The 57671-nt window shown below is 41.9% G+C and carries 49 protein-coding genes, 1 tRNA gene and 3 pseudogenes (1 of these 53 running past the window's edge); 10 read left to right on the forward strand and 43 right to left on the reverse strand.

Annotated elements, in window-relative coordinates; translation table 11 throughout:
- Nucleotides 1–69 precede the first annotated feature (69 nt).
- The 11 genes from DOT_RS22805 to polA form a co-directional block, all read right to left on the reverse strand.
- Complete coding sequence (locus tag DOT_RS22805) at nucleotides 70–432, reverse strand: MarR family transcriptional regulator (protein WP_040413317.1); 363 nt, start codon at nucleotides 430–432, stop codon at nucleotides 70–72.
- A 271-nt stretch (nucleotides 433–703) separates the two neighbouring features.
- Nucleotides 704–982, reverse strand: a complete 279-nt coding sequence (locus tag DOT_RS22810) for a metal-sensitive transcriptional regulator (protein WP_009623892.1) — start codon at nucleotides 980–982, stop codon at nucleotides 704–706.
- A 106-nt stretch (nucleotides 983–1088) separates the two neighbouring features.
- Nucleotides 1089–1670 carry a lytic transglycosylase domain-containing protein gene (locus DOT_RS22815; protein ID WP_009623893.1) on the reverse strand — a complete coding sequence of 194 codons (582 nt, stop codon included), beginning with the start codon at nucleotides 1668–1670 and terminating at the stop codon, nucleotides 1089–1091.
- A 62-nt stretch (nucleotides 1671–1732) separates the two neighbouring features.
- Nucleotides 1733–2347 carry a dephospho-CoA kinase gene (gene coaE / locus DOT_RS22820; RefSeq protein ID WP_009623894.1) on the reverse strand — a complete coding sequence of 205 codons (615 nt, stop codon included), beginning with the start codon at nucleotides 2345–2347 and terminating at the stop codon, nucleotides 1733–1735.
- Between the two features lie 10 nt (nucleotides 2348–2357).
- Entirely contained in the window at nucleotides 2358–3017 is a 660-nt protein-coding gene (gene ytaF / locus DOT_RS22825; RefSeq protein WP_009623895.1) for a sporulation membrane protein YtaF, read from the reverse strand.
- 63 nt (nucleotides 3018–3080) lie between these two features.
- Nucleotides 3081–4922: an ABC-F family ATP-binding cassette domain-containing protein gene (locus tag DOT_RS22830; protein ID WP_009623896.1), complete on the reverse strand. Its 1842-nt coding sequence runs from the start codon at nucleotides 4920–4922 to the stop codon at nucleotides 3081–3083.
- Nucleotides 4923–5592: 670 nt separating this feature from the next.
- Nucleotides 5593–6753 (reverse strand): Ger(x)C family spore germination protein, encoded by a 1161-nt coding sequence (locus DOT_RS22835; RefSeq protein WP_009623897.1) that lies wholly within the window; start codon nucleotides 6751–6753, stop codon nucleotides 5593–5595.
- A gap of 10 nt (nucleotides 6754–6763) precedes the next feature.
- Nucleotides 6764–8374 carry a spore germination protein gene (locus tag DOT_RS22840; protein ID WP_009623898.1) on the reverse strand — a complete coding sequence of 537 codons (1611 nt, stop codon included), beginning with the start codon at nucleotides 8372–8374 and terminating at the stop codon, nucleotides 6764–6766.
- A 26-nt stretch (nucleotides 8375–8400) separates the two neighbouring features.
- Nucleotides 8401–9492: an endospore germination permease gene (locus DOT_RS22845; RefSeq protein ID WP_040413322.1), complete on the reverse strand. Its 1092-nt coding sequence runs from the start codon at nucleotides 9490–9492 to the stop codon at nucleotides 8401–8403.
- Nucleotides 9493–10004: 512 nt separating this feature from the next.
- Complete coding sequence (gene mutM / locus DOT_RS22850; protein ID WP_009623902.1) at nucleotides 10005–10826, reverse strand: bifunctional DNA-formamidopyrimidine glycosylase/DNA-(apurinic or apyrimidinic site) lyase; 822 nt, start codon at nucleotides 10824–10826, stop codon at nucleotides 10005–10007.
- A 9-nt stretch (nucleotides 10827–10835) separates the two neighbouring features.
- Nucleotides 10836–13460 (reverse strand): DNA polymerase I, encoded by a 2625-nt coding sequence (polA, locus tag DOT_RS22855; RefSeq protein WP_009623903.1) that lies wholly within the window; start codon nucleotides 13458–13460, stop codon nucleotides 10836–10838.
- A gap of 272 nt (nucleotides 13461–13732) precedes the next feature.
- Between polA and DOT_RS22860 the strand changes: the two genes are divergently transcribed.
- The 3 genes from DOT_RS22860 (at nucleotide 13733) to DOT_RS22870 (ending at nucleotide 16332) form a co-directional block, all read left to right on the forward strand.
- Nucleotides 13733–14239, forward strand: coding sequence for a hypothetical protein (locus DOT_RS22860; RefSeq protein WP_009623904.1), 507 nt, complete (start codon nucleotides 13733–13735; stop codon nucleotides 14237–14239).
- A gap of 287 nt (nucleotides 14240–14526) precedes the next feature.
- The gene (locus DOT_RS22865) at nucleotides 14527–15339 is read left to right on the forward strand and encodes a helix-turn-helix domain-containing protein (protein WP_009623906.1); all 813 of its coding nucleotides are present in this window, start codon (nucleotides 14527–14529) and stop codon (nucleotides 15337–15339) included.
- Between the two features lie 63 nt (nucleotides 15340–15402).
- Nucleotides 15403–16332 (forward strand): DMT family transporter, encoded by a 930-nt coding sequence (locus DOT_RS22870; RefSeq protein WP_040413324.1) that lies wholly within the window; start codon nucleotides 15403–15405, stop codon nucleotides 16330–16332.
- Between the two features lie 269 nt (nucleotides 16333–16601).
- Here DOT_RS22870 and DOT_RS22875 read toward each other — a convergent pair whose 3' ends face one another.
- Nucleotides 16602–17510 (reverse strand): peptidase MA family metallohydrolase, encoded by a 909-nt coding sequence (locus DOT_RS22875; RefSeq protein WP_009623908.1) that lies wholly within the window; start codon nucleotides 17508–17510, stop codon nucleotides 16602–16604.
- A gap of 312 nt (nucleotides 17511–17822) precedes the next feature.
- Here DOT_RS22875 and DOT_RS22880 point away from each other — a divergent pair, with 312 nt between their 5' ends.
- A complete protein-coding gene (locus DOT_RS22880) occupies nucleotides 17823–18497 on the forward strand; it encodes a response regulator transcription factor (RefSeq protein ID WP_009623909.1) in 675 nt (224 codons plus the stop codon).
- A gap of 104 nt (nucleotides 18498–18601) precedes the next feature.
- Here the strand turns inward: DOT_RS22880 and DOT_RS28005 are convergent, their stop codons facing one another.
- From DOT_RS28005 to DOT_RS22940, 11 genes and pseudogenes are all read right to left on the reverse strand, one after another.
- Nucleotides 18602–19588: a hypothetical protein gene (locus DOT_RS28005; protein WP_009623910.1), complete on the reverse strand. Its 987-nt coding sequence runs from the start codon at nucleotides 19586–19588 to the stop codon at nucleotides 18602–18604.
- Nucleotides 19589–19867: 279 nt separating this feature from the next.
- Entirely contained in the window at nucleotides 19868–20494 is a 627-nt protein-coding gene (locus tag DOT_RS22890) for a hypothetical protein (protein ID WP_009623912.1), read from the reverse strand.
- A gap of 175 nt (nucleotides 20495–20669) precedes the next feature.
- The gene (locus DOT_RS22895) at nucleotides 20670–22322 is read right to left on the reverse strand and encodes a glycosyltransferase family 39 protein (protein ID WP_009623913.1); all 1653 of its coding nucleotides are present in this window, start codon (nucleotides 22320–22322) and stop codon (nucleotides 20670–20672) included.
- Between the two features lie 16 nt (nucleotides 22323–22338).
- Nucleotides 22339–23240: pseudogene (galU, locus tag DOT_RS29130) on the reverse strand (UTP--glucose-1-phosphate uridylyltransferase GalU).
- Between the two features lie 98 nt (nucleotides 23241–23338).
- Entirely contained in the window at nucleotides 23339–23713 is a 375-nt protein-coding gene (locus DOT_RS22910) for a GtrA family protein (protein ID WP_040413333.1), read from the reverse strand.
- Between the two features lies 1 nt (nucleotide 23714).
- Entirely contained in the window at nucleotides 23715–24683 is a 969-nt protein-coding gene (locus DOT_RS22915) for a glycosyltransferase family 2 protein (RefSeq protein WP_009623917.1), read from the reverse strand.
- Between the two features lie 18 nt (nucleotides 24684–24701).
- Nucleotides 24702–26870: a glycosyltransferase family 39 protein gene (locus DOT_RS22920; protein WP_009623918.1), complete on the reverse strand. Its 2169-nt coding sequence runs from the start codon at nucleotides 26868–26870 to the stop codon at nucleotides 24702–24704.
- Nucleotides 26871–27052: 182 nt separating this feature from the next.
- Nucleotides 27053–27430 (reverse strand): hypothetical protein, encoded by a 378-nt coding sequence (locus DOT_RS22925; RefSeq protein WP_040413334.1) that lies wholly within the window; start codon nucleotides 27428–27430, stop codon nucleotides 27053–27055.
- Nucleotides 27431–27791: 361 nt separating this feature from the next.
- A complete protein-coding gene (locus tag DOT_RS22930) occupies nucleotides 27792–29252 on the reverse strand; it encodes a DUF4179 domain-containing protein (protein ID WP_009623920.1) in 1461 nt (486 codons plus the stop codon).
- A complete protein-coding gene (locus DOT_RS22935) occupies nucleotides 29245–29790 on the reverse strand; it encodes a sigma-70 family RNA polymerase sigma factor (protein ID WP_009623921.1) in 546 nt (181 codons plus the stop codon). The genes DOT_RS22930 and DOT_RS22935 overlap by 8 nt, the downstream gene beginning before the upstream one ends.
- A 181-nt stretch (nucleotides 29791–29971) precedes the next feature.
- A complete protein-coding gene (locus DOT_RS22940) occupies nucleotides 29972–31486 on the reverse strand; it encodes a DUF4173 domain-containing protein (RefSeq protein WP_009623922.1) in 1515 nt (504 codons plus the stop codon).
- 609 nt (nucleotides 31487–32095) lie between these two features.
- Between DOT_RS22940 and DOT_RS22945 the strand changes: the two genes are divergently transcribed.
- On the forward strand, nucleotides 32096–33289 hold the full coding sequence (locus DOT_RS22945; RefSeq protein WP_009623923.1) for a Na+/H+ antiporter NhaC family protein: 1194 nt from the start codon (nucleotides 32096–32098) through the stop codon (nucleotides 33287–33289).
- 343 nt (nucleotides 33290–33632) lie between these two features.
- On the opposite strand, the gene DOT_RS22950 is transcribed toward DOT_RS22945, so the two are convergent.
- On the reverse strand, nucleotides 33633–35171 hold the full coding sequence (locus DOT_RS22950; protein ID WP_040413335.1) for a HAMP domain-containing sensor histidine kinase: 1539 nt from the start codon (nucleotides 35169–35171) through the stop codon (nucleotides 33633–33635).
- Nucleotides 35168–35851 (reverse strand): response regulator transcription factor, encoded by a 684-nt coding sequence (locus tag DOT_RS22955; protein WP_009623925.1) that lies wholly within the window; start codon nucleotides 35849–35851, stop codon nucleotides 35168–35170. The genes DOT_RS22950 and DOT_RS22955 overlap by 4 nt, the downstream gene beginning before the upstream one ends.
- Before the next feature lie 428 nt (nucleotides 35852–36279).
- Between DOT_RS22955 and DOT_RS22960 the strand changes: the two genes are divergently transcribed.
- Nucleotides 36280–36765 (forward strand): MarR family transcriptional regulator, encoded by a 486-nt coding sequence (locus tag DOT_RS22960; RefSeq protein WP_009623926.1) that lies wholly within the window; start codon nucleotides 36280–36282, stop codon nucleotides 36763–36765.
- Nucleotides 36766–36929: 164 nt separating this feature from the next.
- On the forward strand, nucleotides 36930–38120 hold the full coding sequence (locus DOT_RS22965; RefSeq protein ID WP_009623927.1) for a tetracycline resistance MFS efflux pump: 1191 nt from the start codon (nucleotides 36930–36932) through the stop codon (nucleotides 38118–38120).
- A gap of 301 nt (nucleotides 38121–38421) precedes the next feature.
- Here DOT_RS22965 and DOT_RS22970 read toward each other — a convergent pair whose 3' ends face one another.
- From DOT_RS22970 to DOT_RS29135, 17 genes and pseudogenes are all read right to left on the reverse strand, one after another.
- Nucleotides 38422–39504 (reverse strand): DUF3231 family protein, encoded by a 1083-nt coding sequence (locus DOT_RS22970; protein WP_009623928.1) that lies wholly within the window; start codon nucleotides 39502–39504, stop codon nucleotides 38422–38424.
- A gap of 23 nt (nucleotides 39505–39527) precedes the next feature.
- Complete coding sequence (locus tag DOT_RS28010; protein ID WP_157998512.1) at nucleotides 39528–39848, reverse strand: hypothetical protein; 321 nt, start codon at nucleotides 39846–39848, stop codon at nucleotides 39528–39530.
- Between the two features lie 761 nt (nucleotides 39849–40609).
- Entirely contained in the window at nucleotides 40610–40753 is a 144-nt protein-coding gene (locus DOT_RS30790) for a hypothetical protein (RefSeq protein WP_009623931.1), read from the reverse strand.
- A 159-nt stretch (nucleotides 40754–40912) separates the two neighbouring features.
- Nucleotides 40913–40998, reverse strand: a tRNA-Leu gene (locus DOT_RS22980).
- Between the two features lie 55 nt (nucleotides 40999–41053).
- On the reverse strand, nucleotides 41054–42067 hold the full coding sequence (locus DOT_RS22985; RefSeq protein WP_009623932.1) for an acetyl-CoA carboxylase carboxyltransferase subunit alpha: 1014 nt from the start codon (nucleotides 42065–42067) through the stop codon (nucleotides 41054–41056).
- Nucleotides 42051–42964 (reverse strand): annotated as a pseudogene (gene accD, locus DOT_RS22990) (acetyl-CoA carboxylase, carboxyltransferase subunit beta). Before accD ends, DOT_RS22985 begins: the two are co-directional and overlap by 17 nt.
- Nucleotides 42965–42967: 3 nt before the next feature.
- On the reverse strand, nucleotides 42968–43168 hold the full coding sequence (locus tag DOT_RS22995) for a hypothetical protein (RefSeq protein ID WP_009623934.1): 201 nt from the start codon (nucleotides 43166–43168) through the stop codon (nucleotides 42968–42970).
- A 77-nt stretch (nucleotides 43169–43245) separates the two neighbouring features.
- Nucleotides 43246–43746 carry a pantetheine-phosphate adenylyltransferase gene (gene coaD, locus DOT_RS23000; protein WP_009623935.1) on the reverse strand — a complete coding sequence of 167 codons (501 nt, stop codon included), beginning with the start codon at nucleotides 43744–43746 and terminating at the stop codon, nucleotides 43246–43248.
- Nucleotides 43747–43821: 75 nt separating this feature from the next.
- Nucleotides 43822–47357, reverse strand: a pseudogene (locus DOT_RS23005) (DNA polymerase III subunit alpha).
- A 369-nt stretch (nucleotides 47358–47726) separates the two neighbouring features.
- The gene (locus DOT_RS23010; RefSeq protein WP_009623938.1) at nucleotides 47727–49049 is read right to left on the reverse strand and encodes a DRTGG domain-containing protein; all 1323 of its coding nucleotides are present in this window, start codon (nucleotides 49047–49049) and stop codon (nucleotides 47727–47729) included.
- A gap of 68 nt (nucleotides 49050–49117) precedes the next feature.
- Entirely contained in the window at nucleotides 49118–49297 is a 180-nt protein-coding gene (locus DOT_RS23015; protein WP_009623939.1) for a small, acid-soluble spore protein, alpha/beta type, read from the reverse strand.
- A 1-nt stretch (nucleotide 49298) separates the two neighbouring features.
- Nucleotides 49299–49439 (reverse strand): hypothetical protein, encoded by a 141-nt coding sequence (locus DOT_RS23020; protein ID WP_009623940.1) that lies wholly within the window; start codon nucleotides 49437–49439, stop codon nucleotides 49299–49301.
- A gap of 115 nt (nucleotides 49440–49554) precedes the next feature.
- Nucleotides 49555–50253, reverse strand: coding sequence for a metal-dependent hydrolase (locus tag DOT_RS23025; RefSeq protein ID WP_009623941.1), 699 nt, complete (start codon nucleotides 50251–50253; stop codon nucleotides 49555–49557).
- 11 nt (nucleotides 50254–50264) lie between these two features.
- The gene (locus DOT_RS23030; RefSeq protein ID WP_009623942.1) at nucleotides 50265–51233 is read right to left on the reverse strand and encodes a glycosyl hydrolase family 18 protein; all 969 of its coding nucleotides are present in this window, start codon (nucleotides 51231–51233) and stop codon (nucleotides 50265–50267) included.
- An 87-nt stretch (nucleotides 51234–51320) separates the two neighbouring features.
- Nucleotides 51321–52394, reverse strand: a complete 1074-nt coding sequence (locus DOT_RS23035) for an MraY family glycosyltransferase (RefSeq protein WP_009623943.1) — start codon at nucleotides 52392–52394, stop codon at nucleotides 51321–51323.
- Nucleotides 52395–52472: 78 nt separating this feature from the next.
- On the reverse strand, nucleotides 52473–52943 hold the full coding sequence (locus DOT_RS23040) for a tRNA (cytidine(34)-2'-O)-methyltransferase (RefSeq protein WP_040413342.1): 471 nt from the start codon (nucleotides 52941–52943) through the stop codon (nucleotides 52473–52475).
- Nucleotides 52944–52959: 16 nt separating this feature from the next.
- Nucleotides 52960–53175 carry an FmdB family zinc ribbon protein gene (locus DOT_RS29135; RefSeq protein WP_083824270.1) on the reverse strand — a complete coding sequence of 72 codons (216 nt, stop codon included), beginning with the start codon at nucleotides 53173–53175 and terminating at the stop codon, nucleotides 52960–52962.
- A gap of 251 nt (nucleotides 53176–53426) precedes the next feature.
- On the opposite strand from DOT_RS29135, the gene DOT_RS23045 reads away from it, so the two are divergent.
- The 3 genes from DOT_RS23045 to DOT_RS23055 all read left to right on the forward strand — a co-directional run bounded on the left by DOT_RS23045 (nucleotide 53427) and on the right by DOT_RS23055 (nucleotide 57080).
- Nucleotides 53427–55352, forward strand: a complete 1926-nt coding sequence (locus tag DOT_RS23045; protein WP_009623946.1) for an aconitate hydratase — start codon at nucleotides 53427–53429, stop codon at nucleotides 55350–55352.
- A 70-nt stretch (nucleotides 55353–55422) separates the two neighbouring features.
- On the forward strand, nucleotides 55423–55920 hold the full coding sequence (locus tag DOT_RS23050) for an Lrp/AsnC family transcriptional regulator (RefSeq protein ID WP_009623947.1): 498 nt from the start codon (nucleotides 55423–55425) through the stop codon (nucleotides 55918–55920).
- Nucleotides 55917–57080 carry an aminotransferase class I/II-fold pyridoxal phosphate-dependent enzyme gene (locus DOT_RS23055; RefSeq protein ID WP_009623948.1) on the forward strand — a complete coding sequence of 388 codons (1164 nt, stop codon included), beginning with the start codon at nucleotides 55917–55919 and terminating at the stop codon, nucleotides 57078–57080. Before DOT_RS23050 ends, DOT_RS23055 begins: the two co-directional genes overlap by 4 nt.
- Nucleotides 57081–57255: 175 nt before the next feature.
- On the opposite strand, the gene queG is transcribed toward DOT_RS23055, so the two are convergent.
- Nucleotides 57256–57671, reverse strand: partial view of a tRNA epoxyqueuosine(34) reductase QueG gene (queG, locus tag DOT_RS23060; RefSeq protein ID WP_009623949.1) — the end only. The gene runs 586 nt beyond the window's last position; the window shows 416 of its 1002 coding nt (coding positions 587–1002); the start codon falls outside the window, past its right edge — the gene reads right to left on this strand; it ends in the stop codon at nucleotides 57256–57258.

The raw sequence follows: 57671 nt of genomic DNA on the forward strand, positions 1-57671 counted from the left end.
TATAACTTACGATCATGTGATAGGTGTCCGCCCAAATTTATCCGCCACTATTATATGAGTCGTCTTATGTTATATTGAATTCAATCCCTTGTTAAGTTTTCTTACCAAAGAAATCAGTACTTCCTTTTCATGAATGTCGAAAGTGGACATGATTTTTTGCATGTAACTGTTGTGTACGGGAAGGAAGGATTGAATCAATGCACAGGCCTTATTCGTGAGACAGACTCGAAATACTCTTTTATCGGAAGGGTCATTTTTGCGAACCACCAGGTCTTCTTTTTCCAATCGCCCTATTAGACCAGTGATGTTAGCTCTGGAAACCAGCATTTTATTGCCTAGTTCTGACTGGATTAGTCCACGATCACCTGTCATATACAGATGAATTAAGGCGTTGAACTTTACCCAAGAAAGCCCAAACCGGGAAAAGTGCACCTCAAAGACATCCTCCAGAGTACTATGGAGTAGCGCCAGTTCATATATCGCTTGGCTTGCAAGGTAACCATCTGATGCGCCTTGACTTTCTTTAATCTTTCGAACCCCCCAATTGTTAATATATTAACAATATAATTGTATTGACAGAAAAAGTCAACACCATTATTTGAATTTTCCTAAATCAAAAGTTGTTAAACGATTTGTTATCTTTTTCACCAAATAAAAATAGCCTTCATCCCCCTATAGAGGATTCCGGCTAAAAAGGCCTAATTTATTGATTGAGTTTCATAAGTGTTTCAATTGCTTTGTTCAATACTTCTTGACGTTCCTCGCCTTGGTCAATCGCCTCAATTAAACAGCCATTTGCATAACGTTGAGCGACAAGAACAGATACTTTATGCACAGCTGAACGGATAGCGACAAGCTGCAATAATATTTCCTCACAGCTCTTTTCTTCCTCCATCATGCGTTCAACCCCTGCAATATGGCCACGCACGGTTTTAAGTCTTGTCATTATCTTCTTTGTTTCAGCCGGGTCGACATCTTTCACAAGGGTTATCTCCCATCTCATCATGATTAAAACCATCGCATATACCCAACGAGGGTACTCAAATTCATCTAATACCTTTGAGCATTGGGTATCTCAGCGAGGTAGCTTAATTATGGTAAAGTGTAATGTATTTTTGATAACTTTTCAAGACGCGATCTACATAATCCCTTGTTTCTTTGAACGGAATATCTTGTTGGCGTATATTCTTGGGATCAATTTGACCAGTTTCAATCCATTCTTGCACATGTCCTCTACCACCGTTATAGGCAGCGATCACTAACGTGGTGTTATTAGAAAACACTTTCTGGAGACTAGCGAGATACCATGTTCCGTATTGAATATTCTTCTCCGGACTAAGTAAATCATTGTCACTATAAGTTTTGTCTCCAATACTTTCAGAGATTGATTTCGCCGTACTAGGCATCAACTGCATTAACCCTATTGCGCCTTTATGCGATTCCGACTGTGGAAGGAACTTGCTTTCTTCTCTAATTACTGCAACAACAAATAAAGGATCAACTCCATACTGTACGGCATACTTTTCTATGATGTCGCGATGCGGATATGGATAAATAATTTTCTCCAAAACCGGAATTTGCATTATACAATAAGCCGTAAGGATGGCGAGTAAAATAAGCATACAGATTTTCCGACCACTCGTCCGACGTTGCAGTCTCTTTTTATCCATCCCATCTCCTCTTCTCGATCTGGCTTGGTACTTACTTAAGTGTATTTACCTAGTATCATCTATTATGAATTTCTGAACTTTTGCCTCATTAGTAATTCCTTCCATGCTGCTTTAAGTTGGGATACTGTGTCCAATTTGCTCCCTGAGTTATCAATAACCACATTCGCTCGCTTTCGCTTTTCATCCAAAGACCCTTGTGCAGCCAGACGGGCCTCTACCTCACTACGGCTCAGCTTGTCCCGCTTAAGAACACGCAAAATCTGAAGTTCCCGGGGTACCCACACAACCCAAACTTCGTCAACAAACTGTTCAAACCCTGTTTCAAAAAGCAAAGGTACATCCCACACGCAAAATTCAGCTCCGGCATCTCGAAGCGCTGCTCGTTCATCCTTCATGCTTTTCAGTACGTTTGGATGCACGATGCGCTCTAGGCGCTTTCGTGCATCTTCGTCACAGAAAACCCGTTGACCTAATCTTGGGCGATTAATTTGCCCATCTATACCTAGGATCTCAGACCCAAATTCATGAATCAGCTTTGAGATGGTTGACAAATCCGATTGCAACAAATGGTGAACCCTTTTATCGGCATCAAGCACCGGAACTCCCTGCTTTCTTAACCACTCAGCTACCGTCGATTTTCCACTCCCAATTCCACCCGTAAGTCCGATGGTCAACACATGCATCACCTCAGATCAATTTGCCCAATCCGATCAAGATTAACACCGTACCCGGCAAATATTCCGCTTTGGCAGTCCAGTTTTCCGGGATCTTTCCGGCCATCTGCTGACCTAAGCGTAACATTATAATTTGGGTCAAAGCCACGATTCCGATAACAGATAGCGTCATTCCTGCCATTGCGGCCCCAATTCCGCTGGCAAAAGCATCCATTGCCAACGCACTCCCTAACAAAAGACTTTCTCGAAGACTAATTCCTCCTGAGCCATCAACATCTGCTATATGAGGTGTTCTTAACACCTGGATCACTAATCCCAAAAAATTCAATTGAACTTTGAAAACGGGCTTCGGTACGTTTATTGGATGGACTGCAGCGATTGCCGGAACAGCTTGCGGAAATGTCTCCTGTTTACTGTTCCATATCGCTCTGGCCAATTGAAAAATTCCCAGGGACAGTAAAATAGAAGCTCCCAATGAACGCGCCGGAATAAACCTGAGCCATAATGTCACCCAACTGCCAAAAAGCATAGATATACCCATTGCAAATACTGTACACAGCGCAATGACCATAAGAGAACTCAAAGGTAAGCGAATACGGCGCAATCCGTAAGCCAACCCGACACCCAATCCATCCAAACTTAAAGCCACTGCCATCAGCAAAGCTACCCCCATATATGTATCCCCCCACCTTGCAACTTCAGGATAATATATGGGTTACTATGCTATTTGGTGAAACTAATCACTTCCAGTTATCCATTCTTCCAAGACACTATCTCGGCGTTTCTTTACCTTTTCACACTCTTCATGAAGCTTCATAGCTAATTCATAATTTGTATCCGCTAAAGCTAGATCTGATTCTAACGTTTGAAGTAACGCCTCTAACTCTTCAATTTCTATTTCAAGTTGCTTCATTCGCTTTTTCTCTCGAGCCACATTGCGCGTTTCTTGCTGATCTTGATAACTCGACTTGGAACTCCGCTCGATTGGAGCAGCCACTATTTCCTCTTGCTGTTTATACTCCTTGAATCCAGTGTAATCTCCTTCATAAAGTAACAAACCCTGAGTTGTAAGTTCAGCAATTTTATTGACAATTTTGTCCAAGAAATAGCGGTCATGGGAAACAACCAGCACTGTCCCATCATACTCTTGAAGTGCTTCTTCAAGTACTCCACGAGTTTCCGCATCAAGATGATTTGTTGGTTCATCTAACAATAACAGGTTTCCTTGTTCTAGAAAAAGTTTACATAAAGCCAGCCGACTCTTTTCACCCCCACTTAATACAGAAACGGGCTTAAAAACATCATCTTTCCTAAAGCCATAGCGAGCGAGGAGACTTCTGATTTCCGGGTCCTTTAACATCGAAACACCCCGGATTTCGTCCATCACTGTACCCGATCTGCCCAGATTCTCATGCTCTTGGGAGTAGTACGCAACCTTCACATTAGCTCCTAAGCGTATCGTTCCCATAAAAGGGGTTTGCTGGAGAATCGCCTTTAACATCGAGGTCTTGCCAATGCCGTTTTTACCCAATAAGGCAACTCTGTCGCCTCGTCTTAAATCCAATTTTACGTTAGAAAATAGTGTTCGTGCCCCGTAGGAAATTGATAGATTCTCTATTAAAAGGACTCGGTCTCCACTTCGACCTCCACTTCCCAATGAAATAGCAAGTCCGTGGTCTACTTTTGTGACCTGAATCGGTTTAAGCTTCTGCAGCTGACTTTCCCGTCCGCGGGCCTGTTTCGAATTGACACCGGCCTTGTTTCTTCGCACATACTCCTCAAGTTTGGCAATTTTATTTGCTAATCGCTCTGCTTCGCGGCTAATAGTTATGTGCTCCAAAACACGCTGAAGTTCGTATTCAGAATAATTTCCGCTATACCCTTTTAGTCCACCATTTTCCAGACAAAAAACTTTTGACACAGTGCGATCCAAAAAGTAGCGATCATGTGAAACAATGAGCAAGGCCCCTGGATAATCACGCAAATACCCTTCTAGCCACTCCAGAGCTGCGATATCCAAATGATTGGTAGGCTCATCCAAAATTAAGAGTTCGGGCGCTCGTAACAGAAGCTTACATAAAGCTAGCCTGGTCTTCTGCCCACCACTCAAAGTGGTGATCAATGAATTCATCTCTGCTTCCAGCCCAAGTCCGGCCAAAATTCTTCGTACTAAGGCCTCTAAAGCATACCCGCCCTGGCGTTCAAATAATTCTGTCAAAGCAGCATATTGTTCCATGACTTTCTCACTATCGGTGAGAGCCATCTTTCCTTCTAACTCACGTAACTGCTCCTGTAATTGTAACAAATCTGCCCGTTCTTGAAGGACACACTCAAAAACGCTCCCCTCATCCTCAATGATAGGCGTCTGGGGCAGGTATCCGTAGGAGCCAAGAATTTGCACTTCGCCGCTTTCTAAACGTATGTCACCTAAGCAAGCACGGATTAAGGTGGTTTTCCCTGTCCCATTTGGGCCGACCAAGGCCGCCTTTTCCCCGCTTTCCAGAGCAAAATTGACCCGTCGAAAAAGCGGATCACCCGAAATATCAACGCCGCAATCTCGGCAAAATAATACACTCATTTTTCAAGCTGGCCCCTTTATTTTACTAGTCAGAATCCCCTGCCGCTGAGCGGCACAAAGTATAACTTTTTTGTTCCATACTATCTGGAAGTCACTTATAGATAGTAAGAAGTTTCTTATCTCAAAAGTTTAAAAAGCAACGTAATCTTTCGCATTTTACTATATCATACCCAATGCTATCAAACAAACGATTGTGCCGCATTCTGTGACTGTATTATAACTGACGTTCAAGATTCTCTAATTTTTTCTACAACAAAACGCAACAAACATTTTTATTCTGCGGTTTATTTCATGTTTTTAGCTAAATATCAACTATTTACTTCTTATTTAGATCTATGTTTTTTCCTCATCCAAATTTAAAATTCATATTATATGCACTAATTTAAAATTATATTATATTTTAAGGTGAAAATAGGTTTATAAGTTTCTTTACGCAATTACCTATTGATAAATAAGAGTAATATTGTTATATTTCTATTTATCCCTACGAAATAAACTTATTTTCTTTAGGAAAACACTTTATAAAATTAAAAAATATGAGGGGGAAATCAGTAAATGAGAACATCTACCCTAGAGCCTTTTCACTTAACTTATCTTCTAAGAAAATACTTTCCAGAGTTTGTCTTATGAGAGATCTAGCCGAAGTTTATACGTTCGATCCCCATGACGATTAAAGCGGTTTCTTAACCAAACCAATGTCAGAGATCTTTGAATTCACAACGATATTCACTTCAGCTTTTGGGAATTCCTCTGTCCAATTATCTTTTATTTTTTGCCATTCCTGTGGAAATTTTCGGCTTAACTCAGTCCCAAATCCTAAAATATCTGTACCGTATTTGTCTTGGGCTTTGTCAACAATGTTCCTGATCTCTTTTTCTATCACCTCATTCTGACTCTTCTTTAACTTCATAAGCTCTTCAGGATTGCCCAAATCTGTGAGACACTCCTGCTCAGCCAAACGAGACACTACATTTACAGTAATTGTAAAATTAAATTTGCCCTCGCTAATATCCGGTTCAATTTTTCCTTTAGCCTTCTTAATTTCCATGGAAATTTTTTTAGTTTCCTCACCCGGACAGGGAAAGGTAATTATCCCCGCATTAACTTTATCTTTGACCCATAAATAGCCTCTCGTTTCTAGGGGATCCAACCTTCCAATAAGCTTGTCTCTCCGGAAGACAGCAGCACCGTTGAGAAGCAAAGTTTTTTTGGGATTACTGGGGTCTAGTTCAATGTTACTGAGGACAGCCCCCGGCGAATCGTAAGCTAGTTGCTTCATGGTATCCAGTAGGTTAGTAGCTACTGTTTTTGAAGATGCTCCAAAATCTGTAAGCATCATATCAAGCTGTTTAGCCGACAGACTCTCGAGAGTGGACTGGGCTTCAAGGATATCGGCCGCTTGTCCCGGAGTGACTAATATCCAAGTAAGCGGACGCATTTCAGCGTCCCGGTTGAAAAGATCAAGCTCCGGAAGAATTCCCTCCCTAGCTATGTCATTACCGAGTATAATAGCCGTATTATGTGGATAATACAATTTGCGCCCAGCCTTCAAGATAAGATTTCTTATGGCATCAAAGACGGTATCTCCAGTGCCACTCATAATAATACTGGACTTCTCGCCTCCAGAACTACCTCCATTACTCGATGCCTGAGAATCAGAGGTACGTGCGATTTGAACAGAAAATTTGATTTGATTATTTTCTCCCTTGTCAATAGCAATCAGCGTAACTATTGCCCGTCCTTCTAATTCCTTGCGGTCCCAACAACCGCTTATCAACAAAGGAATCACTAAGATTAATAATGTATAGATTACCCTTTTTCCCTTTCGCATAGGTCTAACCTCATTTTTTCTTAGGCGATGGCCTGCTTGAACGTCCTCGAATTGAATTCCACGCAGCTAAAATCCGGGGACGAGTATTTAAAGCCCAAGTTGGAGCCTTAATTAGAACATCCTGTAAATCGTTAAGATTTCCTGGAGCCAGAGGGGCCATGTAGGGAACGCCAAACGAGCGTAGTTTTACTAAATGAATGAGGAGGATTATACTTCCCATTAGGATGCCGAATATGCCTAGAAACGTAGCCCAAGTCATGAGAAAGAGGCGACTAAGTGGAATAGCATCCCCTAAAGATGGGATGACAAAACTCGCGATACCGGTTAAGGCTACAAAGATAATCACTGTATCACTGACCAAATTCGCCTTTGATGCAGCTTCACCAATGACTAAGCCCCCGACAATACTAACCGCTTGCCCGATCGGACGAGGCATGCGAATTCCAGCCTCTCGTAATATTTCAAAGATCATTCCCATCAGAAAAACTTCCACGTAGGCAGGGAAAGGTATCCCTTCTCTAGCTTTGGCCATGCTGACTAACAAGGGGGTCGGAATTAAGTCTGGATGAAAACTCTGGATAGCAATATATATCGCCGGAAGAAAAAGAGCAAACATTAGAGAAGCAATCCTAATCCAGCGAACAATAGTCACATAATATGGTCGAGCATAATAATCCTCTGAACTTTGCAAAGCTTCGACCAAGATATAAGGAACTGTCAATGCAATAGGCGTGCCATCGACTAATATGCCAATGCGCCCTTCTAGTAGCTTCGCAGCTAGAATATCTGGTTTTTCCGTATTGCCTACCGTGGGAAAGATTGAAACTGGTGCATCCTCAATCAATTGTTCAATATATCCGCTTTCCAAAATTCCGTCGACATCGATTCTTTGCAGACGGGCTCGGACTTCATTTACTAATTTTTCGTTGACAACTCCATTTAAATAGGCAAAGCAGACTTTGGTTCTCGTTCGAGTTCCCAAATTTAATTGTTCTAAAATAAGGTTTTCATTAATTATTTTTCGCCGTAATAGAGAGAGATTGGTCCCCAAACTTTCATTAAACCCTTCCCGAGGTCCCCGCACAACAGATTCGGTCGCTGGCTCTTGGATGACACGACTATCGAACCCAATACTATCGAAAATCAAAGCTGAATTAAAACCGTCCAGGAGTAAAGCAGAATTTCCTCTTAATATGTTGTCAGTAATATCTTGAAGCTGGCTAAATTCCTGCACTCTGTTATTGGGCACCGCATAATCCCTTATAAACGAAAGCAAATCATGTTGATTAAGCTCTTTCCATAGTTCTTCCCTTTCGTGATCAAACATTAAGGGTTTCAAGATCGTTGCATTTATTGATTCAGGATTAACCAGACCGTCGATATAGATTAGTGCCGCGCTCTTATTTGGGTCAAAACCAACCTTAAATTCACGAAAAACAATATCTACACTGTTCTGAAACCGCTCTTTCAGAACAGTAAGGTTTGTTGTTAAAAGCGAAGTGAGTAAATTCATTTCGGCTTCAGGTTCATTAGAGGGAGGACGGCTAGCGTTCTCTGTTTCCGGTTGACCGCAAGCCGGCAATTTTTTCAGTTTCCTTAGCTTTCTAAGTCTCTTTAACAATATAGCGCCCCCCCCTTTCCTAAAATTCAGGTCTTCTTTATTCCGTGACGAATTAAGCTGACAATAAGCAACATAATGATCAGGAAGACTTCGATAAATAGCGCCAAGTAAGGAAAAATTGTCTCCGTAAACTGATGCCTTTCCGCAATATTGTTAAATACGAACTTCGATAGAATGAGCATGATAACTCCGAAATAGGGCGTCAAAGTCTGATACCTTTGTATTTTGAAAATCTGGGCCAATCCTAGAACGCTTGAATAATAGAATATGACTAGGCCTACAAAGGCACCGGCAATCTGAAATATAATGACTAAAGTTTCAATGCGCTCAAAAAAGTTACCAACTTTTATGATCTGAGCTAGGCGAAACACTGGATATATTTGTTGGCTGCTATAACTTGTACCGAAAATAGTGATCAGGGATATCAATGTCATAATGGACAGAACAGTCACACTCCCGATAGCAATCCATTTTGCTTTAAGACTCTCTTTAGGCTTGTTATGATAAGCCATAAATATCCCCATGACGATGCAGACTCCATACATACTAATGGGTAGAAGGCTATACTTAAGTAGTTGCCAGATGCTATGTTGAAAAATTGGTCGTAAATTTTCTAGTTCAACCCGATTCAAGCTAAATGTCAAAATGATCAGCAATGGAATCAGTATGAGTGGAGCTACGATTTCGCTCAACCTGGCAATGACCTCTAAACCGGCATTGACCGCATAGAAACTCACCAAAAGCAAAATAAAATTGATAAATAGTTCTGGAGTTTCTGTCAAGAGTACTGTAAACACAAATTCACTGACAATTTTTAAGGTTACCAGTAACATATACCCGAAAAACAGGACAAATAACAGGCCTATAATCTTGCCCAGCCATGGCCCCAGAACTGTCTCGCTGTATTCGAACATCGTTTGCTGAGGATACCTCATACCGAGGATAAAATAAACTATTGCAAGCAGAGCATCGACCACAAACGTTATAAGCATTACTTGCCAAACGTCTTGTTTACTCTGTTCAATCAATATCCGAGGCAAACCAAACATAAGTGAACTTAACAAAAGGGAAAAGAGCATGCAGGTAAATTGTCTGGTTGATATTTTTACTTTTTCCAATATTTTTATCTCCCATATTCATCAAGACCTAAAAGTTATTGTAACCTTTCTGGATTTTTCTATGTAGGTCTGCCATTCAAGACCGCACCTTACCAGGAATATTCTAATTCATTGCTCGTTAATACCCCAGAACTAATCCATAAAAAAAAGGCCCCTCCAACAAGTTAGAGACGACCTAGTGTAAATTTATTGAAGTTACTCTTCGCAAAATGTGCAAACATATTCCTCGTATTCCACACCCGACTAATAGAGATATTAATATTTCAAAGTTTGGAGATTTGAAACGCTATTGTGATAAAAATAGTTGGGTGATGATTCGGAATTCTGACCACTGGTATTATGAAAAAGTATTAAATATTCAATTGAAGAAGTTCTGATCCTTGATTCATTATGAAAAACAGCCCTCTTTAAAAGAGAGCTGAGCAAGAAACTATTTGCAGATCATTTGTGGACCATCCTTGAACTATCCATTCGTATTCCCCATAAAGCTGTCATCAAGCACAGTAGCGTGTCTACCTCTGGCACCTTGAACAATAAACTGTCGTCCGTCCGGCCAGACGTATTCGTTCTAACGTCTGCCCGCAAACATAGCATTGTTCGCCGCCCCTTCCATACACTTGCAGCGCCTGTTCGAATAATCCTTTTTCCCCATTTGCATCTCGATAATCTCGAAACGATGTACCTCGAGCATCAATTCCTGCTTGGAGCACCTTTTGGATTGCGTGATGTAATTTTACTATTTCTTCATCAGATAGTGTATCTACTCGGCGTTCCGGAGATAAACCTGCCAAAAACAGAGATTCATCCACATAGATATTCCCCATTCCCGCGAGGACGCTCTGGTCAAGTAACGCCGCTTTTAAAAAGACCTTCTTCTTCCCGAAACGTTCTTTGAGCACGGCAGGAGTGAAACCTTCGACCAAGGGCTCTGGACCAAGCTTCTGCAAAGAAGATTTACAAATGCATAGTGGCGTGGGTATCGCTTGAATTCGTCCAAATTTACGAGTGTCAGAAAAGTGCAGCTCTCCGTGTTCTAGTCGAAAAACTACGTGTGTGTGCTTTTCTGGTTCCTTCTTTTCTGCGAAATAATTCAAACGTCCGGTCATCCGCATATGAGCAATTAACGTCAAATCCTCATCTAACATAATCAGCAGATATTTGCCTCGTCGTTCAATTGTTTGAATTCGTCGACCAGTGACTAAACCTTCAAAGGTCTTGTCCTCCCAACCAACGACAGCAGAGGGCCAAATGAGAGTAATTTCCTTAATTTTTAAGTCTTTAACATGTTTGACTAATGTCCGACGAATTGTTTCAACTTCAGGAAGTTCTGGCATATATCCTCCTTAATCCTTCGGTTTAAACGGCTGCATATCATACCAATTTGGTCCGACTTTACATTCCACCGTCAGGGGCACAGAAAGGGGCCAAGCGTTTTCCATTTTATCGATCAACATGCGTGCTACGTCCTCTAAATCTTCAGGAGCCACTTGGAGCAAAAGCTCATCATGAACTTGGAGCAACATAGCCGCTCGAAAGGGTTTCAATCCTTCAGCGACATTAATCATGGCTAATTTCATAATATCGGCCGCGGTCCCTTGCACCGGTGTATTCATGGCAATGCGTTCTCCAAACTGGCGTTGGACTCGATTAGAGTGCAGCAACTCTGGAATACGTCGCAAGCGATTTAACAACGTTCGGACCTCTCCCTCTTTTTTAGCCTGCATTACAACATTTTCGAGATAACGTTTAACTCCACTATAGCGCTTAAAATACTGCTCGATGTAAAATTTAGATTCTTTCCGCGGAATCCCTAAATCCCTCGACAGACCAAACTCCGTTAACCCGTACACCAAACCAAAATTAACTGCCTTAGCACTCCGGCGCATGTTCGGAGTGACTGCTTCAAGCGAGATACCAAAGACTTCCGCGGCCGTTCGAGTGTGAACATCCTGTCCCAGGGCAAAGGATTCACAGAGTAGAGGATCTTGAGAGTAGTGGGCTAAAATCCGCAGCTCAATTTGGGAGTAATCAGCCGAGAGGAGCACCCAACCTGGTTCCGTGGAATGAAAGACTTTCCTCAACTGCCGACCCTGCTCAAGTCGAATGGGTATATTTTGTAAATTAGGTTCTGTGCTTGACAAACGACCCGTTGCCGTCACAGTTTGCTGAAATGTCGTATGAATTCGACCATCCTTTATTTGAGCGAGCAACCCATTCACATAGGTGGACATCAGTTTATTCAATTGCCGATAGTCGAGAATCTTCTCTACAATTGGGTGAGCGGAACGCAGTTCCTCTAACGTCTCAGCATCAGTAGAATATCCCGTTTTAGTTTTCTTAGCTGTAGGAAGACCTAGTTTTTCAAAAAGAATCGTTCCCAACTGCTTAGGCGAATTTATGTTAAAGGTGTTCTCCGCTAAAGCCCATATGTCTTGCTCCAGCTGTTTTAAGGTTATGCTTATCCCATCACCGAAACTAGTCAACTGTTCTGCATCAACTGCAATTCCATGACGTTCCACTTGCGCAAGTACCAGACTTAACGGTTCTTCAATCTCATGGAGCAAAGTCATAAGTCCCAGCACAGAAATTTCTTCATTAAATTTGGGCGCAACTTGGGCTAAAGCAGCAGCTTCCTCTGCAATACACTGGAACACCTTTTGTTTCGGCACGTATTCTTTGACTAAATCCAGCGGGGCAAATTTAGTCCGCGTGGATTGAATCAAGTAGGATGCCAAGCTCAGATCCAAGCTTACGCGTTTTAAGGAGATGCCTTCACTGTCCAACAACAAAGCCACTGTTTTACTATCCGCCAAGGTTTTGGGAACCTGATCATTGCCCAACAGATCTAACCACGCCTTGATAACGCTTGGGCATGCTTCCTTACGTGTCAACGTGAAAACCTCACCCTGAGTAGCTACTCCCCATTCCAGCCAGCGGCCACCTTGTAAACCCGTTCCTTCATAACGGCAGGCTATAGTGAGTGAGACTTTCTCTGCTTGCCACGTTTCAATCTGGACCAGCCAAGCCTCTTCTGAAAGCGTGCGTTCTGGCCAATCTTCTAACAACTCATCAAGATTTTCTTCCAGCGATTCTTCATCATCTTGATGACGCTCTTGCCATAGACGAGTCACACTCTTCAGATCATACTTTTGAAAAACTGGCAACGCTTTTGTCGCTTGTGAGCGGCGATAAACAAAATCATTTATAGAAAACTCCAACGGAACTTCGCTCAACATCGTAGCTAATTTTTTACTCAGCAGGGCCTGATCTGCAAAATCTTTCAAATTACTTTGCAGTTTTTTCCCAGAGACTTTATCCGCGTTCGCTAGTACGCCTTCAACCGTTTCAAACTCCCAGAGCAATTTCAGTGCAGTTTTCTCACCAATACCGGGAACCCCAGGTATATTGTCCGAGGTGTCTCCCATAAGCCCTTTAAGATCGATGATTTGGTAAGGACGCAACTGGTAACGTTCCCATAAGGCATGCTCATCATAACATTCAACGTCACTGATCCCTTTTTTGGTCAAATATATATTTGTCTTGGGAGATATAAGTTGAAGAGCATCTCTGTCTCCCGTGTAGATCCGAATCTCCATCCCTTGTGTTTCAGCTTGTTTAGTAATTGCGGCAATAAGATCATCCGCTTCATAACCAGCCAATTCGAGCACGGGCACGTCTAATTCCGTTAAGACTTCTTTAAGGTAATCAAACTGAGGTCGTAATCCCTCTGGGGTTTCTTTCCGCTGTGCTTTATACCCGGCATACTGTTCGATCCGTACCGTTGCTTTGGTTTTATCGAAAGCTACCACCCAAGAATCTGGATGTTGTTCTTGCTCTAATCTAAAAAGCATGGTCAAAAAACCATGTAATACATTTGTTGGACGCCCATCGGCCGTGGTCAACGGCGGCAAAGCATAAAAGGCGCGATTCGCAAGGCTGTTTCCGTCTAAAATCACCATCCGTGGCATCGTAAAAACCCCCCAATCTTTCGCGTTTTACTATATCATACCCACTGCCTACTAACAAACGATTACGTTCAATTCCCAGGGGTATCCGATAAATATCAGCCATTCCCTCGTTAATATTCTAATGTTAGTGAAAATTGTCTGATGAATAATAACTTAGGAACAACAAGGCTAGAAGAATCATAAATAGACGAAACTAAATTTCCGCTTGGAAGGAATTGTAAATTGAAATGTTGAATTATTAATTACAATTTCTTTAGGGGGAGGCTGAATAAATGAAAGACTGTACTTTGATTGCGAGCTCACTTAATGAAGAAGGAGGACTTTGGTTAGCAGAAATACTTGAGGTTGAGGGCTGCACAACCCAAGGGAAGGATCTTCTCGAGGTGATCCAAAAAGCAGCGGAATTAAGAGAAGCAATTGATAAAATTAATGAACTGCAATTTATAGAAGAGGACGAAACAACGGATGAACAAAAGAGCAGCAGCAACGATGTTGTAGGTTTCTTCCTATCACATAAGAAAAAAGCAAATGGCTCGATCTGTTCAGATATAAGTGAAGTGTTAGGAATTATCGAGAAATTTGATATTCCTGAAGACCGTGGGACTAAGGCGTTTCGAAGACACCTGGGAATTATGCTGACTCATTTATCTCCTGCAATTCCTACTCTCAGTATAGGCCCCTGGACTATACAGTCAAAATCCATGAAAAGTGAACTGGGTAAAGCTCCTGAATGGGAGGGCTGGAAGGACAAACCGAAGGAAAAAAAGGAATCGGCTTAAACGGCGAATCTATCGTTACATATAACACTGCCAACACTCAAAAGCAACAAGTCAGAGCGTTTTAACTTAAAGCGCTCTGACTTGTTGCTTTTGCAACTCTCTTAGCTGCTTTCAAACGAGAAATGCCCTCTATTTGTCAAGCAGTCGCATCTTGCAGCAGATGAAATAATAACTTTAGTAATCATTACGATTGACTACCGGTCTAGAGATTGGTACAATTTGTGTGATACTACTCCAGTAGTTACGTATCGGGGGAGCGATTATTTTGTTAAGAAAGGAGCTCCGACATGGTTCGAGATTTAAGCGAGATCCTTCAACGCTTCGGATTTACTCAATACGAATCTAAAGCATATCAAGCACTTGTTAGAAGTGGTCCATCGAATGCCTCCTCCATAAGCAAAGTGTCCGGTATTCCCAGAGCTAGGATCTATGATACTTTAGAATCTTTGGTTGAACAGGGGATTGTGATGACTGAGGAAAATGCCGAAGGGGTGAAAACCTACACCTGTCTTCCGGTAAGCGTCTTTCTCGAAAGGATTCGCAATAGCTGGCTAACTGATTTCTCTTTTGCCGAAAAAGAATTAAAGGCGATTGAAAACCAAGGTGAAAAGCAGGATACTTACATTTCTACTTTGCGAGGAAAGGATAACATTTTGGCATTTTGCCGCATTCTAATTCGCAGGGCGAAAAATCAAATAATCCTTTCAGTCTGGGATACGATGTACAATGAACTACTGCCAGACCTCCAGCAAGCAGTGCATAACGGGCGTCGCCTACGTGGTATTACTTTTGAGGTTTTTCAACCACTTGAGGGGCTTTACAGTCATCGCCTTAACGATTACATGTCTTCGTTACGTTCAGAGAATTGGTTCATTCTTTCGATTGATAGTTGCGAACTACTATACGGCCATTCTGCAGAACGCGACAGTAATGCCTTTTATACTGATGATTCTGTTCATATCTATTTGCTTGAGGATTATATTTGGCATGACGTACTTGTTAACCGTCTTATAAAAGAACAAGGAAAACAACTTGATAATTGGATTTTGCCTGAGATGGAGGAATTTTTCGACCGAAAACTATTACCTCCTAGCTTTTGAAAAAAGGCAACTACCTTAAAATTATTAAGTGATGCCTTACTACTAGAAAAAGGAGCGCTCAAGATGTCCGATAAGCAGATTCGCTTACTAATGGTGCTGACTACCATTTTTTGGTCGGGCGCATTTATTACCGGCAAAATAGCCGTAGGAGAATTTCCTCCATTTGCCCTGACTTTCTTTCGTTTTCTCTTTGCTTTACCTTTGATTTTTATAATTTTATATGTTAGAGAACCCAAAAACCTTTTACCACGGGGCAGACAATGGTCTGCGCTGATCCTGCTTGGGATCGTCGGGACGTTTTGTTATCATGCCTTGTTTTTCACTTCACTAAAATATACCACAGCAATTAATTCATCACTTATCGGAGCTATGAATCCCATGGTTACAACAATTCTAGCTGCAGTGTTCTTTAGTGAACGCTTAACCCCCTGGAGGTTATTGGGTATTTTCCTATCTTTCAGTGGAGTCTTTCTGTTCATTACGAATGGAGATTTGCAGCTAATTTCCCAATTTGAATTTAACAAAGGAGACTTAATTATGCTGCTCGCGGTCTGCTGTTTTGCAGTCTATTCGCTACTCAGCCGCAGGTATATGAAGCAATATCTTCTATCACCGCTTATGGTCACTGCCTATACATTCTTGATCTGTGTTGTTATTTCGATTCCTTTCATGTTGTGGGAAAATCCTGCTACATATCTATCTTCAGCAACACTGAGCGGATGGCTCTCCATTTTGTATATGAGTGTGTTTGCTTCCGTATTAGGTTACCTTTTCCAGATGGTCGCCATTCAACGCATTGGCGCACCTCGCACAGCCATTTTTATTAACTTAGTGCCGATCTTTACGATTATCCAGTCTGTAACAATCTTAGGTGAGTCGATTACACTTATTAAGCTAATCGCTGCCGCCATTGTAATTACCGGCGTTTATTTAGCAACACGACCGGAATCGAGAGTAAAGTATGTAAGAGGTTCAAAGACTAGCCCCCTATAACCTAGGGCAGATATGCAACTTCAAAACAATCTAGAATTGCCCTACTCAGCGGTATTGACACTTAATATAGGGTCGCAGCTTAATGTTACCTGAATCTTAATTAAATTAAAATCTTGATTACTAAACCCCGAGTGCCCATGACACTCGGGGTTTAGCTATGTGCAAAAAACATATTTGCTTTGATCAAAACAATTAACCGTATTGTGCTATACATTGCACGCTCTCGATTAGCCTAGACAATGGCTTTCGTCCTCCATCCAATTTACTATTTACTTTGCTTCGCTTTGTAACGATTTTAAGAAGGTATTTTGAAAATCAACCATCCTAATCTTATAGGTTGTTTGGAAGGCTTCATCAGCATCCTGTTGGTTAGATTTTGCTGCGTCTAAGAAAGCGATAAACTTATCAGCACCGTATTGTTTGACCAGAGACTCAACTGCCATGAAATCTTCATATTCTACATTATAATTGGCATTTAAGATGTCTTGTTCCGTTGCCGTTAGAGGAAGTAATTGACCACTTGTAACTGCTTGTAGCACTCCTCTTTGCTCAGTTAACATTTCCAGTGAAGTTGCAAGAGAATCTAGCTGTTGTTCAGCCAATAAACCGTCGCGCCAGGCCGCTCCTTCGTTTATCCATGTAGGCAGCTTATCACCAGACCCTATTTGGTTAAAGGTAACGTGTGTCAATTCATGAGTCATTACATTGGCCAACTGTGAAATGTCCTTAAGATTATATAGCGGAATCCATATATTAGAACCAATTGTGATTCCGCCAGTATTAGCCGTGTAAGCAGCTATATCATCAGCTGGAATACCGGCCTGAATCAAAGCATTTCCATAAGTTTGAGGACTTGAAAATAGAATAATGTTCACAGCTTGGGTAGGAGTCGAACCAGCGTATTTGCTCAAAATTGACAGAGACGTCTGGTTAATGATCTTAACCGCTGATGAGAGTAGATTATTGGTCACTCTATTGTCCCCAGCTTTTAAGGTGATGTTTGAATCTGCTGACAATGAAAGGGTTGTTTGAGTATTTGGCAATTCCTTTCCATTTCGACGATGATCCGGCAGATATTTACTGGAACTAGGTACACGGTAAGGAGGTCGCACGTAAACGGACGGTTGATGTGTGTAAATTTGGGCACTTAGAGCGAGTCCAGCAATAATCGATAGCAACTCTCATCCACTCCTTAACCTAACTTCAAACTATTTCAGGTGTAATATTCGACATTAAAAAGAAGTCTCCTGTAGCTCTCCCTAAAGGTTAGCTAAGTTTCACAGAATCTTAACCGATTTTTCACGCTTAAACCTCAAGTGAAGGAAATTCTTTGAAAAACATTCAGCATTCTTTCAGCAAACTATCAATTTCTTTTCAGGTAAAAGAAGTATAATAGACCCTACCGAATACAAATTACCTTATTTTAGTAAATAATCTAGGCATTTTGCACATCTTGAGACCTAAAGCTTTTTGTCACAGGGAGGCTGATCATGAAGTTACTATTAATAGGAGCTGAGACAAAATTATCGAACGCACTTTGCAGAATATTATCAAAAGAAGGCTATGTCGTTGATGGTACTATGGATAGTGAAATTGGCCTAGAAATGGCATTATTCGGATCATATGATCTTCTTGTTTTGGATTGGCTTCTGCCAAATATCGATGGACTTTCAATCGTCAAAGAATTGCGTCTTCAAGGTATAACGATACCTATTTTATTGCTCTCAGCTAATAGTAAGTTAGAGGACAAAGTAGAAGGCTTGGATGCTGGCGCTGATGATTATCTTGTTAAGCCATTTTTCAACGAAGAGCTTCTAGCTAGATTAAGAGCTCTTTCCAGAAGAAAAAATAAAGAATTAGTCGACAATAACCTCATGGTTGCAGGTTTAATCTTAGACACATTAAAATGTAATGTATCTAAGGGCAGAGAATTAATTAATCTAAGTAGGAAAGAAACTTTATTACTTGAAACTCTAATGCGTAACTGTGGGAATGTTGTAACCAAGGAACGAATTTTCGAAAGACTCTGGGGTTCTTATTCACGCAATGAGTTTGCTAATGTCGATCTTTACATATACTATCTCCGGAGAAAAATAGGTGCTTCCTACATTAAGACAGTCCGTGGCGTGGGGTATTATTTAGAGAATAAATCCGGTGTATCGTAAATATGATTCTATGTGCCAAATGACTAGTAAAATCAAAGGTTCCATAATGCATTTGTTATGGAACCTTTGATTTTATTTTTGTACCGACTGCTTCGCCTCTATCGCTATCGTTGATAAGCCTTTCTAGCTGTTTCAAAGGTAGTCTGAATTGTATTTTCTTGGTCCTGGGTAATAAATCCCTTGGACACCAAACTGTCTAAGGGATTTGTCTTGGTGGTTGCACTTGATTCCGACTTTATCGCTGCTTCGAACGCATCTTTGATGGCATCTTCTTGCTCTTGCGTAATTGTTCCGTCAGACACTAAACTGTCCAATGGATCGGTCTTGGTAGTGTTGTTTGATTGCAATTTCATTGCTGATTCGAACACATCTTCAATGGCATCTTCTTGGTCTTGCGTAATTGTTCCGTCAGACACTAAACTGTCCAATGGATTGGTCTTGGTAGTGTTGTTTGATTGCAATTTCATTGCTGATTCGAAAGCATCTTGAATGGCATCTTCTTGGTCTTGCGTTATTGTTCCGTCAGACACTAAACTGTCCAATGGATTGGTCTTGGTAGTGTTGTTTGATTGCAATTTCATTGCTGATTCGAAAGCATCATGAATGGCATCTTCTTGGTCTTGCGTTATTGTTCCAGCAGATACCAAGTCATCCAAAGGGTTTGGCGGGGTGGGCCTTGACTGTGATGGCCTACTTGCCTGAAGAGTGCTTTTAACTGTATCTGCTTGGTCTTGAGTAATCGCTCCGCTTGAAACTAAACTGGTCAATGGATCGATCTTTGTTGTGCCCGTCGTATCCATTTGTGATTGCGTACTAAACTGCGCTTGCATAGTTGATTGAAGTGCGCTGGCAATCATATTTTCTTGGTCTTTGGTAATTGTTCCGTCAGACACCAAACTGTCTAAGGGATTGACCTTTGAATCCTTAGACGCTTGCAATGCTTCCGAGCTAAATTCAGCGCTATCCAGAGATGAGACAGTACTACTTTGTTTTTCGGCCGCTTGTTGGCGTAGCTTAGCTTTTAATTGAGCAGCCAAAATATCACTGAGACTTTGAGTACTGCTATTACTACTTATGGACGAAATGCTCATGAATATTCCCCTTTCTTACCTGAAAATATTTACTTTACAGTCCTTTTATCGATCGTAATTCTTGGTAATTTCTTTGATTTAAGTATTTAGCGCAGTATTTTCCATAAATAAAATGATAAAACTTGAGAAACGTACCACCTCACATTATAAAAGCAACGCTCAAACTTCCACGAGACAAAAGAATTATGCAAACTAAGAGATTTTAGGCTTCATTTATTCGTATTGGAAGCCTAAAATCTCTATTTTAGAGTCATATTAAAGTCTTTGATGAATTTAAAGTTATGTTAAAGAAGCTAATACCTGTTTAAATATGTCTTGTGGTTGGCCTGAAGGAGAAGCTTTGCCATTCGGAACACCATTTTGTCCTTTGGGTTGATCTTTTGGTTGTTCACTTGACGGTTCTTGCCCATTTTGGCTATCTCCGTTGGGCCCTTGGTTCAGATCACCTTGCTTCGCATTTGTACTCAAATACGTTTTTTGTTGGTCAGTAAATACCGCAGTAATCGCATCTGCTTTTTCTTGGAGAAAATCTTGACTTGGGTCTGAAGTATCAATTAAAAGTTGCAGGATTGGTTTGATTTTATCTTTCTGATCGCTTGTCAAAACCATCTGTTGGTTCCCTTGAAGTCGACGTATCCCCATTGCGGCTTCAATCGCAGGATTGAGTGTCGGTTTTTGGGCAGTCTGACCCTGATTATCTTGACTAGATGTTGTTGGTTGCGTTTCAGAGTCAGCAGATGCCTCTGTTGTCGAGGATGATTGTGTTGTAGCCGTAGAGGGTGCAGTAGTTGCCTTTTGTGAACCACAACCAACTACTCCGATTATCGTCAGAGACATTAACATCCCAACTGTTATCCAAGATCTCGTGCTTCTTGTAAATTTTTGAACATTACTCTGTTTCTCCATTAATAAATTCCTCCTTCGTTTTTATAATAGTTTGATTGATGGCTATACTTTGAACTAGTTGTGGTACATAATTCGTAGTTCCTAGTTCGACTTAACTTCAGATGGAGTATAACACTCCATCTGAAGTAAGTTTTCTTTATGTCCTAAAGGGCATAAAGTTTTAAGTGATAATTGATTATGATAAGACTCTCGGAGAACTTACCCTGCTCCACCCCCTCCCTTCTCTAAGCGTAACATCGTATAAAACCTTAAGCAGGCATACGAACAATAATACGTTTAAGAGAGAAGTACCTATGAGGATGGGACTATAAAATACGGAATTTATACCGCTCAGCGTTTCATAGAGAACATAATGAGTATTAATGTAAATAGTCGTGCTATACCCTGCTGCTAACAGCATTAGGCGTTTATCTCTAAGATATATAAAGGTTAGAATCGACAGGGCAACGGCTGGGAATAAATACCGTTCATGCATCCTAGTCGAAAACGTAAAGACACCATCAATCAAAAGGAGTGCAACAGCAGATGCATATACCCTACTTTTACCTTTGATAAAGACAAACCATGAAAATGCGGTAATCATAACTATTGCCAACAAACCCCAGTTGTGATAGCTGAGTACAAACAGAGTACCTGCGTCCTTGGCAAAGTTCGCTCCCAACAAACTGAAGAAGTTAAAGGCATTAACAGAGGCATAGGGATACTCGGCTAGCGTACTTGCGAAAAGTTTAAAAATCCATAGTCCATTCGTATTCAAAGAAAAGGGAAGTACAATCACGAGAGCTGTAACCAAAGCTGAGATGAAAACTTTTAACCAACTCTTTAAAGTTTTTTGCCTGATTAATTCGAAGAAAAGTACTGGCAGAAAGATAATTCCCTGCGGCTTCATGAGTACAGCAGCCGTAAAGAAAACAGCGGCTAACGCTATTTTCTTTTCTGAAAGCAAAACAATCGCAGCGACAATAATTAGAGTGAAGAAAGAATCTACCTGACCCCATATCGTCGAATTAATAAAAACTGCCGGATTGAAGGTGTAAAATGCGGCTAGCAAAATGCTAATCTCCAAAGAAAGATATTTTTTGGCGAGTTTATAAATCAAGAAGGAGGTAGCGATATCTGCTACTATAGACGGTAGTTTTAAGAGTAAAGTGAAATAAGGGCTTAGTGCCGAGATGCTACCAATTTTTCCGATTAGAAATAGAACATAGATATACAAAGGCGGATAATCGCTGGCGTTACGCCCTTGATAAAATTGAGAAAGATTATTGGCAGCAGTAGTGGCCCAGTTTTTGAAGGTATTAAGATCAAAAGGATGGCCGGCAATCAACGTAGCCAGAGAAATTCGCAAAAGCAATCCGACGCCAAGTAAGGTAAGGATTAGAACTTTCCCATTACCTGGCTGGATTATTACCTTTTTCCTGGTAACCAGGTAATAGGCTGCCAGGAAGATCATTAAGAAAGCAACAGCATAGGTAACAATTTGGAGGGTATAATCTGCACTCGCCTTAGTACTTCCGCTGGTCATTGTACTAGACATGGCTCTGTTAGAGGGATTTATTCTCTGACCTGCATCTGGTGATTGGAACTGTCCATTTGGCGCTTGAGTTGCATTCTGAGTTGTACTTTGACCTATATCTTGATCTGTACTTTGACTCACATTACCGAAAAGTGAGTTGCTTTCATTTGGCAAGGAGTTGTGAGATTCAGTAATACTTTGAGTTGATTGAGCATTACTGTTATAGCTCCCTAGTGAAGTTATACATAATACTGCTGCAACCAATAAAAGTATTAGTAAGCTTATTTTGAGTATATGCTTTTTAAAACTCACTGCTTGACTACTCCTTTCAAACCGCCGCCCTTTTTAGCCGCTTCTTGTTTAGTTGCTTTTTAAGCACTTGCTGCAAATAGTCAATCATTTGAGGTTGCAGCTCTTCCCGCTGCAGCCCCATTTCAATGATAGCTTTCATGTAACCAAACTTATCTCCGATATCGTAGCGGTCTCCCTTCAATTCTAATCCAAGCAAACCTTCCGCGTGACAAACTTCTCGCAAGGCATCTGTCAGCTGATATTCGTTCCCCGCTCCTCTTCCTTGTGTTTTTAGAAAGGGGAAAATAGTTGGTTTTAAGATATATCTGCCCATAATGGCAATGTTGGAAGGGGCACTGGCAGGAGTGGGTTTTTCAATCAAATCTCGCACTTGCAAAATCTTGTTATGCTTAGCTAACGCTGAAATAATGCCGTATTTGCTTACTTCCTCAGGTTGAACTTGTTGAACGCCAACAACTGTTTGCTCATAAGTTTCAAAAACATCCAACATTTGTTTTAAGGCAGGAGGATCAGAAAGCATAATATCGTCTCCTAGCAGAACGGCAAACGGTTCGTCACCAATAAATTGCTCCGCACAAAGAATGGCATGCCCCAGACCAAGTGGTTCCCCTTGGCGGATATAATGAATATTGGCCATAGTACTAATGTTTTGAATCTCATGCAGTAAATCGTTTTTCCCTTTTCACTGAGCATTTGCTCGAGTTCAACGGATCGGTCAAAGTGGTCCTCAATGGATTTCTTGTTTCTGCCCGTTACAATGAGTATGCTTTCGATACCCGATTGCACCGCTTCTTCTACAATATATTGGATGGCCGGCTTATCAACGATTGGGAGCATCTCCTTAGGCTGAGCTTTGGTTGCCGGCAAAAATCTCGTCCCTAGACCGGCTGCAGGGATAACGGCTTTCCTGATTTTCATAGTATTCACTCCAATCTTTATCAGTTTGTTATCAAATCTGCTGGAAAGAAAAACATCAAGCTGTGTTCATAATCATACGAACTTAACAAGCAACCGGGTCAACTAAAAACTAATACACGACTGCCCATGAAATTAATGACAAGGCTTACTCCAGTGGCAAGCAATTTGCTGACAAGGATTGGCCATACTAAATAATCGTGCAAATAGACTAATATCCCATAAGTTATTGTTAGAGTTCCCAGATTCAGGACCAAGAATCGAATCCACTGACCGGAGTATTGACCTCGTCCCCGGAAGGTCCATGTTCGGTTCAGCAGAAAACTGTTCAATACTCCACAGGTGTAGGAGACACATTGAGCCACTAATAACAGAACACCCATATTGGAGAGAACCGTAAACACTGTAAAATCTATGAGCGTATTTACGGCCCCCACTAGAGAAAATTTTATAAACTCCAGAGGTTGCTTGGCCATATTAGACAACCTTCTTCACATTTCGGTTTTTTTTCATCATCCCATGGCATTCACTTACAATATATAAGGGGCGATCTCTGGCTTCGTCATAAATACGTCCAATATACTCTCCAATAATCCCCATCATCGCCAGGAGAATCCCACTCAGCACTAGTTGCATAGCCATAACCAGATTCCATCCAGTGATAACTGACTCGGTGAACCCCTTCAACAGTAACAGGACTGCCAAGTAGCCCAAGCCGGAAGCGAATATTACAGACCCTACATAGGTTGCCATTTTAATAGGTTTAAAGGAGAAGGAGGTAATACCATCTAAGCTCAACTTAATCATCTTTTTAAGAGGATACTTGGTTTCGCCAGCCAAGCGTTCATCCCTTACATATTCAACGGCAGTTTGCCGAAAGCCAATCCAACTGACCAAGCCGCGAACATAACGATTTTTCTCAGGCAACCGCTTCAGTTCTTCACAGACTCTGCGATCCAGTAAGCGAAAATCTCCTGTGTCCGTGGGGATATCGAGATCTGTGGAGGCGCTCAGAATTCGGTAAAACAAACGAGCGGTTTGCTTTTTGAAAAATGTTTCTCCGTTCCGCTTTGTCCGTTTGGCGTAAACAACGTCAAATCCTTCTTTCCATTTAGCAATCATATCCAGAATTAATTCAGGGGGATCTTGCAAGTCAGCATCGATGACAACCACTGCCGCACCTAAGGCATAGTCCATCCCGGCTGTTATAGCTATTTGGTGACCGAAATTGCGCGAGAAAGAAATGAGTTTCACCGCATTATCCTGCTCTCTAAAACATTTGATCATTTCAGTTGAATGATCACTACTTCCATCGTTCACGAAAATCAGTTCATAGGCCTCTCCCGTCAAATCCATAACCTGCTTCAAGCGTCGGTAAGTTTGGCCAATGACAGCTTCTTCATTGTAAACGGGAATGACAATAGAATAGCGAATGTCCGGATTCATACTCTTACCTCCTACCTTTTAGAGACTGATTTCGTATAGCGTTTGGGAACCGTTCCTACCCATAGCGCCCTGGGAGTTCTCATTTTTTGTACTTGATTGCCACTCTGTCTGTGGGACTACCTTTGCGTTCTGGATGATCCAAGCTTGAACATCCGAACTGCCTCCTCCTTGACCACCAGAGGATGTTAAGAAATATTTAACTTCCTTGTTGGCAACCATTTGTTTTAGTTTATCGACGGTCAGGATCGGATCGGAGCCGGAAAACCCACCCATCGCCATTACTGCTTTACCGGTATTGATAATGTAGGCTTCGGCTGTACTCGCATTGGTCGTTGCAAACAGATACTTCTCACCGGTATTATTGGCCGTTAAATAAGCCAGTAAATTTGTATTAACACTTTCCGATGATTGTCCAGCAGACTGAGTCTGTGCCTTCCCTTGAGTCTGTTCTTGTATCTGGTCTGAAGTCTGATCTTGGGTTTGATCTTTTCCCTGCCCTTGTCCTAGCATACCACCCATTCCATTCCCCGAGGATGTCGGCCCCGCTGCCGGCAACATGCTATTTCCTCCATAGATAATGGGAGTTGCAGCCCAAAATAGTGGAGCTGCTAGCAGGGCTAACAAACCTACTACAGCGGCGGTTCTATTAATCTTGATTCGAAGTTTGCCGTTTGAGGGTCGAGTGACTATTAGGGTACCGAGAATGAGCGAAACCACAACGCCTATAACCCCAACAGCAATCGGCAATCCAAGTCCAATTTGAGTCTTATAAGGAAGCAGAATATAAATTTCAAAGGCTGTCGAACCTAAAATCCCGACTGGCAGCAACCACTGTTTCCAATCTGCGTGGTTACGGCTAAAGTTATATAATTCTACCCAACCCGCGCCTGTAAGCGCTGCTATGGGGGGAGCCAACATAATCAGATAATACTGATGAAAAAACCCGGCGACACTAAAGAACCCCATGATCGGTAACAACCAAGCCAGCCAAAACAAACTTTCTTTTTGCTTATCCGTCAGCTGCTGTTTTCTACGAATCCCCATCAGTAAGCCAACGGCCCCTAAGAGAGCAAAAGGAAGCAACCAACTGATTTGTCCTGATAACTGAGATTGGAATAAACGAAGTGGTCCAGCTGTTCCTGTGTTGAACATACCGTTGCCACCATTTCCCATCCCCCCACCATCCGGGGGACCCCCATCCCTCATTTGACGACTTGTATTGTTGTCATCAGTACCTGGAATTGGTGCAGCACCATCCGTCATTTGAGCACTGCCGTCTTGCTGTTGTCCTGAAGAAGGTTGTTGCCATTGCTGGCCATCAGTCATCCGGCCGCCATCATCTTGACCAGGCGGTTGTCCATCGCCAGCTCCCCCACGATTGCCTCCTCCCGGTCCTCCTTGTCCTGTCAACCGGGAAATGCCGTTATAACCGAAGGCTAGTTCCAAGACTGAATTTGTTTGACTGCTTCCGATATACGGCCGATTTGCCGCAGGAATGCTATCGACAATGAGCGGCCACGATAACGATACTAGCAACAGGGTTGCTGTTGAGGCGGCCAGTATAGCAAGCTTCCTTTTCCAATTAACTTTGAAAGCCAGTAAATAGAACAAATAGAAGGCAGGCAGTACCATATACGCTTGCAGCATTTTGATATTAAACCCTACCCCGATCATGGCAAAAGCTGCGATAGACCAAATCCATTTCTTTGTTTTCACAGCCCGAAATAACATCCAGGTTGCCGCAAGAAGGGTAAAAACCAATAAGCTATCGACATTATTTGTACGACTTACAGCTGCAGCGATGGGCGTACAGGCAGCTACTAGAGCTGCGATCCTGGCAGCTGTTTTACCAAAGGACGGTTTGACAAGAACGTAGATTAATAATACCGATCCAACTCCAGCCAGAGCCTGTGGTAAGATAACGCTCCAACCGTGTACGCCGAAAACCGATGCGAACAGCGTCTGAATCCAGAACGCGACAGGAGGCTTATCCACAGTCACGAACCCGCCTGGATCGAACGATGCAAAAAAGAAGTTGTGGAAACTTTGAAGCATACTAGTGACCGCTGAAGTGTAATAGGCATTAGCATATTGGTCCTTCCATATACCGTACATATTTAAGAAAGCTGCAAGCAAGGTGATTCCAATCAACAACGGGTCAATACGTTTAACCTTTGATAATTTCATTGCTTTATTAACTCCTTTACATATTGTTGTCTGAAGGTCATTACTCTGCTGTAGCTCTTGTAGCTCTTGTAGCTCTCCATTACTATAACCTGCGTTCCTGAATCAGGCCTAAATGTTACCTGAACGTTTATTGAGCGTTTCCTGAAAATTAGCTGAAATACTGATTATCGAAATTTCCAGGTTTATTTGTTAGATTGATCAACTTGACTCGTTGGAAAAGATCTTCCTCCATCTCCATGGAAACCATGAGAATTTCGTTGGGGACTAAAAACAGCAATGGAATAACAAAGTCCAACGGAAACTAATAAAGTAGCTAATGCCGCGATGACTTTCATTTTATGACGCAGTATAGTCTTCGTAAGATTTACAATCCAGTCTATATGCATCAAGAGGTGTATCACCAAAACCCCTGTCATAATATAGCCCGACCAAATATGAAGCGTGGTTACATTAAATAAATTTGATCTTGAATCCAACAAAAAACCTGTAACGATACAAACGAGCGACATAACAATGAGTGAAATATTAAGAAAATAATTTTTCTCCGGCTTTGACAACATTCCAAAAACACCTCCATCAAAATTGGCACTTCTTTGGGCGATTGGTTTAATCTCAACGGGTTATACTTCTTCGCATTTGGTTCTCTATTACTTTAACTCTCGTTCCTGAATCACGCCTAAATGCCACCTGAACGTTTATTGAGAGTTTCCTGAAAATTAGTTGAAAAAATAAACTTAATCAATTGGATTATAAAATTCCAAAAGGCTCTATTCGCTGCAATTTGCGAATAGAGCCTAATATATCTCCCCATCATTTCAATTTTCGGATAACACCTTCTTGTTTTCTAAAACTCTTATATTAGCTTCCGACACATCCCAGTATTACTGAGCTGTTATCAGACGTTGACTATAACAAAATTCACTACTTGATTCGAATATTAATATCGCCCGTAATCCGACTCGGGAAATCCTCTATCTGAAATGTGATTGGAGATTGATAGGATATATTATCCGGGAAAGTTACGGTAATGGTTTGATCATATCCAGGCTTCTCAGAGTGCGACAACATGCCATGCTCTCCAGTATCCAATGATTGCCCACGAGCATCGCTGAATATAAAAGGAAAAATATTGAACCCATGTTCTTTATCATATTCTGGATTTGTTTTTAGCAAGAAAGATAGCTCAGCCACCTTTCGTGAAGAAGTCTTAACTATATGATCGAGTACTAAGTTTGGTGGGGCCTTCAGTATTCTCTCTTGTTCTAGATCCAGGATAACATTCAATTCTTCTTTATCTAGAGCGCGGATGCTCTTGCCTCGCAAAAAGAGTTTTTTAGGTTCGGTGAAATAATTGCTCTGAAAGAAAAGGATTTCGTGGTTTTCATCGGGCCTACTGCCTGTTACTCCATTCATGATCCGCCCCCACTCCTCACCCTTTTCATTGACGAGAGTTAAATCATCAAAGGCAAAGATCTTTTTGCTATTCACCGGGTCATAGGACACATTCAAGGCCATACGTGTTGGATAAACTGTAGCTTTTTTAAATGTGATTTTTTGCCCTTCGATAACCACGTTCTGGTTAACTTCATAGACTTTCTTCATATCGGTAAACTTATTTTTATCAACTGGGATTATGATCTTCCAAGTAGAGGAAAGTGTGTCGGAAGGCTGAGGGGATTTATCCTGAACTATTTTGCGAAGCTGTACTTTTACGGATAGATTATTTGGAATCACGGTAAGATCACTAAAGTTAACATTAATTTGGGAATGGACCTTACCGTCGCCGTCCTGATCGGGATCTGCCGAGGCATAAGAAACTATTGACACCTCCTTAACTGGTTCGCCCATTTCATCAAATAGTTTAGCTTCTGATAAATCGACTAGGCTCTGTCCCCATTTGTTTTCTACAGTGTAGAAAATAACCAGGCTTGATTCATCCATCAAGATCCCATCCACAGTAAACACAACACCCTCCTGTTCATCCGAGACTCCTAGCGGTTGAAAAAAGTCATTCTCCACTGCGGACTGAAGTCCTTTGTCATAATTAATAAGTTCCACAATATAACCCAGACCGGGGATCTGACGCAAAACTGCTGCTACAGCGGGAGAAACCCGCACGGTTGTAATTAACACAACGAGAAGTAAACAGGCAACGAGGGTGCTCCATTTGCGGAACTGCCTCGCTTTTTGAACCTTCAATCCTTTGTCCAAGCCGTTTCGAATATAATCATCGAGGTCCTTAGGTATTGCCATGTCCATAGATCGAGGTTTAGCTTGAATTAGTTCATTTATTACTTCCATCTCTTCCACCGCATCTAGCTCATTAAGGTATTTCTCTTCTTCACTCTCTTCCCTCTCAGTTGATTCTTCTGGTTCAAACACGACTCTCCCCCCTATCTCGCAGGTGTTCTCGCAGTTGTTTGTATGAGTGATTTAACCAAGTTTTAATTGTTCCTTCAGGTCGTTCCAAGGTTATGGCAATTTCGCGAATCGTTAAATCCTCAAAGTATTTTAGTTCAATAACCTGACGGTGTTTAACCTCAAGACGATCCAGAGCTGAAAGGATATCTAAACGTTGCAAATCAGCGTTCCCCCCCGGCTCAGCTGAATCATCAAAGACTGTCGACCCGTTTGGATTAACTCCTCTCAGAGACGTTTGGACTCTTTGATGCTTAAGCTCATCGTGACAAGTATTAATAAGGATACGAATAAGCCAAGTTTGGAAGTACTCCGGTTCCCTTAGTCTTTTAACACTACGATAAGCACGAAAGGTCGTTTCTTGAATAGCTTCCAGCGCATCCTGTTCACTTTGTAGATAACGAAAAGCGATACGAAAGAGTTGAGTCTTATGTAAATTCATTAGCTCATAAAAAGCTTCAGAATCTCCTTTTATTGCTGCTTCAACAATTTGCGTGTCCATCACTCACCCCTATATCTGATTCTCAATCGATGAAATTCAGCCTTCACTCATTAGACTTCACTTACACGAAAAAAGTTTTAGATCTCGAAGAAAATCTTGATGATAAACAGAAATCCCACACCACTTTATTCGTAGTGTGGTGTGGGTGTTATTACTTAGGATGACGGTTTGATGACCCCTATCATAATTTATATTGAGCAAGCACTTGCTTAGCCTTGTGTTGAGATAAATTAAAGGACTGCCAAGAACCCTTTTTAGATAAATTTTGTTGTTGTTCAATCAAATATTTCCTAATTTCATTGGAAAGTTTTTCATCATTAAGCAGGTCAACTAATTCTGGAATGCTGTCATAGGACAAGTTTCTCAAATAATGAGTATCGAGCTTACCCGTTTCAAGATATCGGTTTATATTTTTATTGGCTATAAGCACGTCAATATTTGCAAAATTGATGATCATATAAGCCACAATTGTAATGACAATATACGGCTTAAGTAAAGACATATGCTCATTCCATATTTTATAGAAGGCTATCAAAAATAAGACACCCAAGAAGACCATGAAAAAATGAGTTAACACTCTTAAATACGTATAACCATAGGCTGCTTCATAGAGTGACATTCTAAAATATGCTGATAAAAGTATTACTACAGTACAAATTATAAGAAGGGAGTGTAAAAGTTGAACAGTTCTAGCTACGAAGCTACCGTCCTTTTGGGTGAATTTTATACTACTTAACAATAAACCGAAATTGATTAAGGTGATCATTAATAATTCAAAGAATCCTCTTCGGGCATATTCTGCGTATGTAAAATCCGGTGGTAAAGCATTATTTACGGAAGCGAATAGGTAAGCAAATTGGATAATTGTAAAAACGACATAGACACAATTAATGACGCTCAAAATCGTAATGGAGATTATCGGGTCCCAACTGCCTGGATTTGTTTCTATGACTCCTTGCTGCTGATTTTTTAGATTACTACTGAAATTCGAGAAGCTCCATATGTAACTGAAAGTAATCATTGTAATGACTAAAGCAATAATTGTTTGAAGAGAAAAATTAGAGATGTTTATATTTTTAAACGAACTTGATATTTCAGCAATGAAATGATCGAAGACTCTGTCTGCTGACGAAAGGAGAGAAACGATAATCATTAAGAGTGGAATTGAGATCCCCAGACCGATAAGAACCTTCTGAAATACATCATACTTTTTATGTCTCCTGCTATTGCGCATAGAATTTAATCCCATTATAAATGGTTTTGAGGTACAACTAAATGCACGATTGAAAACACCAGAAAAGATATCCATCATAAACCTCGAATCGTACCAGTTATGTTTGTTTTCTTCGCTAATAAGGATTGTCTGAGCGATTATCAAAAAGGGGATTAGGAAAAAATTAAAAAAAGCAAAAATTTGATTCGTAAAAATAAAATACGTAGACGATAAGGCCACAATAGGTATAGTCAAGATCCAGCCAAAACTATTTCTAAGGGATACCCTAGGTCGTAAATTCCATAAGAATGCAACATAGAAAGCGATTACAAAAAGCGGGTATGAAATACCTAACGGCTTATTATAAAATAAAATGTCAAACAGTACTCCTAACAGAATTGAACAAATAAGAATCTTCATATCTTTCTTTCTGAACGTAGGATCTTTCGCATCTTCCTCTTGACCTATTATTATATCTGCCATAATATTTCCTCTTCCCATGATTAAATATTTATTTAAGAATATGACCATCATGTTCTTAAATTCAAGCTACCTTCTATCTTAATATGCTTTAAGTATATATGCACAATCAATCTTTTTCAATATATATTTATTGTTTATCGATATTTTTTTATTGAATTTTGTTGATCATTGCTACCTTTACGATGGCCCTCCATATGCCATCTAAATAAGAAAAGGTCTGAATGGAGTAGACATGTCTCATTATCTACTCCATTCAGGCCTTGGCCGCTATTTCATTTCTTTTGGAAGTGGAACAGTGGTGGGATCGGATCTATCCAGATGAATTTTGCTCAAGGAAAGACTAATAGTTGCGTTTCCTCCCTTGTAGATTGTAAGCAAACTTATTATACTACACACTGTACCTATCATATGGCGCTTTGATTAAGCAGTGAGAATCAAACGAACTCGAAGGGAGTAACCCGTGAAGCATAGGAATATATACCTTATCAGCAGCGTGATTATTGCATTTATCCTTCTGATTCTGTGTACCTTGAATGGGATATTTATTGGTTTTCCATTAGCACTTTGTTTTTAAATTTCGCATTTATCGCCTGGCAAAGAGATTATCCGATGAAAGAGATTCTCCGAATGTCTTATCAGGGCGGTAAAAAATCATTTATTGTTTTACGTATTCTCGTGTTAGTCGGTGCGATTACATCCCTCTGGATGGCCTCGGGAACCACTCCAGCCATTCTCTATTATGGCATTCAGCTAATTAATCCAAGGCTGTTTATCATGTACGCCTTTCTTATAAGCTCGGTAGTATCTTTCCTATTAGGAACTTCTTTTGGAACAGTGAGTACCGTAGGCTTATCCCTAATATTAATGGCTAAGAGCGGCAATATCGATGCAGATATCGCCGCCGGAGCTATTATGGCCGGGGCCTATTTTGGTGATCGTTGCTCACCTATGTCCTCAAGCGCGAATCTAGTCGCCCATTTGACAGAAACAGATCTTTACCCAAACATAAAAAATATGTTAAAGACAGGGATGTTACCCTTTATGGTGTCTATTTTCTTCTACCTATTGTTGTCGTTATATCATCCTTTAACATTTACAGAAAACTCCATGGCTCCAGAAATCTTAAATATTTTTGGTCTTCACTGGGTCGCCCTATTGCCAGCATTAGCCATACTCATCCTGGCGATCCTAAGGGTTGACGTAAAAATATCCATGCTCGTGAGCATTCTGCTCGCTGTGATTATTAGTTTTTACCTACAACATTACAAGGCCCTTGAAATTGTGAAAATTATGCTATTTGGTTATGATTTAGACCAAGCAAGCCCTCTTAAGACCATCTTGAAGGGCGGAGGGATCATGTCCATGTGGAAAGTCTCTGTTGTCGTTTTTGTTTCCTGTTGTTGGGCGGGACTTTTTGCTGAGACAAACCTTTTGGAAGATTTAGACGGAATTCTGTTAAAAGCGAAATCCCGTCCTGCCACGTTTCTAATGACAATGACCATCAGTATTATTACAGCGATCTTGGGTTGCAGCCAAACGATCGCCATTGTATTGACAAACTCTTTGATGAACAAGGTCTATGTAAGAAATAAATTCGACTCTTACCAATTGGCAGTTGACCTAGAAAATACCTGCGTACCGTTAGCAGCTATCATCCCCTGGAATACTGCGGCTTTTGTTCCAACTTCCACAATGAATGTAAGTCTGATCGGCTTCATACCCTACGCTTTTTTCCTCTATCTTCTACCTTTAACCCAAATTCCATATCTAAAGTTTTGGGTTCAGAGTCGCAAATATGACTAACTACAAGTGTTAATCCTGAATTACTATCATGAAAGGCTTTTAAAGAAAACTTGGCTGGTGCCCACGAAGACACAGTCTTCGCACGGATTAACCCTTCTTGCAGACACTGTCTTCACACGGATTAGACTTCTTGTTAGCCTTGGCAAAGGCGGCTGCCTAGTTGCCCTTATACTTAGACGAAGGCACTGTCTTCGCACGTATTAGCCCTTCTTGCAGTATATAAGGTAAGTTTATACTTTCTAATAGTAACAATAAGACGGCCCTATTCGCCATAAGCTAGCGAACAGAGCCGTCTTCCCATCTATTACTTCTTATACCTCTTATACTTCTTTATCTTATATATCTAATGTTTATCCGATGTTGGCAGCCAAACATGAAAGGAAGTGCCTACCCCTGCAACACTTTCTACCTTTATCTTGCCTCCATGAAGCTCCACGATCGATTTCGTAATCGCTAATCCGAGTCCCGCCCCTCCGTATTTGCGAGTTCTGGATGAATCACTTCGGTAAAATCGATCAAACAGATAAGGTAAATGCTCATCCGGTATACCGGAACCGTTATCGCTCACGATCAATTCAACACTACCGACAGCGGTTTCCAGAGAGATTTGGATTTCCCCCATTTCAGAATCAGTATGCTGTACCGCGTTATGAAAAAGATTCAAGAGCACCTGTTTCATCTTATCCTCGTCAAATCGACATCTCAAATCCGAAGTAAGTCGGAGACAAACTTTGCGATTTCCTGCCAATACTCTCAGCTGCGGTGCCATCTCTTTAATTATGCTGTCCAATTCTCCTTCTCTTAGTTCGATCATGGGTGAGCGGTCTAACTTGGCAAGTAATAGAAGGTCTTGAACCAACTTTTTCATACGCTCTGATTCCGCATACATACTTTTTAAGGATTTGTTCAGCTTATCTGGTTGATTCATTGCGCCACGGAGTAGTACCTCTAAAAAACCATGAATCGAAGTCAAAGGAGTACGAAGCTCATGAGAAGCGTCAGCGACAAAACGACGCATTTGCTCTTTTGCCTCTTTTTCAGCTTCAAAAGAAGATTCCAATCTCTCCAGCATTCCATTAAAAGAGATGGCCAGACGATCGATTTCCATTTGCCCCTGTTCAACTGGTAACCTTTCGGCAAGATTTCCAACGTCAATTTGTTCCACCGTATCGACGATCTTTGACAATGGTACTAGCGTTTTCCTCAACACAGGAATAAAAGCCAACATACCTCCGATTAAAGCGAGCAACGAGAGGGACAGAAAAATAACAAGTTGTTGAATTAACGTTTCTCTCAGAGACTTAGTATCTAAGCTTACTTGGATCAATCCACCCATGTGATCTTTGGTCTTAACTGGTTGCAGCACGATCAATTGCTCGTCGCCTAAAGTTTGGTTCAATACTTTGTAAGTGAATTTAGGTTTAGAATTTATGGCATCTTGATAATCCTGTTCTGTAAGCCTCGGTGGCGTTTCATCCTTCAGTGCGGAATTAGAAATCACTGAGAAGTTACCCGCACCATCAATAAGCGCGATAGTGGAGTCTGGTAAAAAGAAATACGGGCCATGAATAAATCCACCGACTGAATCTTCACTTGCTGCGTTTACAGGACTGTTGTCAGGTTTATCATGTCTATCTGGTTTGGCTGATTGATCGTCTAAAGTATTGCCCACCATCAGTTCCCAAGCATCCGGAGGAACCGATTGTATCTGACTTTGTATACTAAGGGCTTTATTCTCGTAAATAAATCCCCGCATAAATACATATTGAAACACGCCGATTATTGCCAGCAACACAGCCATCAGTAGTAAAGAACGGGATAAAAGTTGAAAACGAAGTGAGTTTGGAACAAAAAAACGTCGGAAACGACTTTGTAATTTCATAAAAGATCAACTCGATAACCTGCCCCACGCAAGGTTCGAATCAGTCGGTGTTCTTTGTCATTCAATTTATCCCTAAGTGACCGAATATACACCTCTACGATATTTTCATCCCCGCCGAAATCATAACCCCATACCTTATCCAAAATAGTCGATTTACTTAAGACCAAACCTTGATTGAGTACCATAAACTTGAGGAGTTCATACTCAGTCGTAGAGAGTTCCAAAGCCCGTTGATTGTAGATGATCTCTTTACGCCGATCGTCAATCCGAAAGGGGCCTTTCACAACCTCCCCCACCAAATTGGGGAATTGATTGCGAATTCTGGCGTGAATGCGTGCTAACAATTCCTCAAAGCTAAACGGTTTCATCATGTAATCATCTGCCCCTAGGGTAAGTCCTTTCACACGGTCATCCACTTCGTCTTTAGCTGTCAGCATGATAATGGCAACGTTCTCGGTCTTTTTAAGCATTCGGCAAACTTCAAAGCCATCCATACCTGGCATCATGACATCGAGAATCACAATGTGGGGCTGAAATTGCTTAGCAAGCGTTACTGCTGTCATCCCGTCTTGAGCCGTTAGCACTTCAAAGCCCTCATCCTGAAGACCCATCTCTAAAAATTGTAAAATATTTGGCTCATCATCAACCAGCAATATTTTGATTCCTGTTAGTTTCTGCATGTCTAAGCCCCCCTATAACTCTAAAGCAAAGCTCTCCTAATTATCTAATGTTAAGCTGAAATGGCTCTGAAGGAAAGCTGAAAGTTGGCTGAATAACTTCAATAAAACCATTTTTTCCGAATAGGAAAAAACTCTATTCAAAAAATGCTCTTAGTCAAAGGCATTATACTGATAAAAACAAGCTCAAGTCAAATTTTACAATTCTAATTTCTAAACTTAAGCAAAATATTAATACTTTAGCATTGACAAAAGAGCCCTTAGGGGGGGCTCTTTTGTCAATGGTATATGCTTACCGTATGGTTATACGTCTTTGTCTCTATTTTTTCAGATGTAGCTCAATTCTTAGAATAATCACTTTAACATTGTTGCAACAGAAACAAAAGTTTAATATAATATTGTTAATGCACCAACGGGTGGGAGGACAGGCCATGAACAAAGAAGAACAGGTCATAATGGGTTTCAGGGACTTATTAAACAAGATGGTTTCGCTTAATAAGTTTAAGATGAAAAACAGTCTTAAGGGCTATAAGTCTTCTGAAGTACATTGCATCGAATACATTGGAAGAAATGTCGATTCCAACGTGACAAAACTTGCGGAGTCCTTTTATATGACTAGGGGTGCCATAAGTAAAATAACTAAGAAGCTCATAAAAAAAGACATTATCGAAAGCTACCAGAAACCGGATAATAAGAAAGAAATCTATTTCAGGCTTACTGAACAAGGGAAAGTAATTTATAAAGTCCATGATGAACTGCACAAAGAGTTTCAAGAGCGGGATAAAGCCGTATTTGAACAGGTAACCGGCGAACAATTTGACAGTATGCTTAGCTTCGTGGAAAAGTATAGTAGGCATTTGGATGCAGAAATAAAGAAGCAAGGTGTAGATGTAACAAATCGAAATGATTTTGAATAATGGGGGTTATATCAAAAAGTAGCCTAAAGGGGGCTGTATCAAAACGCTGGAACATCAGCGTATGATACAGCCCCACTTTATTATTGACAAGGAAACAATAAAGTGCTAGATTAGTTATGTTGCCAAGGAAACATAACTAATCTTTTTCGAGAGGGGAATTTTAAATGGGTAAAAATCATTTGTGGATTATTGTGGGGATTGTGTTGATGAATGGAATCGGGATGACGGTGGTGTTCCCGCTATTGCCATTTTTACTTGGCAACTACTTGCCCGCTTCGCAAATAGTTGTAGGAATGAGTGCGCTGGCATCAGTTTTTGCGGCTTGCACTTTTTTGGCAGCGCCAATATTTGGGGCATTAAGTGATCGCTATGGTAGAAAAAAGATTTTAATCATTAGTTTACTCGGATCTGTTATAGGATATATTCTGTTTGGTATCGGTGGGGCGCTGTGGGTGCTCTTTCTGGGCCGCATAATTGATGGACTAACAGCAGGCAATATCAGTACGTTGTTTGCTTACATTGCTGATAGCACAGAGCCGCAGGAGCGCACAAACTGGTTTAGCTATATAGGTGCTGCCATGGGAATAGGATGCATGATAGGGCCTGCACTGGGAGGTCCGCTTGGCGCCATTTCAATTACGCTGCCGTTTTTCGTTACTGCAGGTATAATGTTCCTCACCATTATTTGTACCTATTTCTTTCTGCCAGAATCACTGTCTCCTGAAAAACGATCAACCCATTTTTCGATAAAAAGTTTCAATATCTTCGGTCAGTTCAAAGATATTTTGACCATGAAAGAGGCCAGAGCGCTTATCATCGTTGGAGGATTCTTCTATGTGGGATTAGGAATCTATCAATTCAATTTCAGCATCTTCTTAAAAGATATTTTCTCGTGGGGGCCTGCGCTTATCGGTTATATGTTTACTCTTATTGGAGCCTGCGATATTATTTCGCGAGCTGTGCTATTACCGCGTCTTCTTAAAAAGTTCAATGAGCGAAATATTGCTATTGTTGGTCTTTTCGGACTAGCACTGGGACTCACGCTAATAATTCTTAGCATTCATATCTCGTCTCCAGTACTTATTATTGCTGCGGTTATGAGTATCACGCTAGGCGAAGGCTTGTTCGATCCGTCCTACAACGGACGACTCTCGCAGTCTGTAGACGAAAGTAGGCAAGGAAAATTACAAGGTGTAAATCAAAGTTTACAGTCGGCTTACAGAGTTCTTGTTCCTCTTGCAGCAGCAACTATATATTCATTCAGTCCGGGCATTCTATATGGAGTGGCAACTTGTGTTATGATTGGATCGCTCATTTTATTCTCGAAATTACAACCGCAATATATTAAAAAATGAAATTTAAAAATTCATACAATCTTAAAAATATTCTTAGTAGCTCTCACTCGTCTCCCCTATTGTGAGTAGTATTTGCCGAATGATAAAATCCATAGGCATCGTATGGAACAGGAAAAGAATTATGCTTTCTGAATGACAAGTAAGCGATAGCAAATAGCATTGTAAAAAAATTCGCCCCAAATTTTAATTTTAGGACTGTTTTTCTTAGTTATATACCTACCGTTTCGTTTTGTCTATGCATGGTATACGACACCATCCGGATGTCAAAAATGCCAGACAAACTCTCTGGCTCTGTGCGTGATTAATGTTTTATTAGCTCTTCTCGGTCAGCCGTTTCAGGAATTCTTTCTAACCAACCAGCTTCAATCATTAATTCTCCTCCATCCTTAGCCAATCCAAGAAGCTCTGTAACGAAATTGCGGAATGTTGATACTAGATCCATCCTAGCGGTATTCATCACTGCAAGCCCATAACCTGTGATGACAGACGCTGTAACCGCAGTGAAGTGACTTAAGATTAATTTGTCGCTCAAAGGAGATTCTTTCGAGTCGGTAACGAGCATTTCATTAATTGTAGGTTGAGTTAAATCCTCGTCAGCTAAAAAAGAACCCAGAGCTTTCAGTTGTTTATCAGCAGTTTGTTTGGCTTTAGATAGATAGTTCCTGATCTTTTCTGACCTAACAACTTGACTATATCCTAAACCCAAAGTTCTCAATAATAACTTAGTTTCCATCATGGAGAAAATATTACTGATTTCTAGTGCATTTAAAGGTCTATTCTGTGATAGCCCAATTATCGTGCTAAGAATCGAGCCAAAATAGCCTTTGTTATGTACAAAATCCACCCTGTCAGGAATCGGAATATTAGGGTATTTTATCAAAAGTCCTTTTGCTGATAGTACTTCTGTAGCTTTTTGGTGAATCTCAAGCGAAGTGTTTATACATTCATGAAAATAATTGCGAATGTCGGAACGAGAGGAAACAGTTAATGCGTTATTATAATTGATTGAAACAGTCTTGTGCATAAGCCTTGTATATAACAATACAAAGGATTCAGAAAATAACTTTCTGGCATTGCTATCGACATCATTCTCGCTATAACCTTCCGGTATAGGATGATTAAACGAATTAAAAATGTCCTTCATAGTTTTTACCCGTTGGCTTGAGGCATCCAATGCCCGTTGCAAAATCGGATGAATATCAGGGTCTTTGGAATGTGCATCATAGCTTTTAAGAAAACACACTGACATAGATTCTGCCATGTAGCTTGACCAAAGATGGCCTATTTCAGGAGACGTTGGGATAATGTCTGATAAATTATGATGGACAGTTCCAAAGGGAACCTGTTCTACTTGACCTTGATTAGCTTCTTGTACATTGTTCATAGTTTCATCCCTCCAAAGTTACTTTATTGATAACCAGGTTGTTCATCTTGATGAATTTCTTTTGCTCCATAGTAATCTGTCCCAAACTGCTCTAAGGGTTGTTCGTCAAGTTTATGTTTTGATGCAAAAATTCTAGGATCAGCCCAAGTGACCATAGTTTGAGCAGCCACTAGACCGAATATCGAATTGTTAAATATTGCTGAATAATGAGTCTTGAACTTCTTCGGTCGTTTAAATAGCTTTAGCTTCTGACCACCCGCGTACAATATTCCCCAGGTACACATCCCCCCTAAAAGCCCTTTCATTAGATGATGATCCTTTCCGGTTACTTTCAAAAAAAGCATGAACCATGAAAGGCAATCCAAAAAAAGTACCGACACCAAAATGAAGTATTTGACCCAATATAAAATTCTCTTTCCGGTTGACTCGTTTTGGCGAGAAAAAGAACTGGCCTGTAATCTGAGGATATGTCACTTCAGTTTTCTTGGCTTTGTAAATCAACGTATTGGTAAATTCCATAACGATTGTGCCTAATAAACCTCCTAACATTCCGATAACGAGTGTATCTGTTCAGTGGTTGTCTCGTCCAAAAGTGGTTAACATTTTAACCACCGAAAATCCTTGCAATTTACCGATTATTCTAGATTTTATGTACATATTTACGATCCCTAAAAATTAACTGGAGTCATGAGCGTTTTGAGCAAAAGCAAACTCCAGTATGTTGGGTCAGGGCATAATAATCTTGTATATAATTACAGAAATGTTTTATCTTCAAAATCTGAATTTACATCTGTATAAACAGATTGAACAGCATTTCTAGTCGATCTTCGTAGTTGGCACCAACCATGCATACCTAGATAAATGCGTCATTTTATTTTTCTCAAAGTTATCACTCCTCTAAATAGCTTTTTTAGCGTTTCCTTTAAAAAAATTAAAATACTGGAAAGTTATTCAACTTGATATTTTCAAACTAAAAGGCAAAAATAGACCATCAGCATTTTTTACTACCGATGGTCTTTCTAAATTAGAAATAGAGAAAGTGTTGCATACTTTTCTGAGATTCGGAGTTTTAAATAGAATGGTTATCTTCTCCTGTAGTTTTGATTCAATTAATCTCAGAATTATTTTGAGAATCATTGCCAACTTCTTTCTCATTTGACTCTATCGGTTTAACTTCTGGGAAATCACCATCCATAGTTATTTTCTTCTTTGTACCCTTAACCCTTGTCGCAGTAGCCTTTGCTGTCATTTCAGTGTACCTCCTAATATTCAGGGAACGAGAGACTATTACAGGGTAACGGTTCTATCGGTCACACCTACCTTTGAATGTATCGGTCTAAAACAGAAAAGAGCTGGTAATTTCTTACCAACTCTGTAAACCCTTGATATTGCTGTGTTTCATTAGTTGTGGTGGGCGAGGGGGGACTTGAACCCCCACATACTCACATATATCGGATTTTGAGACCGACGCGTCTGCCATTCCGCCACTCGCCCTAAATTGTTTCGCCTGATATTCAATGGCGACTTAGCTATAATACCACCAACTTGTCTATTTCGTCAAGTCTTTTTCCAAAATATCTATCGATTTTTCGGAAATTTCTTTTTCGGAGATTTCTTGGTAAACGCCAATTGCCCTTAACTTCTGATATCGATTTTCTCTCAGCATTTCCGATGTCTCCGAACGCAGACGTACAAGATATTTCGAAATGGCCTGGGAAACTTCTTCTGCGGTTTGCCTTAGGTTCTTATGAGCGCCACCTAGAGGCTCACGAATTATTTCATCTGCAACTCCAAGTCGCAGCAAATCCTGTGCCGTAAACTTTAAGGCTTCAGCCGCTTCTTTCGCCTTGGTAGTGTCCTTCCAAAGAATCGAAGCGCAACTTTCCGGGGCAATAACAGAGTAAAATGAATTCTCAAGCATTAAGACCGCATTACCCACCCCTAGAGCAAGTGCGCCCCCGCTTCCGCCCTCTCCGATGACCGTACTGATCACTGGAACGTGATAACCCGACATGGCCAGCAGGCATCTGGCGATGGCCTCTCCTTGTCCTCGTTCCTCGGCTGCTAAATCACAGGCAGCTCCAGGGGTGTCAATGAATGTCAGGATCGGACGCCCAAATTTTTCAGCCTGATCCATCAGGCGCAACGCTTTACGATACCCTTCCGGGTGAGGCATACCGAAATTGCGCTTAATGTTCTCCTTTGTGCCTTTCCCTTTAACTTGAGCGATTACTGTTACAGGAGTACCGTGGAAAAGTGCAATCCCGCCCGCAATTGAACGATCATCTGCAAAAAGTCGATCTCCTTTGAGTTCTATAAAATCTTCAAACAACAAGGGAACATAGTCGTAAAAATTAGGACGCTCTGAATGTCTAGCAATTTGAACTTTTTGCCAGGGTTCCAGGCTGCCATATATCTCCTTTTTTAAGAAAGTCACTTTCTTTTCAAGAATACTAACTTCCTGAGAAAGGTCAATGTCCTTTTCGGCGGAGAATTTCTGAAGTTCCGCAATTTTCTGTTCGAGTTCCGCTATAGGCTTTTCAAAATCAAACAGTTGCAGCATACTGAACCCCTTCCTGATGGTAACGCAACAAGCGTGCTAAAACTGAGCGCATCTCAGCACGTTGCACAATCAGATCAATTAAACCATGCTCTTGGTTAAACTCAGCAGTTTGCGCACCTGTGGGGAGCTCTTGCCTCATCGTCTGCATGATCACACGCGGCCCCGTAAAACCAATTAAAGCATTGGGTTCGGCAATTAAAATGTCCCCGAGCGAAGCATAGCTGGCTGTAACTCCTCCGAAGGTGGGATCCGTGAGTACCGAAATAAACAATAAGTGATTTTCCGCCAATTTTCCCAACGCAGCACTGGTCTTGGCCATCTGGTAAAGCGAAAGGATTCCTTCTTGCATCCGAGCTCCCCCTGAAGTCGAAAATATGACCACCGGCAACCTCAGATCGATCGCCCGTTCAATCGCACGAACAATCTTTTCCCCTACGACTGAGCCCATGCTGCCCATCATAAAATTAGCTTCGTTGAAAGCAAGGACAACAGAGATTCCTTCGATCTTGGCAAGCCCTGTAAGCACCCCTTCCGTCGTCCCTGATTTCTCATGGGCCTCTAACAACTTTCCTTCATAACCAGGGAAATCCAGCGGATCAAGTGTTAGCAATTCAGTATCCCATTCTTCAAAACTATTTTCATCAGCTAACAACGCCAGACGTCCCCTCGCGGAAATTCGGAAATGGTGCGCACACTTCGTACAAACCCGAGCGTTTTCTTCAAGATCTTTGTTGAAGAGAACTTCACCGCACTTCGGACATTTGACCCAAAGACCATCGGGCAGCTCTTTTTTACTAGGCGTTGGTTGTTGTGGAGGAACATCAGGGGTAGGACGTTTCTGTACCGGAGCAGGCTGAATCGTAACATATTTTGTTTTTTAAAAATATCTTTGAACATAGTTTAGCTCCCTATGGCGCCAATAATAATTTCATGCGCTTCTTCGGCTTCAGATTCTGGTACGAGAATTTCGACTGAAGCATGCTCAGCAAGATGTGCTGAACCGATCGGACGAAGTTGAACAAGCATCCCTTCCTCAGCGAGGATTTTCTTATATTTTTCAGCTACTAACTTATTGGGTGCAATATAAATGACGGTCCACATTTTGTGAAATCCCCCTTATTAAATCGATTTATGATACCATAGCCCTCCTTATTGTGCAACAAAGGTATCCTCCCAGGCTAGTCATCTTCTAATGTTCTTTGACTGGCGTACTTTTTCATTAGTGCGTTTTCGACATGAACTGGTACAAAATCCGAAACTCCCGCATGTAAACTGGCAGCCCACTTAATCGCACTAGAGCTAACAAAAGAGAATTCACTCTGAGTCATTAGGAAAATCGTTTCAATATCCGACGCTATCTTTTTGTTCATTAGAGCAAGTTGGAATTCATATTCAAAATCGGATAAAGCTCGAAGTCCTCGAAGAATGGCAACCGCTCCACATTGTCGAGCAAATTCAACAGTCAACCCTTCAAAAACACGAACACTAACATTAGGCATGTCTTTGGTCGCTTCCAAGAGTAACTCCATTCTCTCGCCAAGGGTAAACAATGGTGTCTTTTTACTGTCAGCGGCAATGGCTATGGTCACCCCATCAAATAGCTCTTTCGCTCGGATTAAAATATCGAGATGTCCATAGGTGACCGGGTCAAACGTTCCCGGATAAATCGCAGTACGCACGCTGTCTCTCCTTTTCATTTCGGGATATCTCCATGGGTTCGCCTTAAATGCCCATAATCCTGCTACTGGAAACCCTTAAGCAAAATTTTTAGCTGGCTTCCAGACCACATTGTGTAGGCCCATCACTTCTAGAAGGGCATTATGGAGTTCATCTTCATCATTTATCCAAAATTCTCGCTTTCCTTCAATGACTTTCTGGTCACTCTCAAAATAGAAATAAACTGGCTGACTTCCAGGAAAACGCTGCAAAATACTCAGTACTATTTCCATAAGATCACTTTTATCATCGGTAAATCTTAAGAAGAGGCGTTTTCCTGCCATTTGAGAGGTTCTATTTTGGGGTTTGGTGATCCCCTTTAATTCTACAGAGGGTTCTGAAGTCTTTAAGTCCTCAAGTTTAGTTATTTTCTCAGCAAAGATTTTTTTTTCTTCATCCCTGATGATGTACTTACCTACAACCACGATTACTTGATCATTACCTAAAGCGCGGGTTTGTGCATAGACCCGCGGGAAAACTAAGACCTCAATCCCGCCTGTTAAGTCTTCCAGAACAAAACTGGCCATCATCTCACCTTTTTTTGTCACAGTTTGTCGAAACCCTGTTACTAATCCACCGAGTGCCACTTTCCTCTCCTCCTCACCTTCCAGGCAAGTCAAGATATCTGAAGACATATAGGACTGGAGTTGAGGCAAAACAGCGGAAAGGGGATGCCCACTCAAATAGAGACCGAGATATTCTTTTTCCATCTCTAGAAGCTCTCGTTCTGGAAAATCTGGACGATCAGGCAGTTTAATGCCTTCATCCATTTCTTCATCCAGATCGAAGAGAGAGAATTGGCCTGAAAGTCGATCTTTTTGTCGTCGCGCTGCCGTATCAAAAACTTGATCCATCACTGCCAGAGCCTGTGCCCGAGAGCAAAATGAACCCACGGCACCGGAACGGACTAGGCTTTCCAAAACACGCCGATTTAAAACCTTATGATCAACACGTAGGCAGAAATCATCGAGAGATTTAAAGAGACCGTCTTTTCTAGCTTCTAAGATCTTCTCCACAACATTAACTCCCACATTACGGATGGCTCCTAAACCAAAACGAATTGCTTGTGCTTCAATAGAAAAGCCGACTTGGCTGTACTGAACATCCGGCGGAAGAACCTGAATGCCACAAAGCTTTGCATCTTGAATATAGAATGAAATTTTATCCGATGAACCCATCACAGTGCTTAAAAGTGCGGCCATAAACTCTAACGGATAGTTTGCTTTCAAATACGCCGTATGATATGAAATCACAGCATAAGCTGTTGCATGCCCTTTGTTAAAACCATATTCGGCAAACTTGGCCATCAAATCAAAAATTTCCTCAGCATCCGGCCGCGTCAACCCAAGCCGAAGGGCGCCAGGAATAATCCATTTTCCATCCTCATCTTGCAACCCCTGAATAAAGTTCTGGCGTTCTTCTTCCATAATTTCTTTTTCTTTTTCCCCATCGCTCGGCGGAGCAAATCCGCTCGCCCAAGAGAATAGCCAGCGAGATCACGGGCAATCTGCATAACTTGTTCCTGATAAACGATAATCCCGTAGGTGGATTTAAGAATAGGCTCCAACTTAGGGTGCAGATATGTGATGTCACCTCCAAGTTTTCGGCGGATAAATTCCGGGATCTGTTCCATGGGGCCCGGTCGATATAAGGCCACAACTGCGATAATGTCATCAAAGCACGTCGGCTTAAGTTCCTTTAAAATCGCGCGCATACCACCACTTTCCAGCTGAAAGATCCCGGTACTGTTTCCTGAAGCCAATAACGTATACGTCTGAGGATCATCTAAAGGCAAAGTTAGTAAATCCAGTTTTAAACCTCGAGTCTCTTCAATCCGTCGCACAGCCTCTTGCAAAATAGTTAAGTTGCGCAAACCCAAAAAGTCCATCTTCAGAAGCCCTATTTCTTCAACCGCTTTCATCGGAAATTGGGTCATGACAAAGTCCTCTGACGACGTCCTCTGAAGTGGAAGATAATTCATAAGGGGTTCCTTGGAGATCACGATCCCTGCGGCATGCGTTGAAGCATGTCTGGTCATGCCTTCCAGTGACCGGGCTAAGCTATAGAGCCTTTTAATCTCTTCATCCTCTTCAACCATACGAGCTAAATCAGGGGATACACTCAAGGCTTTGTCTAAGGTCATGCCTAAATCACTTGGAATAGCTTTCGCAACCTTATCAACTCGGGCTAAGGGGATTGCCAAAACTCGCCCTCCATCTCTGATGGCTGCTTTAGCTCCCATAGTTCCAAAGGTGATAATTTGGCACACTTTATCCGCACCATATTTTTCGGTCACATAGCGGATAACACGTTCTCGGCCTTCAGGGTCAAAATCTATGTCAATATCCGGCATCGAAATTCGTTCCGGATTTAGAAAACGTTCAAAAAGAAGATCATGACGTAACGGCTCAACCGAAGTGATCCCTAGTAAATAAGCGACCATACTTGCTGCCGCAGACCCCCGCCCTGGTCCAACAGCCACACCATTTTCTTTAGCAAAACGGCAAAAATCTGAAACAATCAGAAAATAACCCGAGAAACCAGTTTGGAAGATAACCTTGAGCTCATAGTCCAAACGTTCACGTTCCTCTTTCGTCATTTGGGGATAGAAATGCGGAAAAGCCTCGCGGCATTCAGCCTCAAGGAAGCCATCTAACGTATACCCTCGTGGTACCTCGAAGACGGGTAAAAGATTCTCTCCAAAATTAAAATCAACCGTACATCGCTCCGCAATTCGACCTGTGTTTTCTAACAATTCAGGGTGCTCTCCAAACAATAGAGCCATCTCATGTTCCGATTTGAGGAAGAATTCCTGGCTGGAGAAACGCATCCGCGCGGTATCCACTAATGTTTTGCCGGTCTGGATACAGAGCAAAGCATCTTGAACGAAAGCATCCTCACGGTTGACGTAATGAACGTCATTGGTTGCCACCATGGGAATTCCAGTGCGTTCGTGCACCTTCCACATTCCTGCAATAACTTTGCGTTGTTCCTCTAAACCATGATCTTGGATTTCGAGAAAGAAATTTTCTTTTCCGAAAATCTGCTCATAGTCCAGAGCGCTTTGAACAGCCATCTCCAATTGATCCTGAACTAAATAATCTGCCACTTCTCCTGCTAAACAGGCGCTTAACGCAATGATACCCGCAGCATACTCGCGAAGAATTTCTTTATCTACCCTAGGTTTATAATAAAAACCTTCTGTATGAGCCATGGAGACCAACCGTATTAGATTGCGATACCCTTGCTCATTTTCAGCTAAAAGGACCAAATGGCGATTGGTATCGTCCTTCCCCGGCCTCCGATCCGTCCGCTTATTTGGGGCAACATAGACTTCGCACCCAATAATCGGTTTAATACCTTCTTTACGGCAAGCCTTATAGAAGTCGATAATACCATACATGACTCCATGATCAGTAATGGCCAAAGCCGACATTTTTAACTCAACCGCACGTTTGACCAGGTTTTTGATTCGTGCTGCTCCGTCGAGTAAGCTAAATTCCGTATGATTATGAAGGTGGACGAACCCAAACTTAGGATCATCAATTCTCTCTATATTCACAAGGTTCACCATCCTCCCTATATATGTATCTTAACAAATATATGTGTATCTTAAAACACTACTACACACATTGTATTATTACTTGTTTTCGTAGTAATTAGCAATGATAAGATTTAAACGTATTAAGGAAATAAGGGATAGATCATCCCTCATCTAAAACAATCTTCATATTAAGAGTTTCCAATGAAGCGAATCCTGTCTAATCGTGTACACATAGGATTGCTTCCCTGACTATTATTTCTAAAATATAAGCTTTAGTGTTCACTTATATTTTGGCGTATAAAACCCCCCTACCATAAGGGGGGTTTTATACGCTCAGACACTATATATCCTATGAGCAAACTCAAAGAATAGTTTGTAAAGGTATTGTCCGTTCTTTCTCTAAAGGGCTGTTTCGCTGACTAGTTTCTTATCACCAATCCTAGCCGTCATCAAACCTTTGGCAACGACAGCATTATCAACCGTTACTTCTACCTCAATATTACAATGTTTTTTAGCAACTAAAAGAAGTTTGGCAGTGACTTTAATTTCTGTCCCTACTGCAAGCGGTTGAAGTTGATAGAGCGTAAAATTTTCGGTGATCGCATTGAGTCGATACTTCTTACGCAACCCAATATAACCAGCCATATTCATAACTGTAACGATCACGCCACAGCTGGCAGAACCATAGTCATCAACCATAGAATTAGTAATTTCACCTTCGATAGAGAGATGTTCCGAATCATCAACAAACCGAAAGCCGCTTAAGACGAGGTTGTCCACTGTTTCACCAAACTGAGGTTGTTTCTGAACTTGCTGGTAGGCTTCAATAACATCTTGCAAGCTAATGATTCCAATCAGTTTATCCTGATCAACAACTAAAGCATTTTCCCATCCTTCCCAAACCATGATCCGAGAAATATGGGTAACGGGATCATCACGCCCTACGAGAAAAGGGTTCGCATTCATGACATCTTTAATTGGCGTTTTCACATCTACTCCGGCAACGTCTACAGCCGTCACAATTCCAACAAGTGTCATGTCAGCTTCTACAACCGGAAACCGACTGTGGTCGGTGTTTTGTGAAAGTTCGTGCCAGTTTTCAACCGTTGCATCTACCTTCAGATAACTTACGTCTTTAACCATAATATCTTCAACTAAAATAAGTTCTTTCTGGATTAATCGATCATAGAGAGCTCGATTAATCATCGTTGTGACAGCAAAGGTATCGTATGGGGATTGAATAATTACTAATTCTCTTTGGCGTGCTAAAGCCATTACCTCTTCATCCGGTTCCAAGCCTTCTGAAATTAACAATGAAGCGTTGTGTTTCAATGCACAAATTTGGGCATCACGACGGTTACCGACAATGCATAACGCTCCGTCTTCCAAGTAGCGTCCCATTGCCTCTAATTCCATCGCTGCGATGATAAATTTATTTGGAGAGCGATCAAGGTGTTCAAAACCACAGATAACAACCCCTTCGACGATCTGTGATACTTCCCGCAACGTCAGATCCTCAATTTGTCGCTCTTTGACCCCTTCAATTCGAATCGTTCCTACTTTAGGAATTGAACGAACAAATCCTTTGGCCTCTGCTTCCTTGATAGCCCGATAAGCTGTCCCTTCGCTAACGTCTAACTCTTTGGCAATGAAACGTACCGAAACTTTACTACCAATAGCCAGATCTTCAATGAAGGTTAAAATTTGTTGATGCTTTGTCAACTAAAAACGCTCCCTACTTGTTTCTATCCAAGCTATTATTATATCATAAGTTTCATTAATCAACCACGCTATTCATTTCTTCGTCGCCTCTGGGTCATAAGCCCTCCGATTCTTCCTGCTTCCTTGGCGCTTAAAGAATGCCATCCATCACTGTGTATCTGTTCGAGCAAGCCCAATTCGGCGGCAATCTCCATCTTTAATGGTTCCAACGGATCTATTCGCCTCACCTTAGGTTTTGACTGTTTCATTCTAGATTCTCCCCCTGCTCATGATATTAAAATCTTCTTCATAATGTGGGCAGTTCGGTCCCCGTTCTCCTAGAATGTGTTCCAAACGGCAACGGCCATCAATTCCATAGAGACAACGCATTGAACATGGTTTTCTTGTCATTAAATCATCTCCTCAGTTTAATTAATAATTATCTCTCCCCAATTTAAAGCTTTACCATTTCTGCAGAAAAATATCCCGCTTGAAAATCAAGCGGGATATCAATTAAAACTAGGTTTTAAACTTCAAACATCTCACCGGGCTTTAACACCTTACCATGACTCTCCGGAGCTCTGCGCTGAAGAAGATGCAAGAACTCCCCCACATCCTGGGCGATGAGTGGAAACGTATTATAGTGCATGGGAATAACTACTTTTGGTCGTAAGAATTGTGAGGCATGAACAGCCTCCTCGACACCCATGACAAAATTATCTCCGATCGGAAGCATGGCAACCTCGAGTGGATGCCTTAATCCGATGAGCTCCATGTCACCAAACAATCCCGTATCTCCCGCATGGTAAAGCCATTTACCTTCGATTTTTAGCAAAAATCCACAGGGAGGACCGACGAAAATCATGTTTCCTCTCTCAGGATCTTCAATCCCAGACCCATGTAAGGCATGCGTTAACTTAACCCATCCAAAGGGGAACAGGTGCTTTCCTCCAATATGCATAGCATGCGTCTTTGCGCCCTGACTTTGACAATAAGCTGCCAACTCAAAAACTGTTATAATGATAGCCCCTGTCTGCTTGGACAGTTGTATTGCATCTCCTAAATGATCTCTATGCCCATGAGTAACCAGAATCGCATCAAGTTGAGTAAAGTCCTCTGGTTTAGCTGTTGTGCTGGGATTCCCTGTCAAAAAGGGATCAATAAGGATTCTTCCTGCTTCTCCTTCAATTTCGAAGCAGGCATGTCCATGGAAATGGATGCGCATTCTTCGACCTCCTACTTAATTTTTGAACGGCTAGCGTAATTTTGAAGTATTTCCCAGGCGCGAGGATAACTGAGGTTCATTTCCCATAAGGCAACTCCCCGTATTCCCATGCTTAAGGCCAGATCCAATTTGTCTTTTAAACTCCGCGGATCTTCGAAGTACACAGTATGACGAACTCCTCTCGTCTCATAACGAAAAAATGTGCTATATTGCCTTCCATCCCATTGTAACGGGGCTCCGTGACGTCGAGCAAGCTCAATGGCCCGTAGGTAGCTGATAACTTGAGCCCCCCCCCGCTCTGACCAATCATACCCATAAAGGGGGATTCCCATATAGATTTTTTGACGTGGAATAGTGGCTATCGCATAATTCAAAATTTCAGTAACCCAGGGTATAGAAGCAACTGATCCGGGAGGACTGGCCGGCCAATGTTCTTCGTAAGTCATAAGAATCACCTCGTCGACAGCCTGACCTATCGCCTGATAATCGAATGCTCCCTTCCATGAATCCGATGGGTCACTGGCAGACTTAGCAGGAACATCAATCGTGACCAGAAAATTTGCTTGTCGAAACTTAGTAGACCACGCTTGGATGAACTTGCTGTAGAGGGAACGATCTTCAGGCGCCGCTTTCTCCAAATCGAGATTGACCCCATCAAACTGATACTCAACCAAAATATTTCTTATGTTCTGCCAAACGAGGTTAGCGAAGTCTTGTTCGCGTATTAAACGTCCGATTAAAGCAGTAGAAAACTTTCCTTGCTGGTTTAGATTACTAACTGTCAAAAGGACCTTGGTTCCCATGGTATGAGCTTCATTAACTAAACTACGACTTGGGCGCCCGTCAAGTGTTCCATTATTCAAAATTGCTATCTGAAAAAGAGCTAATTGGTTAATAATTCTCCCGAATCGTTTAAGATAAGGATAACCTTTTGCTTGTTCGTTTAAACCATTATAGAAGCCAAACACATTTAATGGCATACTTATACCCCCTTTCCGACCATCATATGCATGGAGAGAAAAAGAAGTGTAAGCATCCCGTTTGAGAAGGGAAATGTTTAGAACAGCTTATTTTGAATGACGTCGACTGAAAACCGCCAGCATCGCTGTTCGACGCATAATAATGATAATAAGCAATGTAAAAACTACCAATAAAACTGCCAATGCCCAAATCCACTGTCCCTTCGCCCCGAGCACGGCAGCCACGCCAAAGCAAGCACTCATCCCATACATGGAAAGCACAGCCTGACGGTGAGTCAAGCCAGCGTCCAGTAAACGATGATGCACATGCCCTCGGTCAGCAGTTGCCATAGACTGCCCACGTAGTTTTCGACGAATAATGGCAAAGGTTAGGTCTGTGACTGGCATGCCTAAAATCAAGAGCGGGAAAACCAAGCCCAAAATTGTCGCTGTTTTGAGGAGACCCATAATCGAAACTCCTCCAATTATATACCCGAGGAACATACTACCTGAATCCCCCATGAAAACACGAGCAGGAGGGAAATTAAAAAACAGAAATCCCAGCAGCGCGCCGGCTAAGGCCAAAGTAAGATGGGCAGCAGGAAGTTGATGAATCCCGTTTGCAGACCAAAACAGTAAAAGTGCCACCATAAAACAAATCCCGGCAGCTAGCCCGTCTAGTCCATCTGAGATATTAACTGTGTTCACCAAGCCAACAACCCAAAAGACCATTAATATAAGACCGATTGCACTTAGGCCAAGTGCCCCAAAATCAAGCGATCTGTTAAACGGTAGGGAGATTTCATCCATAGAAAAATGAAAAAAGAGCAGTGCCGCTGCCGCCGCGATTTGCCAAGAAAGCTTGACCATGGGACGCATTTCACGGATATCGTCCCATATACCCACAATTACGATAATGGTGCTCCCGATAAATAACCCCCGTATTTGTATAACAGAGGATATATCCGTTGCATAAGATTTATCCCACACTTGAATAATCAAGGCTGCAAACCAAAATGCTGCATATATCGCTATTCCTCCGAGACGAGGGATCGGCCGTTTATGCACATGCCGCCCTCCTGGATACGCAATGGCTCCCCACTTTTTCGCTAATTTCATAGAAATCGGCGTAGCAATCACCGCAACCACTAAGGCCGTGAGAAAAGTTAACGCAAATGTCATGATTGTTCCTCCAACGCCTCCGCTTCACGTTTAGCCCCTGTATTTCCAACTCTGGGTGCCATTTTCTCTGCTCCTTTCCTACACCAGACCCGAGAAACCCCATTGGCGCAATACCTCATAAACAACAACCGCTACAGTATTCGATAAATTTAAAGACCGAGCTTCCGCAAGCATCGGTAGCCGAATAGCTGTATCAGGATAACGTGCCAAAATTTCCGGAGCCAATCCCTTGGTTTCTTTACCAAAAAGCAGGTACCCTCCAGGCTGATACGCAATATCTGTATGAGCTCGTCCACCTTTTGTCGTTGCTAGATATCTAGGCCCCTCAGGGTTCTTTTCTTCGAACTCACTAAAATTTTCATAAATGACTATATCGAGAAAGTGCCAGTAATCTAAGCCGGCACGTTTAAGGTGCTTGTCATCGATGCTAAACCCTAAAGGTTTTACCAAATGAAGTGTTGCTCCAGTTGCAGCGCAAAGCCGAGCCACATTTCCCGTATTCGGTGGGATCTCTGGCTCAACCAGGACGATATTTAGCCGTTTGTTCAAAACTTTGGTTCCCCTTTCAGTGACACCCTGTGCAGTTTCCACGACATCCCGGCGAGCAGCTACCACTCCCATTCCCCCCGGAGACTCCGAGACTTGCGAACCCTGAGATTTGCTTCATAAGCCCGGCGTGCCCACACTCAACACACTTTAGTAATTCACCGTTTTCTCCCATCCTACACAATTCTGTTGTCAGAACTCCACAGCTCGGACACCCGAATTCATACATAGGCATTAATGATACCTCCCAGTAATTAAAGTTTCTACCCGCTGGCCATGACTCAACGAAGATGTTCGAGGTCAAACCCAGCCATGACTTGCTTATTAAACTATTATAACCTGAAATTATGCCAAACCCAACCTATATTACGAAACATTGTATTTCTGCCAATTCTAAATAAGATATTTTGTATACTTTAAGTAAAACCGTAGATGTTCTTTGTCGTTTTTGGTAATGTTAATGTTAACATCAAAGGAGGAATTATCATGGGGCAAAACCTAGCTCAGAAAATACTTACATCGCACTTAGTTGCCGGTGACCTAAAAAAAGGAAACGAAATTGCTCTTCGTATTGATCAGACGTTAACTCAAGATGCAACAGGAACGATGGCTTATTTGCAATTTGAAGCCATGGATCTTTCTAGAGTTCAAACCGAGTGCTCGGTGAGTTATATAGATCATAATACCCTTCAAACAGGGTTTGAAAATGCGGATGATCACGCCTTTCTGCAGAGTGCAGCCGCGCGTTTTGGGGCATATTTTTCCCGTCCTGGAAACGGAATTTGTCATCAAGTCCATCTTGAACGCTTCGCCAAACCCGGGAAAACTCTGCTTGGATCAGACAGTCACACCCCCACTGCTGGTGGTATGGGAATGCTCGCCATGGGCGCCGGAGGACTTGATGTTGCCGTAGCGATGGGCGGAGGAGCTTTTTATCTGCCTAACCCCAAAGTTCTTCGCGTCTGGCTTACCGGTCAACTCTCTGATTGGGTTTCCGCTAAAGATATTATTTTAGAAATACTTCGCACTCTCACGGTAAAAGGGGGCGTCGGGAAAATAATCGAATACGCTGGACCGGGCGTTAAAACCCTTACTGTCCCAGAACGGTCAACTATCACAAATATGGGAGCAGAATTAGGTGCGTCTTCTTCAATCTTTCCCAGCGACGAACAGACGCTTCGTTTTTTAGAAGCCCAGGGGAGAGCTCAAGATTTTGTCCCTCTTTCTGCTGATGAGGATGCTACTTATGATGAAGAACTGAAAATTGATCTTTCCTTGCTTGTACCGATGGTGGCCCAGCCCCATAGTCCAGATAATGTGGTTTCTGTAAGTGAGCGATCTAACCTCCCCGTGCAGCAAGTAGCCATCGGAAGTTGTACGAACTCTTCATATCAAGACTTAATGCGTGTTAGTCAAATCCTTAAAGGAAAACGTGTTCATCCGGGCGTAAGCTTAGTAATTTCTCCTGGGTCCCGTCAAGTCTTAAGTATGCTTGCTAACAATGGCGCTTTGACAGACCTCATCGATAGTGGAGCACGACTTCTTGAATCCACCTGCGGTCCATGTATCGGCATGGGGCAGTCTCCCGTATCTAAAGCCGTCTCGGTTCGAACTTTTAACCGCAATTTTGAAGGGCGCAGTGGAACGCAAGATGCTTCGGTCTTTCTGTCCAGCCCGGAAGTCGCGGCAGCCTGTGCCTTGACAGGATTTTTAACCGATCCCCGAACGTTGGGACTCCCACCCTCCGTAAATTTTCCCGAACGCTTTAGAATTGATGACAGCATGATTCTGCCACCTGGCGATCCTAAAACCCCGATTCGACGCGGTCCCAACATTCAACCACTTCCCCTCGCCCCAGTACTGGATGACATGCTGGACTTACCCATTATTTTAAAACTTGGGGACAATATAACGACAGACGACATCATGCCCGCCGGATCTAAAATTCTTCCTCTCCGTTCGAACATCCCGGCAATTTCCGAATACACCTTTCACAAAATCGATGCTCAGTTTGCTGCCAAGGCCAAGGCCTTAAAGCAAAGCATCATCGTCGCAGGCCACAATTACGGTCAAGGTTCAAGTCGTGAACACGCCGCCCTTGCTCCCATGTATCTAGGACTGCGAGTTGTTTTGGCCCAGAGTTTTGCCCGCATCCATCGTGCTAATCTGATTAATTTTGGTATTCTTCCTCTGACCTTTGTCAACGAGCAAGACCTTGACCGCCTTCACTCAGGATTGATTTTACACCTTTCGAATTTGCATCAAGCGATTCAAACTCCTGACTCTTTCACTCTTACTCTCGATGATGACTCAAACCCGATTTGGGTCAGACACGATCTCACTGAACGTCAAGCCAAGATCCTGCTTGCAGGGGGCCTTTTGAATTCGACTAAATATTCTGTTAATGTTTGATATCCAAAGCTTGTTCTGTTATATAAAAGCATGATATGATGATTTTATATTTAGAAAAGAGGTGTATTTAATGCTCACTGAAGAGGATCGTAAACTACTCAAACTCATTGAGGAGGATTGCCGATTAACACCTGAGGCACTTTCCATTCAAACAGGATTGACGCCTGAATACATCACTCAAAGAATCAGCGATTGGGAAAAAGAAAAAGTGATTGTCGAATATCGGCCGCTGATCAACTGGGAGAGAACCGGTGATGTATCAGTATCCGCCCTTATTGAAGTTAGAGTCTTACCACAGCGGGGCTATGGTTTTGACAAAGTAGCTAAACGGTTGCAAAAATATCCCGAGATCAAGTCCTTATTTCTGATGTCTGGCGGGTATGACCTGGCTCTGCTCATCGAAGGTAAAACAATGCAAGAAGTCGCCCTTTTTGTCGCCGAAAAATTAGCTCCACTTGAACATATTCAGAGCACAGCTACCCATTTTGTGCTGCGCTGCTATAAGCAAGACGGGATCGAGCTTATGGGAGAGGAAGAGACGCTGCAACGTCTGGTGGTGTCGCCATGAATCGATATCTCGCCTCCCATGTCGAAAACCTGCCCCCCTCTGGAATCCGCAAATTTTTTGATCTTGTGGCAACGATGAAAGACGTCATTTCTTTAGGGGTTGGAGAACCAGATTTTGTGACTCCTTGGATAGTACGCGAAAGTGGCATTTTTTCTTTAGAACAGGGACAGACCATGTATACTAGCAACGCCGGACTCTTTGAGCTGCGTGAAGAGCTTGCGCACCATTTAGCAACGACTTTAGGTCTTTCCTACAATCCACTCGATGAGATTCTGATTACCTCTGGAGCGAGCGAAGCCGTTGACCTCGTGATGCGTGCCGTTCTCGCACCTGGAGATGTGGTCTTAGTTCCTAATCCATCCTATGTATCCTATGGGCCTTGCGCAACATTAGCCGGTGCAAATGTCCACTACATTCCGACCCATGCTAAAGAAGATTTTCGTTTACGCGTTGAAGACTTAGCCCAGGCATATACTCCCAAAGCTAAACTCCTTGTCCTTTCCTACCCAAACAATCCGACCGGGGCAATCATGAGTCGAGAGGATCTGCTCCCCATTGCGGACTTTGTGGCTAAACATGATCTTCTTGTTCTGGCCGATGACATTTATTCGGATCTCACTTATGGCGGAACGCATGTGTCTTTCGCTAGTCTACCCGGCATGCATGATCGAACTCTCTTTGTCAGCGGCTTCTCCAAATCCTACGCCATGACCGGCTGGAGAATTGGTTATGTTGCTGGACATAAAGACTTGGTCGCCGGTTTGACAAAAATCCATCAATACACAATGCTTTGCGCTCCCATTATGGGCCAATTCGCCGCCTTAGAAGCGTTACGTTCTGCCTCCGAAGAGAGAGATGAGATGGTCAATGCCTATGACCGACGGCGTCGCCTGATGGTCCACGGCTTTCGGCAGATGGGTCTGGACTGTTTCGAACCTTTAGGCGCTTTTTATGTTTTTCCTGAAATTACTAAAACGAAGATGACCTCTGAAGAGTTCGCCGAAGAACTCTTAAAAGAAGAAAAAGTAGCTGTCGTTCCTGGGAACGCCTTTGGGCCTTCCGGCGAAGGACATATTCGCTGTTCATATGCTTATTCTACAGAGCAGCTTCAGGAAGCCCTCAAACGAATTGCTCGTTTTGTGCAACCCCGCATTAGTTAAACTTTGGACAATCAGAAAAGGCGAATCGGTCAAACCGATTCGCCTTTTCTGTTATTGGGTCGGTTCTTACTTGCAGATTCAGATTCGCTCCAATAAAGGAAGTTTCGATGGCTTTGAGGGTTGACGGGAATCGGCTGAACTTGCAAGAGGGGACTTTATTTTTGCTTGCCTCCCGTTAGAGATATGGAGAAATAATGGGGGGTATTGATTTATCTTTTTTGTGTTCTGACAACCAAGGTTTTAAACGACAGTCTTGAACATTTTGCATGGCTAAATAGGCATTTCTCTGAAGAATTGCTTTTCCACGCCACCCAGCCGCGGTTACTTGAAAGCGTTCCTGAAACTCTCTTTTGGATAAATTGAGAGTTTCGAGTAAATCTACTCCTCGTCGGTGCGAGAATGGGGATGAATCCGTTTGTTCCTCCTTAAGCCTTTTTTGATTGTGGGGACAAACGTCTTGGCAAGAGTCGCAGCCGAAAATTCGTAAGCCTAGGCGCTTGCACTCCTCGGGAGAAAGTGTCTCCTTTCTTTGGGTAAGATAAGAGACGCAGTCTTTTGACGCGAATGGCTCATTTCCTATGATGTGTGCCG

Origin of the sequence: Desulfosporosinus sp. OT, assembly GCF_000224515.1 — a bacterium.
In the GTDB taxonomy this organism is placed as follows: domain Bacteria; phylum Bacillota; class Desulfitobacteriia; order Desulfitobacteriales; family Desulfitobacteriaceae; genus Desulfosporosinus.

What these genes read in the sequence shown, in the direction of transcription:
- DOT_RS22995 (WP_009623934.1), bottom strand. Translation starts at nt 43,168, where the DNA reads ATGTGGACCGTCATTTATATTGCACCCAATAAGTTAGTAGCTGAAAAA.
- DOT_RS22915 (WP_009623917.1), bottom strand. Translation starts at nt 24,683, where the DNA reads ATGAATCCGGACATTCGCTATTCTATTGTCATTCCCGTTTACAATGAA.
- DOT_RS23015 (WP_009623939.1), bottom strand. Translation starts at nt 49,297, where the DNA reads ATGAAACAGTCAAAACCTAAGGTGAGGCGAATAGATCCGTTGGAACCA.
- DOT_RS23025 (WP_009623941.1), bottom strand. Translation starts at nt 50,253, where the DNA reads ATGCGCATCCATTTCCATGGACATGCCTGCTTCGAAATTGAAGGAGAA.
- DOT_RS29135 (WP_083824270.1), bottom strand. Translation starts at nt 53,175, where the DNA reads ATGCCTATGTATGAATTCGGGTGTCCGAGCTGTGGAGTTCTGACAACA.
- DOT_RS22970 (WP_009623928.1), bottom strand. Translation starts at nt 39,504, where the DNA reads ATGAACAATGTACAAGAAGCTAATCAAGGTCAAGTAGAACAGGTTCCC.
- polA (WP_009623903.1), bottom strand. Translation starts at nt 13,460, where the DNA reads ATGCCACGGATGGTGATTTTAGACGGAAACAGCCTTGCGAATCGCGCC.
- DOT_RS22960 (WP_009623926.1), top strand. Translation starts at nt 36,280, where the DNA reads ATGAACAAAGAAGAACAGGTCATAATGGGTTTCAGGGACTTATTAAAC.
- DOT_RS22945 (WP_009623923.1), top strand. Translation starts at nt 32,096, where the DNA reads ATGAAAGAGATTCTCCGAATGTCTTATCAGGGCGGTAAAAAATCATTT.
- mutM (WP_009623902.1), bottom strand. Translation starts at nt 10,826, where the DNA reads ATGCCAGAACTTCCTGAAGTTGAAACAATTCGTCGGACATTAGTCAAA.
- DOT_RS22955 (WP_009623925.1), bottom strand. Translation starts at nt 35,851, where the DNA reads ATGCAGAAACTAACAGGAATCAAAATATTGCTGGTTGATGATGAGCCA.
- DOT_RS23045 (WP_009623946.1), top strand. Translation starts at nt 53,427, where the DNA reads ATGGGGCAAAACCTAGCTCAGAAAATACTTACATCGCACTTAGTTGCC.
- DOT_RS22880 (WP_009623909.1), top strand. Translation starts at nt 17,823, where the DNA reads ATGAAGTTACTATTAATAGGAGCTGAGACAAAATTATCGAACGCACTT.
- DOT_RS22925 (WP_040413334.1), bottom strand. Translation starts at nt 27,430, where the DNA reads ATGTTGTCAAAGCCGGAGAAAAATTATTTTCTTAATATTTCACTCATT.
- DOT_RS23035 (WP_009623943.1), bottom strand. Translation starts at nt 52,394, where the DNA reads ATGACATTTGCGTTAACTTTTCTCACGGCCTTAGTGGTTGCGGTGATT.
- DOT_RS22830 (WP_009623896.1), bottom strand. Translation starts at nt 4,922, where the DNA reads ATGAGTGTATTATTTTGCCGAGATTGCGGCGTTGATATTTCGGGTGAT.
- DOT_RS22835 (WP_009623897.1), bottom strand. Translation starts at nt 6,753, where the DNA reads ATGCGAAAGGGAAAAAGGGTAATCTATACATTATTAATCTTAGTGATT.
- ytaF (WP_009623895.1), bottom strand. Translation starts at nt 3,017, where the DNA reads ATGGGGGTAGCTTTGCTGATGGCAGTGGCTTTAAGTTTGGATGGATTG.
- DOT_RS23055 (WP_009623948.1), top strand. Translation starts at nt 55,917, where the DNA reads ATGAATCGATATCTCGCCTCCCATGTCGAAAACCTGCCCCCCTCTGGA.
- DOT_RS30790 (WP_009623931.1), bottom strand. Translation starts at nt 40,753, where the DNA reads ATGACAGCAAAGGCTACTGCGACAAGGGTTAAGGGTACAAAGAAGAAA.
- DOT_RS22965 (WP_009623927.1), top strand. Translation starts at nt 36,930, where the DNA reads ATGGGTAAAAATCATTTGTGGATTATTGTGGGGATTGTGTTGATGAAT.
- DOT_RS22920 (WP_009623918.1), bottom strand. Translation starts at nt 26,870, where the DNA reads ATGAAATTATCAAAGGTTAAACGTATTGACCCGTTGTTGATTGGAATC.
- DOT_RS28010 (WP_157998512.1), bottom strand. Translation starts at nt 39,848, where the DNA reads ATGCTTTTTTTGAAAGTAACCGGAAAGGATCATCATCTAATGAAAGGG.
- DOT_RS22860 (WP_009623904.1), top strand. Translation starts at nt 13,733, where the DNA reads ATGAAAGACTGTACTTTGATTGCGAGCTCACTTAATGAAGAAGGAGGA.
- DOT_RS22950 (WP_040413335.1), bottom strand. Translation starts at nt 35,171, where the DNA reads ATGAAATTACAAAGTCGTTTCCGACGTTTTTTTGTTCCAAACTCACTT.
- DOT_RS22865 (WP_009623906.1), top strand. Translation starts at nt 14,527, where the DNA reads ATGGTTCGAGATTTAAGCGAGATCCTTCAACGCTTCGGATTTACTCAA.
- DOT_RS23030 (WP_009623942.1), bottom strand. Translation starts at nt 51,233, where the DNA reads ATGCCATTAAATGTGTTTGGCTTCTATAATGGTTTAAACGAACAAGCA.
- DOT_RS23050 (WP_009623947.1), top strand. Translation starts at nt 55,423, where the DNA reads ATGCTCACTGAAGAGGATCGTAAACTACTCAAACTCATTGAGGAGGAT.
- DOT_RS22890 (WP_009623912.1), bottom strand. Translation starts at nt 20,494, where the DNA reads ATGGAGAAACAGAGTAATGTTCAAAAATTTACAAGAAGCACGAGATCT.
- DOT_RS22935 (WP_009623921.1), bottom strand. Translation starts at nt 29,790, where the DNA reads ATGGACACGCAAATTGTTGAAGCAGCAATAAAAGGAGATTCTGAAGCT.
- DOT_RS22815 (WP_009623893.1), bottom strand. Translation starts at nt 1,670, where the DNA reads ATGGATAAAAAGAGACTGCAACGTCGGACGAGTGGTCGGAAAATCTGT.
- DOT_RS22910 (WP_040413333.1), bottom strand. Translation starts at nt 23,713, where the DNA reads ATGGCCAAGCAACCTCTGGAGTTTATAAAATTTTCTCTAGTGGGGGCC.
- DOT_RS22985 (WP_009623932.1), bottom strand. Translation starts at nt 42,067, where the DNA reads ATGCTGCAACTGTTTGATTTTGAAAAGCCTATAGCGGAACTCGAACAG.
- DOT_RS28005 (WP_009623910.1), bottom strand. Translation starts at nt 19,588, where the DNA reads ATGAGCATTTCGTCCATAAGTAGTAATAGCAGTACTCAAAGTCTCAGT.
- DOT_RS22870 (WP_040413324.1), top strand. Translation starts at nt 15,403, where the DNA reads ATGTCCGATAAGCAGATTCGCTTACTAATGGTGCTGACTACCATTTTT.
- DOT_RS22940 (WP_009623922.1), bottom strand. Translation starts at nt 31,486, where the DNA reads ATGGCAGATATAATAATAGGTCAAGAGGAAGATGCGAAAGATCCTACG.
- DOT_RS23020 (WP_009623940.1), bottom strand. Translation starts at nt 49,439, where the DNA reads ATGACAAGAAAACCATGTTCAATGCGTTGTCTCTATGGAATTGATGGC.